The 51452-nt window shown below is 71.3% G+C and carries 41 protein-coding genes and 3 pseudogenes; 16 read left to right on the top strand and 28 right to left on the bottom strand.

Annotation, left to right across the window (positions count from 1 at the left end; translation table 11 throughout):
- Nucleotides 1-100: 100 nt before the first annotated feature.
- The 8 genes from ACPXB1_RS17750 to rapZ all read right to left on the bottom strand — a co-directional run bounded on the left by ACPXB1_RS17750 (nt 101) and on the right by rapZ (nt 7153).
- Nucleotides 101-442: an RNA polymerase-binding protein RbpA gene (locus tag ACPXB1_RS17750; protein WP_167943346.1), complete on the bottom strand. Its 342-nt coding sequence runs from the start codon at nt 440-442 to the stop codon at nt 101-103.
- 141 nt (nt 443-583) lie between these two features.
- A complete protein-coding gene (gene secG, locus ACPXB1_RS17745; RefSeq protein WP_355594352.1) occupies nt 584-844 on the bottom strand; it encodes a preprotein translocase subunit SecG in 261 nt (86 codons plus the stop codon).
- Between the two features lie 95 nt (nt 845-939).
- The gene (tpiA, locus tag ACPXB1_RS17740; RefSeq protein ID WP_355594350.1) at nt 940-1731 is read right to left on the bottom strand and encodes a triose-phosphate isomerase; all 792 of its coding nucleotides are present in this window, start codon (nt 1729-1731) and stop codon (nt 940-942) included.
- Nucleotides 1732-2931 (bottom strand): phosphoglycerate kinase, encoded by a 1200-nt coding sequence (locus ACPXB1_RS17735; RefSeq protein ID WP_425735536.1) that lies wholly within the window; start codon nt 2929-2931, stop codon nt 1732-1734. It abuts the gene before it with no gap.
- The gene (gene gap / locus ACPXB1_RS17730; RefSeq protein ID WP_053656983.1) at nt 2928-3932 is read right to left on the bottom strand and encodes a type I glyceraldehyde-3-phosphate dehydrogenase; all 1005 of its coding nucleotides are present in this window, start codon (nt 3930-3932) and stop codon (nt 2928-2930) included. The genes ACPXB1_RS17735 and gap overlap by 4 nt, the downstream gene beginning before the upstream one ends.
- Nucleotides 3933-4193: 261 nt before the next feature.
- The gene (gene whiA / locus ACPXB1_RS17725) at nt 4194-5174 is read right to left on the bottom strand and encodes a DNA-binding protein WhiA (RefSeq protein WP_053656981.1); all 981 of its coding nucleotides are present in this window, start codon (nt 5172-5174) and stop codon (nt 4194-4196) included.
- 54 nt (nt 5175-5228) lie between these two features.
- Nucleotides 5229-6254 (bottom strand): gluconeogenesis factor YvcK family protein, encoded by a 1026-nt coding sequence (locus ACPXB1_RS17720; RefSeq protein ID WP_425735535.1) that lies wholly within the window; start codon nt 6252-6254, stop codon nt 5229-5231.
- Nucleotides 6251-7153 carry an RNase adapter RapZ gene (gene rapZ, locus ACPXB1_RS17715; RefSeq protein ID WP_355594534.1) on the bottom strand — a complete coding sequence of 301 codons (903 nt, stop codon included), beginning with the start codon at nt 7151-7153 and terminating at the stop codon, nt 6251-6253. Before rapZ ends, ACPXB1_RS17720 begins: the two co-directional genes overlap by 4 nt.
- Before the next feature lie 251 nt (nt 7154-7404).
- Between rapZ and ACPXB1_RS17710 the strand changes: the two genes are divergently transcribed.
- Together ACPXB1_RS17710 and recQ are read left to right on the top strand one after the other, a co-directional pair.
- Nucleotides 7405-7749: a hypothetical protein gene (locus ACPXB1_RS17710; protein ID WP_355594344.1), complete on the top strand. Its 345-nt coding sequence runs from the start codon at nt 7405-7407 to the stop codon at nt 7747-7749.
- 77 nt (nt 7750-7826) lie between these two features.
- The gene (gene recQ / locus ACPXB1_RS17705) at nt 7827-9680 is read left to right on the top strand and encodes a DNA helicase RecQ (protein WP_425735534.1); all 1854 of its coding nucleotides are present in this window, start codon (nt 7827-7829) and stop codon (nt 9678-9680) included.
- Nucleotides 9681-9988: 308 nt separating this feature from the next.
- On the opposite strand, the gene ACPXB1_RS17700 is transcribed toward recQ, so the two are convergent.
- The 5 genes and pseudogenes from ACPXB1_RS17700 to rsgA form a co-directional block, all read right to left on the bottom strand.
- Entirely contained in the window at nt 9989-10639 is a 651-nt protein-coding gene (locus ACPXB1_RS17700; RefSeq protein WP_355594432.1) for a C39 family peptidase, read from the bottom strand.
- 1152 nt (nt 10640-11791) lie between these two features.
- Nucleotides 11792-13750: pseudogene (gene uvrC / locus ACPXB1_RS17695) on the bottom strand (excinuclease ABC subunit UvrC); the annotation flags it as partial.
- 167 nt (nt 13751-13917) lie between these two features.
- Nucleotides 13918-14406 carry a Rieske (2Fe-2S) protein gene (locus tag ACPXB1_RS17690; RefSeq protein WP_053658296.1) on the bottom strand — a complete coding sequence of 163 codons (489 nt, stop codon included), beginning with the start codon at nt 14404-14406 and terminating at the stop codon, nt 13918-13920.
- Between the two features lie 191 nt (nt 14407-14597).
- Nucleotides 14598-17543 (bottom strand): excinuclease ABC subunit UvrA, encoded by a 2946-nt coding sequence (uvrA, locus tag ACPXB1_RS17685; RefSeq protein WP_355632289.1) that lies wholly within the window; start codon nt 17541-17543, stop codon nt 14598-14600.
- A gap of 225 nt (nt 17544-17768) precedes the next feature.
- A complete protein-coding gene (gene rsgA, locus ACPXB1_RS17680) occupies nt 17769-18839 on the bottom strand; it encodes a ribosome small subunit-dependent GTPase A (RefSeq protein WP_355632286.1) in 1071 nt (356 codons plus the stop codon).
- A 177-nt stretch (nt 18840-19016) separates the two neighbouring features.
- Between rsgA and ACPXB1_RS17675 the strand changes: the two genes are divergently transcribed.
- Nucleotides 19017-19733 carry a maleylpyruvate isomerase family mycothiol-dependent enzyme gene (locus tag ACPXB1_RS17675; protein WP_355594334.1) on the top strand — a complete coding sequence of 239 codons (717 nt, stop codon included), beginning with the start codon at nt 19017-19019 and terminating at the stop codon, nt 19731-19733.
- Between the two features lie 7 nt (nt 19734-19740).
- Nucleotides 19741-20394, top strand: a complete 654-nt coding sequence (locus tag ACPXB1_RS17670; protein WP_355594332.1) for an MBL fold metallo-hydrolase — start codon at nt 19741-19743, stop codon at nt 20392-20394.
- On the opposite strand, the pseudogene ACPXB1_RS17665 reads toward ACPXB1_RS17670, so the two are convergent.
- Nucleotides 20357-21021 (bottom strand): annotated as a pseudogene (locus tag ACPXB1_RS17665) (DedA family protein); the annotation flags it as partial. The gene ACPXB1_RS17670 and the pseudogene ACPXB1_RS17665 sit on opposite strands and share 38 nt — an antisense overlap.
- Nucleotides 21022-21116: 95 nt before the next feature.
- Nucleotides 21117-21800 (bottom strand): class I SAM-dependent methyltransferase, encoded by a 684-nt coding sequence (locus ACPXB1_RS17660; protein ID WP_425735533.1) that lies wholly within the window; start codon nt 21798-21800, stop codon nt 21117-21119.
- 193 nt (nt 21801-21993) lie between these two features.
- On the opposite strand from ACPXB1_RS17660, the gene ACPXB1_RS17655 reads away from it, so the two are divergent.
- A complete protein-coding gene (locus ACPXB1_RS17655) occupies nt 21994-22197 on the top strand; it encodes a cold-shock protein (protein ID WP_007462771.1) in 204 nt (67 codons plus the stop codon).
- 48 nt (nt 22198-22245) lie between these two features.
- On the opposite strand, the gene ACPXB1_RS17650 is transcribed toward ACPXB1_RS17655, so the two are convergent.
- From ACPXB1_RS17650 to ACPXB1_RS17630, 5 genes are all read right to left on the bottom strand, one after another.
- The gene (locus ACPXB1_RS17650) at nt 22246-23514 is read right to left on the bottom strand and encodes an MFS transporter (protein ID WP_355594326.1); all 1269 of its coding nucleotides are present in this window, start codon (nt 23512-23514) and stop codon (nt 22246-22248) included.
- Nucleotides 23511-24086, bottom strand: a complete 576-nt coding sequence (locus ACPXB1_RS17645) for an ArsR/SmtB family transcription factor (protein WP_355594324.1) — start codon at nt 24084-24086, stop codon at nt 23511-23513. Before ACPXB1_RS17645 ends, ACPXB1_RS17650 begins: the two co-directional genes overlap by 4 nt.
- A gap of 84 nt (nt 24087-24170) precedes the next feature.
- Complete coding sequence (locus ACPXB1_RS17640) at nt 24171-25049, bottom strand: hypothetical protein (RefSeq protein WP_355594322.1); 879 nt, start codon at nt 25047-25049, stop codon at nt 24171-24173.
- Nucleotides 25050-25205: 156 nt separating this feature from the next.
- Entirely contained in the window at nt 25206-26882 is a 1677-nt protein-coding gene (locus tag ACPXB1_RS17635) for a CocE/NonD family hydrolase (protein ID WP_355632283.1), read from the bottom strand.
- Between the two features lie 3 nt (nt 26883-26885).
- Entirely contained in the window at nt 26886-27401 is a 516-nt protein-coding gene (locus ACPXB1_RS17630; RefSeq protein WP_355594532.1) for a MarR family winged helix-turn-helix transcriptional regulator, read from the bottom strand.
- Nucleotides 27402-27521: 120 nt separating this feature from the next.
- On the opposite strand from ACPXB1_RS17630, the gene ACPXB1_RS17625 reads away from it, so the two are divergent.
- Nucleotides 27522-29645 carry an MMPL family transporter gene (locus ACPXB1_RS17625; protein WP_355594318.1) on the top strand — a complete coding sequence of 708 codons (2124 nt, stop codon included), beginning with the start codon at nt 27522-27524 and terminating at the stop codon, nt 29643-29645.
- Between the two features lie 58 nt (nt 29646-29703).
- Here the strand turns inward: ACPXB1_RS17625 and ACPXB1_RS17620 are convergent, their stop codons facing one another.
- A complete protein-coding gene (locus ACPXB1_RS17620) occupies nt 29704-30618 on the bottom strand; it encodes a lytic transglycosylase domain-containing protein (RefSeq protein WP_425735532.1) in 915 nt (304 codons plus the stop codon).
- Nucleotides 30619-30627: 9 nt separating this feature from the next.
- Nucleotides 30628-32028 (bottom strand): DedA family protein, encoded by a 1401-nt coding sequence (locus ACPXB1_RS17615; RefSeq protein WP_425735531.1) that lies wholly within the window; start codon nt 32026-32028, stop codon nt 30628-30630.
- A 133-nt stretch (nt 32029-32161) separates the two neighbouring features.
- Here ACPXB1_RS17615 and typA point away from each other — a divergent pair, with 133 nt between their 5' ends.
- The 3 genes from typA (at nt 32162) to ACPXB1_RS17600 (ending at nt 35871) form a co-directional block, all read left to right on the top strand.
- A complete protein-coding gene (gene typA / locus ACPXB1_RS17610; protein ID WP_355594312.1) occupies nt 32162-34030 on the top strand; it encodes a translational GTPase TypA in 1869 nt (622 codons plus the stop codon).
- Between the two features lie 221 nt (nt 34031-34251).
- The gene (locus tag ACPXB1_RS17605) at nt 34252-35112 is read left to right on the top strand and encodes a serine hydrolase (protein WP_355632451.1); all 861 of its coding nucleotides are present in this window, start codon (nt 34252-34254) and stop codon (nt 35110-35112) included.
- Nucleotides 35113-35169: 57 nt separating this feature from the next.
- Nucleotides 35170-35871 (top strand): lysoplasmalogenase, encoded by a 702-nt coding sequence (locus ACPXB1_RS17600; protein ID WP_425735530.1) that lies wholly within the window; start codon nt 35170-35172, stop codon nt 35869-35871.
- On the opposite strand, the gene ACPXB1_RS17595 is transcribed toward ACPXB1_RS17600, so the two are convergent.
- Nucleotides 35840-36637: a tyrosine-protein phosphatase gene (locus ACPXB1_RS17595; RefSeq protein WP_355594306.1), complete on the bottom strand. Its 798-nt coding sequence runs from the start codon at nt 36635-36637 to the stop codon at nt 35840-35842. The genes ACPXB1_RS17600 and ACPXB1_RS17595 overlap by 32 nt on opposite strands.
- A gap of 44 nt (nt 36638-36681) precedes the next feature.
- On the opposite strand from ACPXB1_RS17595, the gene ACPXB1_RS17590 reads away from it, so the two are divergent.
- Complete coding sequence (locus tag ACPXB1_RS17590; protein WP_425735529.1) at nt 36682-37779, top strand: mandelate racemase/muconate lactonizing enzyme family protein; 1098 nt, start codon at nt 36682-36684, stop codon at nt 37777-37779.
- 59 nt (nt 37780-37838) lie between these two features.
- Nucleotides 37839-38756, top strand: coding sequence for an NlpC/P60 family protein (locus ACPXB1_RS17585; RefSeq protein WP_355632446.1), 918 nt, complete (start codon nt 37839-37841; stop codon nt 38754-38756).
- Between the two features lie 69 nt (nt 38757-38825).
- Here the strand turns inward: ACPXB1_RS17585 and ACPXB1_RS17580 are convergent, their stop codons facing one another.
- Nucleotides 38826-39824 (bottom strand): TerC family protein, encoded by a 999-nt coding sequence (locus ACPXB1_RS17580; protein WP_355594300.1) that lies wholly within the window; start codon nt 39822-39824, stop codon nt 38826-38828.
- A gap of 507 nt (nt 39825-40331) precedes the next feature.
- Here ACPXB1_RS17580 and ACPXB1_RS17575 point away from each other — a divergent pair.
- On the top strand, nt 40332-40625 hold the full coding sequence (locus tag ACPXB1_RS17575; RefSeq protein WP_167943335.1) for an antibiotic biosynthesis monooxygenase family protein: 294 nt from the start codon (nt 40332-40334) through the stop codon (nt 40623-40625).
- Between the two features lie 111 nt (nt 40626-40736).
- On the opposite strand, the gene ACPXB1_RS17570 is transcribed toward ACPXB1_RS17575, so the two are convergent.
- A complete protein-coding gene (locus tag ACPXB1_RS17570) occupies nt 40737-41594 on the bottom strand; it encodes a helix-turn-helix domain-containing protein (protein WP_425735528.1) in 858 nt (285 codons plus the stop codon).
- 172 nt (nt 41595-41766) lie between these two features.
- Nucleotides 41767-43875, bottom strand: a complete 2109-nt coding sequence (gene uvrB / locus ACPXB1_RS17565; protein WP_355594296.1) for an excinuclease ABC subunit UvrB — start codon at nt 43873-43875, stop codon at nt 41767-41769.
- A 299-nt stretch (nt 43876-44174) separates the two neighbouring features.
- Between uvrB and ACPXB1_RS17560 the strand changes: the two genes are divergently transcribed.
- A complete protein-coding gene (locus ACPXB1_RS17560; protein WP_425735527.1) occupies nt 44175-45737 on the top strand; it encodes a hypothetical protein in 1563 nt (520 codons plus the stop codon).
- Nucleotides 45738-45771: 34 nt separating this feature from the next.
- Here the strand turns inward: ACPXB1_RS17560 and coaE are convergent, their stop codons facing one another.
- Together coaE and rpsA are read right to left on the bottom strand one after the other, a co-directional pair.
- Complete coding sequence (coaE, locus tag ACPXB1_RS17555) at nt 45772-46953, bottom strand: dephospho-CoA kinase (RefSeq protein ID WP_355594530.1); 1182 nt, start codon at nt 46951-46953, stop codon at nt 45772-45774.
- 266 nt (nt 46954-47219) lie between these two features.
- Complete coding sequence (gene rpsA / locus ACPXB1_RS17550) at nt 47220-48725, bottom strand: 30S ribosomal protein S1 (RefSeq protein ID WP_355594292.1); 1506 nt, start codon at nt 48723-48725, stop codon at nt 47220-47222.
- A gap of 399 nt (nt 48726-49124) precedes the next feature.
- Here rpsA and ACPXB1_RS17545 point away from each other — a divergent pair, with 399 nt between their 5' ends.
- The 3 genes and pseudogenes from ACPXB1_RS17545 to ACPXB1_RS17535 all read left to right on the top strand — a co-directional run.
- Nucleotides 49125-49928 carry a class I SAM-dependent methyltransferase gene (locus tag ACPXB1_RS17545; protein WP_355632437.1) on the top strand — a complete coding sequence of 268 codons (804 nt, stop codon included), beginning with the start codon at nt 49125-49127 and terminating at the stop codon, nt 49926-49928.
- Nucleotides 49929-49984: 56 nt separating this feature from the next.
- Complete coding sequence (locus ACPXB1_RS17540; RefSeq protein ID WP_355594289.1) at nt 49985-50587, top strand: Uma2 family endonuclease; 603 nt, start codon at nt 49985-49987, stop codon at nt 50585-50587.
- Between the two features lie 36 nt (nt 50588-50623).
- A pseudogene (locus ACPXB1_RS17535) lies at nt 50624-50968 on the top strand (DUF3140 domain-containing protein); the annotation flags it as partial.
- Nucleotides 50969-51452 lie beyond the last annotated feature (484 nt).

The following is a 51452-nucleotide window of genomic DNA, read 5'->3' as shown; positions in this document are numbered from 1 at the left end:
GGCCGGCGATCCCCACGGATCTCGAACACTGCAACCCCTGATCAGGTCAGGCGTTGCAACGATCCCTAGAACCCAAGGCGTTAATAAGGGGCCCTTCCTTTCACTCACCTCGGCGGCGGCGCAGCGCGGCGAGGGCCTCGGCCAGCAGCGCCTCACCCTCCTCGGCGGTACGCCGCTCCTTCACGTACGCCAGGTGGCTCTTGTACGGTTCGGCGCGGACCCGACCGGGCGGGTTCTGTTCGTCCTGCCCGGCGGGGAGGCCGCAGCGCGGGCAGTCCCACACCGGGGGCGCCGCAGCCTCCGCCGCGATCCGGATGTCGGTTCGGTGGTCGTTGCGGCACCAGTAGGTGACGTCCCGGCGCGGGGCGGGATGGTGTCGCTCGTCCGGGCGGATCGGTGCGGACCCGACCCGGGCTCCTCGGATGACGTTGCCATTCGGCACGGCTGCTCGCTCCTGTCGTCGGAGGGGACCCGCAGCCGTCAGGGATGGGCGGCGGGCGACGCGGTGTGCAGCGGAGAAAAGCCTGCGCGCGGCCCGTCGAGTGACGAACCGCGCGCAGATTGTACGACTTCGCGAGCCTGCTCAGGCAACGCCGCTCATCTGGAGGCGGAGCCAGAGCCCCAACCCGACGATGCAGGCGAACCAGATGATCCCCACCAGGACGGTGTAGCGGTCCAGGTTCTTCTCCGCCACCGACGAGCCCGCGAGGCTGGAGCTGACGCCGCCGCCGAACATGCTCGACAGACCGCCGCCCTTGCCGCGGTGCAGCAGGATCAGCAGGATCTGCAAAATGCTGGTGATCGTCAGCAGCACGATCAACACGTATGCGAACCAGATCGGCATGACTGGGGGAAGTCCTCTCGTAGCGATCCTCGCCCGGTCTGATCGGGCACGGCGGCACCGACCGGCGGACGGGCGGTGTCCAGGATAGCGAGCGATCAGCGAGCGATGTGCTCCGGGAACCTGCAGATCTGCGCGAATTCCTCAGCGTCCAGGCTGGCGCCACCCACCAGGCCCCCGTCCACGTCCGGCTGGGCCATGATCGAGGCGGCGTTCGACGCCTTGACCGACCCGCCGTAGAGGACCCGCACCTGGTCGGCGGTCTCCTGGTCGAAGCGCTCCGCCACCCGCTGACGGACCGCCGCGCAGACCTCCTGGGCGTCCTCCGGGGTCGCCGTCTTGCCGGTGCCGATCGCCCACACCGGCTCGTACGCGATCACGACCTGACGGACCTGCTCGGCGGTGAGCCCGGCGAGGCCCCCGTCGAGCTGCTGTGAGCAGTGCGCCACGTGGGTGCCCTGCTCCCGGATGTCCAGCCCCTCCCCCACGCACAGGATCGGGGTCAGGCCGTGCGTGAGCGCCGCCTTGACCTTGGCGTTGACCACCGAGTCGTCCTCGTGGTGGTACGCCCGCCGCTCCGAGTGCCCGACCACCACGTACGTGCAGCCGAGCTTGGCGAGCATCGAGCCGGAGATGTCCCCGGTGTACGCGCCCCCGGCGTGCGGGGACAGGTCCTGCCCGCCGTAGCCGATCAGCAGCTTGTCGCCGTCCACCGCGGTCTGCACGGTGCGCAGGTCGGTGAACGGCGGCAGGACCACCGTCTCGACGTCGGTGAGCTGCTTCTCGTTGAGGCTCGCGGCCAGCTTCTGCACCAGCAGGTTGGCCTCGAGGTGGTTGAGGTTCATCTTCCAGTTGCCGGCCATCAACGGCCGGCGGGTCGTGCTCGCCATTCAGTTCTCCAGGGCCGCGATGCCGGGGAGGGCCTTGCCCTCGAGATACTCCAGGGAGGCGCCGCCTCCGGTGGAGATGTGGTTGAAACTCGACTCGTCCAGCCCGAGGGCACGCACGGCCGCCGCCGAGTCACCGCCACCGACGACGCTGAACGCGTCGGCCTTGGTGATCGCCTCGGCGATGCCTCGGGTGCCGTTCGCGAACGCCGCCATCTCGAACACGCCCATCGGGCCGTTCCAGAAGATGGTCTTCGCCTGCGACAGCGCGGCGGCGAACCCGGCTACCGTCTCCGGGCCGACGTCGAGGCCGAGCCGGTGACTCGGGATGCCGTCGACGCGGACCGTGTCGTGCGCGGCGTCCGGCGCGAACGCGTCAGCGACAACCACGTCGACCGGGAGCATGATCTTGCCCGAGGACCGCTCCAGCAGGTTGCGGCAGGTCTCGACCATGTCCTCCTCCAGCAGCGAGGTGCCCACCTCCAGGCCCTGGGCCTTGAGGAAGGTGAAGCACATCCCGCCGCCGATGAGCAGCCGGTCGACAGTCGGCAGGAGCGCCTCGATCACCGCCAGCTTGTCGGAGACCTTCGACCCGCCGAGCACCACCACGTACGGCCGCTCGGGCTCGCTGGTCAGCGTGGAGAGCACCTCGACCTCGCGCAGCACAAGTCGACCCGCGACGTGCGGCAGCCGCGCCGGCACGTCGTAGACGCTCGCGTGCTTGCGGTGCACGGCGCCGAACGCGTCGTCGACGTACGCGTCGCCGAACGCGGCGAGCTGGTCGGCGAACGCGCCCCGCTCGGCCTCGTCCTTGCTGGTCTCCCCCGCGTTGAAGCGCAGGTTCTCCAGCAGGGCGACCTGGCCGTCGGCCAGGCCCTCCACGGTGGAGCGGGCGGAGTCGCCGACAGTGTCGGTGGCGAAGTGCACCGGCGCGCCGAGCAGCTCACCGAGCCGCCCGGCGACCGGGCGGAGGCTGAACTGCGCGTCCGGCTTGCCCTTCGGGCGGCCCAGGTGCGAGCAGACGACCACCTTCGCGCCGGCCTCGACAAGTGCGCCGAGCGTCGGCAGCACCGCGCGGATCCGGCCGTCGTCGGTGATGTCACCGGTCTGCTTGTCGAGCGGGACGTTCAGGTCGGCGCGCACGAGCACGCGCCGACCCGACACCCCCTCGGCGAGCAGGTCGTCGAGGGTCCGGATGCTCACAGCGACGAACCGACCAGCTTGACGAGGTCGACCAGGCGGTTGGAGTAGCCCCACTCGTTGTCGTACCAGCCGACGACCTTCACCTGGTTGCCGACGACCTTGGTCAGCGGCGCGTCGAAGATGCACGACGCCGGGTCGGTGACGATGTCGCTGGAGACGATCGGGTCCTCGTTGTAGACCAGGATGCCCTTGAGCGGGCCGTCCGCGGCGGCCTTCAGCGCGGCGTTGACCTCGTCCACGGTGGTCTCGCGACCCACGTTGACGGTCAGGTCGGTGACCGAGCCGGTCGGGATCGGCACCCGCAGCGCGTACCCGTCGAGCTTGCCCTTCAGGTCCGGCAGCACCAGGCCGATGGCCTTCGCGGCGCCGGTCGAGGTCGGGACGATGTTCAGCGCGGCGGCCCGGGCACGACGCAGGTCCGAGTGCGGCGCGTCCTGAAGGTTCTGGTCCTGGGTGTACGCGTGGATCGTCGTCATCAGACCGTGCTGGATGCCGAACGTGTCGTGCAGGACCTTCGCCATGGGGGCGAGGCAGTTCGTGGTGCACGAAGCGTTGGAGATGATTGTGTGCTTCGCCGGGTCGTAGGTGTCCTGGTTGACACCCATGACGACGGTGACGTCCTCGTTCTTCGCCGGAGCGGAGATGATGACCTTCTTGGCGCCGCCGTCGACGTGCGCCTTGGCCTTGGTGGCGTCGGTGAAGAAGCCCGTCGACTCGATGACGACGTCGACACCGAGGTCACCCCACGGGAGCTTCGACGGGTCCCGCTCGGCGTACGCCTTGATGGTCTTGCCACCGACGGTGATCTCGTCGGCGGTGGCCTTGACCTCGTGCGGCAGGCGACCGAGGATGCTGTCGTACTTGAGCAGGTGGGCGAGCGTGGCGTTGTCGGTCAGGTCGTTCACCGCCACGACCTCGACGTCGGCGCCCGACGCCAGCACTGCCCGGAAGAAGTTACGGCCGATCCGGCCGAAGCCGTTGATGCCAACCCGGATGGTCACAGGCCCATCTCCTCGCGTTCTGGTCCGCCGGCTGCGACAACGGGCCGGCGAAGTGGTGTGCGCCGACCGCTGGAGCCGGCCGTTGACGGTTCATCTCGGCCACCCCGCCGCGGTCTGAGGACCTGACCGCCCGAGGCGGTGAGCACGACGAGGAGTGCCTGTGTCGGCCCCCTTGCCGTACTCAGCGACCATATCCGAGCGTGCGGGACCACGCTGCGCCGGGTCGTGCTCCCGGGCGCACCGTGCGGCCCTACCGTCCTATCAGACCACGAGCATGTCGGGCGTGACGGCAGCTTCGGTATCCGGGATGCCCAGGTCGCGGGCCCGCTTGTCGGCAAGCGCCAGCAGCCGACGGATCCGCCCGGCGATGGCGTCCTTGGTCAACGGCGGCTCGGCAAGCGCCCCCAACTCCTCCAACGACGCCTGCCGGTGCTCCAGGCGCAGCCGGCCCGCGTCGGTCAGGTGGTTGGGCGCCTCGTCGGCGAGGATCTCCAGCGCCCGCGTCACCCGGGCCGCCGCGGCCACCGCCGCCCGCGCCGAGCGGCGCAGGTTCGCGTCGTCGAAGTTGGCAAGCCGGTTGGCAGTGGCCCGCACCTCGCGACGTACCCGACGCTCCTCCCACGCCAGCACGCTGGAGTGCGCGCCGATGCGGGTGAGGAGCGCGGCGATGGCGTCACCGTCCTTCACCACCACCCGGTCCACCCCGCGTACCTCGCGGTTCTTCGCGGTGATGCCGATCCGGCGGGCCGCCCCGACTAGCGCCAACGCCGACTCCGGGCCGGGGCAGGTGATCTCCAGCGCGCTGGACCGACCGGGCTCGGTGAGTGAGCCGTGCGCCATGAACGCCCCGCGCCACGCCGACACCGCGCAGCAGACGTTCGCGGCCACCACGTGCGGAGGCAGCCCTCGCACCGGCCGGCCACGCACGTCCAGCAGGCCGGTCTGCCGGGCCAGGGCCTCGCCGTCCTTGACCACCCGCACGATGAAGTGGCTGCCCTTGCGCAGCCCGCCGGAGGCCAGCACGTGGATCTCGCTGGGATAGCCGTAGACCTCGGCGACCTCCCGGCGCAACCGGCGCGCCACCGCCCCGGTGTCCAGCTCAGCCTCCACCACCACGCGGCCGGAGACGATGTGCAGCCCACCGGCGAAGCGCAGCAGGGCGGCCATCTCCGCCCGCCGGCAGCAGGGCTTGGGCACGTCGACCCGACTCAGCTCGTCCTTGACCGCGGCCGTCATCGCCATTGTGCGTCCCCTCACGGACCTGTTCCGGCGTGTCGCCGGAGATTACGTACGTGTCTAACGATCGGCACCCAGGACAGGCACCAGCGCGGCGCCCAGGGCAGCCGGATCATGGCGGGGAGTGCCGTCGGCGACGGCGACGGGAGCGAGGACCAGGCGGGCACCAAGCGATTCTGCCGCACGTTCGACCGGTTCGGGGTCACCCACCGCCTTGGCGTCGGCGAGCACGAGATCCACCTTGAGCTCGGGAAGGTACCAGTGCAGCGCCGCCAGATGATCAGCGACGGACAGCCCGAGGGTCTCCTTCTCCGCCGCCAGGTTCAGGGTGACCAGCCGCCGGGCCGAACTGGACACGATCGCATCGGCCAACTGCGGCACCAGCAGGTGCGGCAGGACACTCGTGTACCAACTCCCCGGCCCGAAGATCAACCAGTCCGCCGCGCCGATCGCCGCGAGAGCCTCGGCGCAGGCCGCCGGGGCCGCCGGGGTGAGCCGCAGCGACTCGACCCGGCCGGTGGTGACCGCCACCTGGTGCTGTCCGCGTACCGTGCACACCTCGTCCGGAGCGGACGGGTCCGCGCCGCGTACCCGTGCCTCGATGCCGACCGGCTGGCGGGACATCGGCAGCACCCGCCCCACCGCGCCGAGCATCGCCCCGGCGTGCTCCAACGCCGCCACCGGGTCCCCGAGCAGCTCCATCAGGCCGCAGAGCACCAGGTTGCCCACCGCGTGCCCGGCCAGCCCGTCGGGGTCGAGGCCGTCGGCCGCCGTCGGGCTCCGGGCTGTCCCGCCCGTCTGGGGTACGCCCACAGCCGGGGCGGCGGCGAAGCGGTGCTGGAACAGCCCGGCGCTGCGGCGGGTGGCCGGATGGTCGCCGGCCAGCGCGACAAGCGCCTGCCTCAGGTCACCCGGAGGCAGACCGCCCCGCGCGGCGCGCAGCCGACCACTGGACCCCCCGTCGTCACCGACGGTCACCACTGCGGTGATGTCCAGGTCGAGTTCGGGGGCGCAGTGGCGCAGCGCGCGCAGCGACGCGGAGAGCCCGTGACCGCCGCCGAACGCCACCACCCGGCGCGCCGTCATTCGCGCCCCAGGTCGCGGTGCTGGGCGTTGGCCGCCAGCCCGGAGTGGCGCAGCCTGCTTGCCAGTTCCTCGGCGATGGCCACGCTGCGGTGCTTGCCGCCGGTGCAGCCCACAGCCACGGTGAGGTACCGCTTGCCCTCCCGCTCGAAGCCCGTGGTGGTGGCGTTGACCAGGTCGGCGTACGAGGCGACGAACGCGTCCGCGCCCTCCTGACCGAGCACGTACGCGCTTACCGCCTCCTCCCGCCCGGTGTGCTCGCGCAACTCCGGCACCCAGTACGGGTTCGGCAGGAACCGGGCGTCCAGCACGAAGTCGGCGTCCGGCGGCAGGCCGTACTTGAAGCCGAACGACAGCACCGTGAGCCGCAGGCGGCGGGCGTCCTCGCCGCCGAACAACTCCTCGATGCGCCGACGAAGCTGGTTGACGTTGAGGTGGCTCGTGTCGATGATCACGTCGGCCTGGTCGCGGGCCTCCTCGAGCAGCCCACGCTCCACGGCGATGCCGTCGGCGAGCCGCCCGTCGCCCTGCAACGGGTGCGAACGCCGGACGCTCTCGAACCGCCGGATCAGCACCTCGTCATCGGCGTCGACGAACACCACCCGGGGCGAGAAGCCGCGCTCCTTGAGCTCACGGATCGCCCCGGCCAGGTCCGTGGAGAACGCGCGCGAGCGCACGTCAAGCACCATCGCGGTACGCCGGGCCGCGCCACCGGCCTTGAACGCCAACTCGGCCATGTCCAGCATCAACGCCTGCGGCAGGTTGTCCACCACGTAGTAGCCGACGTTCTCCAACGCCCGCGCGACGGTGCTGCGGCCACCGCCGGAGAGCCCGGTGACCACCACGAGGGTGGTTTCCGACTCGGCTGTCGACTGCTCGTCGGTGACCGCCGGGTCCTCGATCCGGTCACCGACTGTGCGCCCCTCGCTCACCCGTACCCCCAAGCCGTGGCGCCGCGGCCGCCATCGGCCGCGAATGGTCAATCAGCGACTCTATCTCCCTGGCCGGGGTCGGACGGGCACGCGCTGCCGGGTCGACCGGGGCACCGGGCCGCAGGTCGCCCTCCCGACAAAACCACCCCTTGATAACGATCAGTAATCATCAATACGATTTGGGTGATCGCCGCAGCTCAAGACCACTTTTGGAGGGTGCGATGCACGATCTGGCGGACAAGAACAAATACGTCGGCTTCCTGTTCATGCGGATCAGCCCGGAGTACTTCGCGCTGGGCCGCGAAGGCATCCACGAGGTCTCCGCCGAACACGCCCGTGATCTGGCGCGCTTCGCCAAACAACTCACCCACGTCGTCTGCACCGGGGTGAACGGCAGCTACGACCAGGTCACCATCGTCGAGGGCGACACCCTCGAAGAGATCAACGCGGCCGCCACCGCGTTCCGGATGGGCAGCAAAGCCCGCTACATCGAGATCGTCGACATCGTGGTGGGGATGAAAGCCCCGCCGCGCGGGCTGGCCAACCGGTCCAGCCAAACCGGCTGACCGCGGAACCCGCCCGCCCGACGCTCCCCCGGGTGCGCCGGACGGGCGGTGTCGGAGTGGGCTCGTAGACTCCGCGGATGGCTTCCCCCACCGACGTGCGAGCCGAGGCCGCGCTGGACGCGCTGCGCCGGGTGTTCGGCTACGACGCCTTCCGCGGCTTCCAGCAGGAGGTCATCGACCATGTCGTCGCTGGCGGCGACGCGCTGGTGCTCATGCCCACCGGTGGCGGCAAGTCACTGTGCTACCAGATCCCGGCCCTGGTCCGCGACGGTGTCGCCGTCGTGGTCTCCCCGCTTATCGCGCTCATGCAGGACCAGGTGGACGCGCTCACCGCCGTCGGCGTCCGGGCCGGGTTCCTCAACTCGACCCAGACCCTCGACGCCCGACGTCGGGTCGAGGCCGCCTTCGTCAACGGCGAGTTGGACCTGCTCTACCTGGCACCGGAGGCGCTCGGCGTCCGCTCCACCCTCGCCCTGCTGGACCGGGGCCGCATCTCCCTGTTCGCGATCGACGAGGCGCACTGCGTGTCCCAGTGGGGGCACGACTTCCGCCCCGACTACCTGGCGCTGTCGATGCTGCACGAGCGTTGGCCGCAGGTCCCCCGGATCGCGCTGACCGCCACCGCGACGAGCGCCACCCGCACCGAGATCGCCACCCGGCTCAAGCTCGACGACGCCCGGCACTTCGTGGCCAGCTTCGACCGGCCCAACATCCAGTACCGGATCGTGCCGAAACGGGAGCCCCGCAAGCAGATCCTGGCTCTGCTGCGCGACGAGCACCCCGGCGACGCCGGCATCGTCTACTGCCTGTCCCGCGCCTCGGTGGACAAGACGGCGGAGTTCCTCACCGCCAACGGCATCGCCGCCCTGCCCTACCACGCTGGGCTGGACGCGGCCACCCGCGCCGCCAACCAGCAGCGCTTCCTGCGCGAGGACGGCCTGGTAATGGTGGCCACCATCGCCTTCGGCATGGGCATCGACAAGCCCGACGTCCGCTTCGTCGCCCACCTCGACCTGCCCAAGTCGGTCGAGGGCTACTACCAGGAGACCGGCCGCGCCGGCCGCGACGGGCTGCCGTCCACCGCCTGGCTGGCGTACGGGCTCCAGGACGTCGTCCAGCAACGCAAAATGATCGAGACGTCCGACGGCGACCTCGCCCATCGCCGCAATCTCGCCGCACACCTGGACGCGATGCTCGCGCTCTGCGAGACGGTGCGCTGCCGGCGCGTCCAACTGCTCGAATACTTCGGCGAGACCACGACGGCCGCCTGCGGCAACTGCGACACCTGCCTCAACCCACCGGAGTCCTGGGACGGCACCGTCGCCGCACAGAAGCTGCTCTCCACAGTCTTTCGCCTCGACCGCGAACGCAACCAGCGGTTCGGCGCCGGGCACTGCATCGACATCCTGCTCGGCAAACAGACCGACAAGATCAGCCAGTACGGCCACGACTCCCTAACCGTGTTCGGCATCGGCACCGAACTGAGCGAGGCCGAGTGGCGCGGCGTCGTCCGGCAACTGCTCGCCGAAGGGCTGCTCGCCGTGGAGGGCGACTACGGCACACTGGCCCTCACCGAGGCCAGCGCCGACGTACTCGGCCGCCGACGGGTCGTGACGATGCGCCGCGAGCCGGAACGGCCGACGTCGAGTCGCTCGTCGAAGCCGCGCGGCGCGGCCACCGTGGTCGCCGACCTGACGCCGGCCGCCGCGACGCTCTTCGAACGACTGCGCGCCTGGCGTGCGGCGACCGCCAAGGAGCAGGGCGTGCCCGCGTACGTGGTCTTCCACGACGCCACACTGCGACAGATCGCCAGTGACGCGCCCACCTCACTGGCCGAGCTGTCACGGGTCAGCGGGGTGGGTGAGAACAAGCTCGCCAAGTACGGCGACCAGATCCTTACCGTCCTCGCCGCCGAAACCAGCCCGGCCTGATCACGCCCGGGCGCTCGTGTCCGACCGCGCGCCACCGGCCCGCCCACGTCCGGCGGCCACGACGTGGCGCCCGCGCAGGCGGTTGGCATTGCCCCCGCGCCGGCATCTGGCAGTGCCTCGCGCCCAGCGGCCACCACCTGGCCCGTCGCCAGGACGGGCCTGCGTGGTGCTGGTGGAGCAGCCGTCCGCCGCCGGCTGGCCCGCCACCGCCCTGGGGTTGCGGTGTACTTGCTTGGGTGCGGTGGCATGGCGAAGGGCCGGTCCCCTGTGTGGGGGTCCGGCCCTTCGGTCGTGCGTGCGTTGTGGTGTCAGCTGGTGGCGTAGCCGCGGGTGGCGATCCAGTCGGCGAGGTGGTCGATGGTGATGTCGTAGGAGGCGGTGTTGGGGTTGGCGGAGTCGGCGATGGTGACGGTGGTGCCGTTGTCGCGGTAGCCGACGACGCTGATGTAGTGCCCGCCTTCGAAGGAGTGCACGCCACCGTTGGTGTCGGTGGTGGTGCCGGCGATGTTGGCGACGACGGCGCGGCCGTCGTCGACGGTCTTGACGATGTCGTGGCGGAGCTTGTCGGTCTGCTTGTCGTCGGCGGTGGGGGTGCTGATCTCCACCGAGCGGTAGGCGTCGTTCTTACCGGTTTCCTTGTTCAGAACCGGGGTGATGTCGTTGATGCTGTCGGTGCCGGCTTCGGTGGTGCCCATTTCCTTGGCCATGGCGTCGACGCTGATGTCCTTGCCCTGCACGGACAGGGCGTTGCGGGCCGCGGCGGGGCCGCAGTAGTAGAAGTTCGGCTGGGCCTCGTAGCGCACGTCGAGGTGACGCTCACCCTTACCCTGCGTCTTCGTCTGGCTGGCCGGCTTGGCGTCGGCGGCGTAGGCGGTGGTGATGGGGCCGGCGATAGCGCCTCCGGTGAAGGCCAGGCCGGCAGCGGTCAGAGCGGTCTTACGAATCAGATCGGTACGCATGATGGCGTGCTCCTCTGCATTCGGGGGACATCCCGGCGACACACCAATAGGGGGACGGTGCACGCACGAGACAAGGGGGGAAGAAGTTCGAGGGGGATCTCACCCGGCGACCCACACGACGGGGGCCTGCACGGGGGGGTGGTCCAGATGTAACCGGGGCGGCCAGCGGATCATTCCCACCGGCTACCCACCGGGGAGCGGCCGCTAGGGCTGCTCGGTGGTTCAGGGGGATGTAACCGTCCGGGCCGGCGAGTCATTCCACCGCGCTCCGGCAGACCTTGTCCGACGGCCTCGAGGAGGCGCTGCTCGGGGGTCCAGGGGATGCAACCGTGCCGGCCGAGTGGGTGTTCCCGGACGCCGGGGGCCGTCGGCCGGGGGCCGCGACCTGTCGCGGTTACCCCCTGTACAACAGCCTGGCCCGGCCCAACATTCCGCCGCCACAGTGCCGCCGACCACCCCACCCCAACCCCAAACGACCCCAATCCGAACCACGCGACCCAACCGACACAGATTCAAGGGCCAATCCCGAACCCGACCCGGACAAAACGGCCACCGCACGCTGATACGTGGCGAAGCCCGGCCACGATCGACTCGGCTTCCTGGAAATCGGGGCATCCGACGGCCCGGGACACCGCGATTTCCAGGAAAGCGAGTCGATCACCTGCGCCAGTGCCCGATATGCACCCCTTGCGAGGTATCCGCCCGGACTACTGTCAGGCACGGATGCGCGCACGGGGGCGTCTTGCAGGTCCGTCGCTACCCGCACGCTCACAACGGGAGGCCCACCGCCGCCAGGCGTCACTTGGCCAGCAGAAGCCACCCCAGGAGAGCCACCCGTCGCTAGGCGTCACCTCACCGCAGGGGCCACCCCACACCAGACGCCGCCCCGCCTCCGGGCACCGGAGCAGCGCCGCCTGTCGAGGCAGCGCCTCCTGCCCGAGCAGCATCGCCGTTTGTCGGAACGGCGCCGTCTGCCCGAGCAGCGCCGTCTGCCCGAGCAGCGCCGTCTGCCCGAGCAGCGCCGTTTGTCGAGGCAGCACCGTCTGCCGGAGCAGCACCGTCTGCCGGAGCAGCACCGTCTGCCGGAGCAGCACCGTCTGCCCGAGCAGCGTCGTCTGCCCGAGCAGCGTCGTCTGCCGGAGCAGCGCCGTTGGCGGACCCCTTGCCCGTGTCGAGGGCGGCAAGGATCGCCTCGGCGGTACGTCGGCCTACCCCGGGCACCTCGGTGATCTCGTCGACGCTCGCGGTGGACAGCCGCTTAAGGGAACCGAAGTGCCGCAGCAGCGCCTTGCGGCGTACGTCTCCGAGGCCGGGAACATTGTCCAGCGCCGACTCGGTCATCCGCTTCGAGCGACGCTGACGGTGGAACGTGATGGCGAAGCGGTGCGCCTCGTCTCGGACCCGTTGCAGCAGGTAGAGCCCCTCCGAGGTGCGCGGCAGGATGACGGGGAACTCGTCGTCGGGGAGCCAGACCTCCTCCAGCCGCTTGGCGAGGCCGCACAGTGCGACATCGTCGATGCCCAGGTCGGCAAGCGCCTGCGCTGCGGCCGCGACCTGCGGCGCACCGCCGTCGACGACCACCAGTTGTGGCGGGTACGCGAATTTCCGAAGCCGGCCGGTGGTCGGGTCGACAAGGGTGCCGACCTGCGGATCGGCCTCGCCGTCGGGGGCAGCGGGGTCGTCAGCGGACTCCACGCCCACCTCTCCGGTCTCGGCCCGCGCGTCGAGGTACCGGGCGAAGCGGCGGCGCAGCACCTCGGACATCGCGGAGAGGTCGTCGGTCGCGCCGCGGACGATGAACCGTCGGTATTCGCTCTTGCGGGGCAACCCGTCTTCGAAGACCACCATGCTGGCGACGACGTCGGTGCCCTGGATCTGCGAGATGTCGAAGCACTCGATGCGCAGCGGCGAGGTGCGCATGTCGAGCGCCTCGCTGATCTCGTCCAGTGCCTTGCCCCGGGTGGTGAGGTCGCCGGCCCGCTTGAGCTTGTGCCGGGCCAGCGCGTCCTTGGCGTTGCGCTCGACCGTCTCCATCAGTGCCCGCTTGTCGCCGCGCTGCGGCACCCGCAGCGACACACGGCTGCCCCGGTGGCTGCTGAGCCATTCGGCAAGCGCCTCGGCGTCCGCTGGCAGCTCGGGCACCAGCAACTCGCGAGGTACGTCGGTTTCGCCCTGCTCGCCGCCGTACACCTGGGTGCAGAAGTGGTGGACGAGGTCGCCGGTGGTCAGGTCCTCGGTCTTCTCCACGACCCAGCCGCGCTGGCCACGGACGCGGCCGTCGCGGACGTGGAAGACCTGCACGGCGGCTTCCAGGGGGTCGTCGGCGAACGCGACCACGTCGGCGTCGGTGCCGTCACCGAGCACCACTGTCTGCTTCTCCATGGCCCGGCGCAGCGCTGCCACGTCGTCGCGCAGGCGGGCGGCCCGCTCGAACTCAAGCTTCTCGCTCGCCTCGGTCATCTCACGTTCGATCTTGCGGACCATGGTGTCGGTGCGCCCGGCCATGAAGTCGCAGAAACCGTCGACTATCGCTCGGTGCTCGTCGGCGGAGACGCTGCCGACGCAGGGCGCCGAGCACTTGCCGATGTAGCCGAGCAGGCAGGGGCGGCCGACCTGACCGGCGCGCTTGAACACCCCCGCGGAGCAAGTCCGGGCGGGGAACACACGCAGCAGCAGATCGAGGGTCTCCCGGATGGCCCAGGCGTGCGAGTACGGGCCGAAGTAGCGCACGCCCTTGCGCTTGGCGCCGCGCATCACCTGTAGCCGGGGGTACTCCTCGTCGAGGGTCACGGCCAGGTAGGGGTACGACTTGTCGTCGCGGTAGCGGACGTTGAAGCGGGGGTCGTACTGCTTGATCTCGGTGAACTCCTGTTGGAGCGCCTCGACCTCGGTGCCGACGGTGATCCAGTCCACCGATTCGGCTGTGGTGACCATCTGCCGGGTGCGCTCGTGCAGGTTCCAGATGTCGCCGAAGTAGGAATTGAGCCGACTGCGCAGGTTTCTCGCCTTGCCGACGTAGATCACTCGGCCGGTGCCGTCGCGGAATCGGTAGACCCCCGGCGACTCCGGGATGGTGCCGGGTGCGGGACGGTAGGTCGAGGGGTCAGCCACGCCGACAAGCCTAGTCCGCACCACCGACACCCACCGCCGGCACTAGATCCACTCGTGTCCGGGTGCGTCGGGATGTCCGCAGGTCACCGGACACCCCGACGCCCCAGGCCGCGAGTCGATCAAACCCAACCCCATGGGGTACGCGCCAACGGGGCGAAGCCCGGCGATCAGGCCAGCGAGATCTGGTCCCCGGTGACCTTGATGTTCTTAGGCGGCAGCGGCTTGGTGGCCGGGCCGGCCTTCACCGAGCCGTCCTCGATCGAGAACCTGCTGCCGTGGCAGGTGCAGTTGATGGTGCCGCCGTCGATGTTCGACACCGGGCAGTTCTGGTGCGTACAGATCGGGCTGAAGCCCTTGAACTGCCCGGCGGTCGGCTGGGTGATCACCACGCCCTCGGCGGCGAGGATCTTGCCGCCACCGACCGGGATGTCGGCGGTGGTGGCCAGCGACTGGGCGTCCTGCCGGTTGCCGCCGCCGGCGTCGCCGGTGCTCGGCACTGCCGGGCCGCCGCTGGTGGGGGCGGGGGTGGCGCCGTCGCCGGTGTCGTCGCTGCCGCAGGCAGCCAGGACGACGGCTGCGCCGGCCGCCCCGACGCCGGTGAGCAGAGCCCGTCGGGTCTGCGTACCTGGACCGGTCAGCGCCTGATCGTCACTCATGCCTCGCCTCTCTGTAGCCCGCCGGCCGGCCGAAGAGCCGGCCATACTTCTCCACACGGGCAACTGTGCCGGATGGTTCATCGCCGCATCGGCCGACTCGGGAATGGAACGGGGGCGGACCGGGCCGGTTCACGGCACGCCACGATCGGCGTGTGTGAGCCAGCGCCGGAACCCGCCCCCGACAGGTGCGCTCAGCGCGCGGCGGCCGCCACCTTACGGCTGGCCCGCGCCTTGGTGGTGCCGTTGGCCTTGGCGGCGCGGGTGGTGGCCGCCGCCGCGCCCTTGGCCTCGCCGTCGAGCTTGAGCACGCCGCGCAGGAACTGACCGGTGTGACTCTCAGGCACCTCGGCGACCTCCTCCGGGGTGCCGGTGGCGAGCACTGTGCCGCCCCGGTGCCCGCCCTCGGGGCCCATGTCGATCAGCCAGTCGGCCGTCTTGATCACGTCGAGGTTGTGCTCGATGGTGATCACCGTGTTGCCCTTGTCGACGAGCCCTTCGAGCACCATCAGCAGCTTGCGGATGTCCTCGAAGTGCAGGCCGGTGGTCGGCTCGTCGAGCACGTAGACCGTCCGCCCGGTGGAGCGCTTCTGCAGCTCGGAGGCCAGCTTGACCCGCTGCGCCTCACCGCCGGAGAGAGTCGGCGCGGGCTGACCGAGGCGTACGTAGCCCAGACCGACGTCGACAAGCGTCTTGAGGTGCCGGTGGATGGCCGGGATGGCGGAGAAGAACTCGGCGGCCTCCTCGATCGGCATCTCCAACACGTCCGAGACGGTCTTGCCCTTGTAGTGCACCTCGAGGGTCTCCCGGTTGTACCGGGCGCCCTTGCAGACCTCGCAGGGGACGTACACGTCGGGAAGGAAGTTCATCTCGATCTTGATGGTGCCGTCGCCGGAGCACGCCTCGCAGCGGCCACCCTTGACGTTGAACGAGAACCGGCCCGGCCCGTACCCCCGCACCTTGGCCTCGGTGGTCTCGGCGAAGAGCTTGCGGACGTGGTCCCAGACCCCGGTGTAGGTGGCCGGGTTGGAGCGCGGTGTGCGGCCGATCGGCGACTGGTCCACGCCGACGACCTTGTCCACGTGCTCCAGACCGGAGACCCGGGTGTGCCGGCCGGGCACCAGCCGGGCGCCGTTGATCTGGTTGGCCAGGACCGCGTAGAGGATGTCGTTGACAAGCGTCGACTTGCCCGAACCGCTGACCCCGGTGACAGCGATCAACTGACCCAGCGGGAAGCCCACAGTCAGGTTGCGCAGGTTGTGCTCCCGCGCCCCGTGCACCACCAGCTCGCGGGCCGCGTCCTGCGGGCGGCGCGACTTCGGCGTCGGGATCGACCGCTTCCCGGACAGGTACGCCCCGGTGATCGACTCCTTGTTCTTCAGCAGCGCCGGAACCGAGCCGCTGTGCACGATCTTGCCGCCGTGCTCGCCCGCACCCGGGCCGATGTCGACGATCCAGTCGGCGGTGCGGATCGTGTCCTCGTCGTGCTCCACCACGATCAGCGTGTTGCCCAGCCCGCGCAGCCGGATCAGGGTCTCGATCAGCCTGTGGTTGTCGCGCTGGTGCAGCCCGATCGACGGCTCGTCCAGCACGTAGAGCACACCCACGAGGCCGGAGCCGATCTGGGTGGCCAGCCGGATGCGCTGCGCCTCGCCGCCGGACAGGGTGCCCGCCGGCCGGTCCAGGGAGAGGTAGTCAAGGCCGACGTCGAGCAGGAACCGCAGCCGGGCGTTGATCTCCTTGAGGACCCGCTCGGCGATCATCTTCTGCCGGTCGGTCAGTTCGATGCCCGCGAGCAGGTCGGCGCACTCCCCCACGGACAGGTTGCAGACCTCGGCGATGCTCTTGCCGGCAAGTGTGACCGCCAGCACCTCGGGCTTGAGCCGCGCGCCGCCGCAGGCCGCACACGGCACGTCGCGCATGTAGCCCTCGTACTTGTCGCGGGACCACTCGGACTCGGTGTCGGAGTGCCGGCGCTCGATCCACTGCACCACACCCTCGAAGCCGGTGTAGTAGGAGCGCTCGCGGCCGTACTTGTTGCGGTAGCGCACGTGCACCTGGTCGTCGGAGCCGTGCAGGATCGTCTTCTGCGCGCGGGCCGGCAACGCCCGCCAGGGCGTGTCGACGTCGAAGTGCTGGGCCTCGCCGAGCGCCTCCAGCAGGCGCAGGAAGTATTCCAGGTTGTGCCCCGTGGACCAGGGCTGGATCGCGCCCTCGCGCAGGCTGCGCTCCGGGTCGGGCACCAGCAGCTCCGGGTCGACCTCCTTCTTGGTGCCCAGGCCCGTGCACTCCGGGCAGGCGCCGTAGGGCGCGTTGAAGGAGAAGACCCGAGGCTCGAGATCCTCGATGGCCAGCGGGTGGTCGTTGGGGCAGGCCAGGTGCTCGGAGTAGCGGCGCTCCCGCTCCGGGTCGTCCTCGGGCAGGTCGACGAAGTCGAGCAGCACCAGGCCGCTGGACAGGCCCAGGGCGGCCTCGACCGAGTCGGTCAGCCGCTGCTTGGCGCTCGGCTTGACGGTGAGCCTGTCGATCACCACCTCGATGGTGTGCTTCTCCTGCTTCTTGAGCTTCGGCGGCTCGGTCAGCGGGTGCACCACGCCGTCGACCCGGGCCCGGGCGTAGCCCTTGGCCTGGAGCTCGGCGAAGAGGTCGACGTACTCGCCCTTACGGCCGCGTACCACCGGGGCGAGCACCATGAACTTGGTGCCCTCGGCCATGGCGAGGACCCGGTCGACGATCTGCTGTGGGCTCTGCCGGGAGATCCGCTCGCCGCAGACCGGGCAGTGCGGCTCGCCGATGCGGGCGTAGAGAAGACGCAGGTAGTCGTAGACCTCGGTGATGGTGCCGACGGTCGAGCGCGGGTTGCGCGACGTCGACTTCTGGTCGATCGAGACGGCAGGGCTCAGCCCTTCGATGAAGTCGACGTCGGGCTTGTCCATCTGGCCGAGGAACTGCCGGGCGTACGACGACAGCGACTCCACGTAGCGCCGCTGGCCCTCGGCGAAGATCGTGTCAAAGGCCAGGCTCGACTTGCCCGACCCGGACAACCCGGTGAACACGATGAGTGCGTCCCGGGGCAGGTCGAGACTGACGTCACGCAGGTTGTGCTCGCGCGCGCCACGGATGATGAGTCGGTCGGCCACAGTGCGTGTACTCCCGGATGAAGGTGAAGCGGAGGGTTCTGTCCCGCTCTGCGATGATTCCGAGCGGTCGTGCGGGCGCGGAAAACGCGCCTCGGCAACTCTAGCCCCGAGGTACGACAGTTTCCCTCGCCCGCACATTCCCCCAGCTCAGCGCGGTCGGCCGCATCGACCCACAGCCACGTCGGCCACCATCCCGCGCCGACCCGCGACGGCGCCGGCCACCCGTCAGTAGCCGCCGGGCGACGGCGGGCGGACGGCCCTGCGCCGGGCCGCGCGCCAACCGCCGCGCCGTTCGGCGGCCAGCCGCGACTCCCGGCGACGGCTCTCGTGGGCCACCTCCCCCTGCAACCGCCGCCAGCTCTCCCACCGCCGCGTGGACAGTTCCCCGGTACGCAGCGCGTCCCGGACCGCGCACGCCGGCTCACCGTCGTGCCCGCAGTCGGCGTACCGGCAGCCCTGCGCCAGCCCGGCGATGTCGGCGAACGCCCGGTCCAGCCCGGCCACGCCGTCGAGCAGGCCGACCGCCCGCACGCCGGGCGTGTCGATCACCGCCCCGCCGCCCGGGATCGGCACCAGGGCCCGCCAGGTAGTGGTGTGCCGGCCCTTGCCGTCGACCCGCCGGATCGCCTGTGTCGGCATCATCACGGTCCCCGCGAGGGCGTTGACCAGGCTCGACTTGCCGGCACCGGACGGGCCGAGCAGGCCCAGCGTGCGGCCGGGCGCCACCTCGGCGCGCAGCGGTTCCAGCCCGACGCCGCGCTCGGCGCTTACCGGAAGCACCGGCACCCCGGGCGCCACAGTGGCGATCTGGCGGGCCAGTGCGCCGGGGTCGCCCGCGAGGTCGACCTTCGTCAGCACCACGAGCGGTCGCGCGCCGGACTCGTGGGCCAGCGAGAGCAGCCGCTCGATGCGGCCGACGTCCGGCTCCGGGTGTACGGGCTCGACCACCGCGGCGGCGTCGAGGTTCGCGGCCAGCACCTGGCCGCTGGCGTCCTTGCCGGCGGTACGGCGGATCAGCGCGGCCCGCCGGGGCAGCACGGCGGCCACCGTGATCCGGCGGTCCGGCCAGTGCGTGAGCAGCACCCAGTCGCCCGCGCAGGGCAGCGCGGAGGGATCCTGGGCGGCGGCGGTGAGCACCGCCGGGCCGAGGCTGGCCCGGACCGGGCCGGCGGCGGTGAGCACCGTGCAGACCCCCCGGTCCACCCGGGCGACCCGGCCCGGGTGGTGCTCGCCACGTCGTGCGGCGTACTCCGCCCGGTCGGCGTCCCAGCCGAGGGCGGTCAGATCGATCGTCATGTCATCCTCATCGGTGTCGAAGCTGGTGATGGCGGAACACGCGTGCCACGTCCGGCATGAACACCACCTCCGTTCGACGTCCGGTGCCGCGTATGGCGCCGACGGTAGGGCGCTGGCCGACGCGCCGAAAGCGATTTCCCCGGCGACGGCGCGCCGACGGACCGCTAGGGTCGACGCGTGACCACGGATCCGCTGCTGCTGATGGGCGAGGTGGACGCGGCCACCACACGGCTGATGCGTACCGCCGCCTCGTTCGACGCCACCGACCTGGCGGCGGCGTCCCTGCTGCCGGGCTGGTCGCGCGGCCATGTGCTGGCACATCTGGCCCGCAACGCGGACGGCTTCGTCAACCTGCTCACGGCGGCCCGCACCGGGGAGCCGCTGCCGATGTACGCCTCGCTGGCCGCCCGTACGGCGGACATCGAGGCCGGGGCCGACCGCCCGCCCGCCGAGCACCTGGACGACCTGCGGCGCAGCGCGGACCGGTTCGCCGAGGCGGTCGACGCGATGCCGGCGGCGGCGTGGGGTGCGACGGTACGCGCGCGTCGGGGCCCGTGGCCGGCTGCCCTGCTCGTCTGGGGCCGCCTGCGCGAAATCGAGGTGCACCACCTCGACCTGGCCGCCGACTACCGACCCGCAGACTGGTCGGAGGCGTTCGCCCACCGGCTGCTGCGCGAGGCGGCCAGCCATCACGCCGACGGGCCGACCCCGCCGTCGATGGTGCTGCGCTTCGACGGCAGCCAGCACGATCTCGTCATCGGGGACCGGGCCGGCGCGCCGACAGTAAGCGGGCCGGCCTCCGACCTGGCCGCCTGGCTGACCGGCCGGGACTTCGGCCACACACTCACCGTCGCACCGGACGGCCCACTGCCAACTCCACCGGAATGGATATAGACACCTCATGACCTACACCGGAGACGTCACCTCGGGCGGCGCGCCAGCGGTACGAGAGCTCGACGGACTCACCATCAGCAAGCTGTCGGTGGGCCCGATGGACAACAACGCCTACCTGCTGCGGTGCACCCGCACCGGCGACCAGGTGCTCATCGACGCCGCCAACGAGGCGCCGCGGTTGCTGGAGCTGATCGGCGACGGCGGGCTGACCACCGTGGTGACCACCCACCAACACATGGACCACTGGGTGGCGCTGGAGGAGGTAGTGGCCAAGACCGGTGCGCGGGCTCTGGTGCACGCCAACGACGCCGCCGGGCTGCCGATCGAGGCCGACCATCTCGCCGACGGCGACACCGTCGCTGTGGGTGACTGCGCGCTGGAGGTCATCCACATCAAGGGGCACACGCCGGGTTCGATCGCGCTGCTCTACCGCGACCCGAACGGCACACCGCACCTTTGGACTGGCGACAGTCTTTTCCCAGGTGGCGTTGGTAACACGGACAAGGACCCGGAGCGTTTCGCCGCGCTGATCGACGACGTCGAGCACAAGCTGTTCGACAGGCTCCCCGACGAGACGTGGTTCTACCCGGGCCACGGCAACGACAGCACCCTCGCGGCGGAGCGTCCGGCCCTGCCACAGTGGCGCGCCCGGGGCTGGTGACCCCGGACGGGCCGGCGGGACGACTCAGACCACGCGCAGCCGCCGCCGTGCGCCCAGCAGCACGACGGCGGCCAGCACCAGCCCGACCGCCATTGTGACAAGCAGCGGGCTGGGCGACCCCGGCAGCAGCCCGGCCAGCGACCGGGAGGCGGTGCCAAGCGCCAGGTAGAGCCCGGCCCAGGCCGCCCCGCCGACGGTCGCGCAGCCGAGGAACCGCCGGTACGACATCCGCAGCCCGCCCGCGGCCAGGGGCAGCAGCGCGTTGAACACCGGCAGGAACGGCGCGACCATCAACATCGCGCCGCCGCCGCGGTGCAGGATGCCCTCCGCCGCGCTCCAGCGTGACTCGCCGATCCAGGTGCCGACCCGGCTGCGGCGCAGGTGTCCGGCGTACCGGCGGCCGGCGAGGAAGCTCAGCGACCAGCCGGCCAGGCAGCCGGTCAGGACTGCCGCGAAGGTGGCCAGCCCGGTGGCCGGTCGGCCCACCCCGACGGCTGCCAGGATCGCCACGTCACCGGGGACGACGACGCCCAGCAGCGGTACGGCGTCGAAGACCATGACCAGCCCGAGGGCACCCATCAGCACGCCGATGGGCAGTTCCCCGACCTCAGCCAGCCATTGCGTCATGCTGCGTACGCTATGGCCGCCAGACCACGATGGACATCCGGTCGCAGCCCCCACGGCGCCCTGGTATCGGCCTAGGGGTCACCCCTGAGGCGGCCTCAGGTGGGGCGCAGCACCTGTACGTGGCGCAGCGACGAGTCCACCGACGGTTCGGTGGTGGGCACCGGGTAGTCGGCAAGCACCGTCAACCCGTCCGCCGGCAGGTGCCCCCGGCCGGGGTCGCCGACGAGCACGTCGGCGCCGGCGGCGGCGGCCCGTTGCAGGAACGGCAGCACCCGGGCCGTCATGGCGCGGCTGTAGAAGGCGTCCCCGGCGACCACCAGGTCCGCCTCGGTGTCGGCGTCGTCGAGCAGGTCGTCGCCGCTGGCGTCGACGTCGACCCGGTTGGCTCGGGCGTTGATCGTGACGGCCGCCACGGCGTACGGGTCGATGTCGTTGGCGACGACCCGGACCGCGCCGGCGAGCGCGGCGGCGATTGCCACCAGCCCCGAGCCGGCGGCCAGGTCGAGGACCCTGCGGCCGGCGGCGAGTTCGGGATGGTCCAGCAGGTGCCGGGCCAGGGCCTGGCCACCGGCCCAGGCGGAGGCCCAGTAGGGCGGGGGCAGTGCGTGACCGACCGCTGCCTCCATCCGGGCCCACCACACGATGGCGTCCTCGGCCAGGTGCAGGCGCACCTCGGGGACGAACGGAGTGGGCATCAACCGGAGCCGGTCCAGGCCGTCGCCGGGCGCGTCGATCTCGCGCTCCAGCTCGGACAGCGCGGCGGCTGCGGCACCTTTCATCGGCGCAAGCATGCCCCAGTGGAGGATGGCGGGGGCGGGTTTCACATGCCGCCGCGCAGAGTTCACCCGAGTTCACCGAAACACCTACGGCACTTCGGCCGGCAGAACCGGGTTTCGCCCGTTACTGTCGAACAGGTACGGGCGACCATCGGCCACAGGTCGGTGGTCAGCCGCTTTGAACAGGGAGAGATGCATGGCAACCGGCACGGTTAAGTGGTTCAACTCGGAAAAGGGCTTCGGCTTCATCGAGCAGGACGGTGGAGGGCCGGACGTGTTCGTCCACTACTCCGCCATCGCTTCGAGCGGCTACCGGGAGCTCAACGAGGGCCAGAAGGTCGAGTTCGAGGTGACCCAGGGGCAGAAGGGCCCGCAGGCGGACAACGTCCGCCCGATGTAGCTCCGTGCCGGTGACGGTGGCCGGTCTCCGGCCGCCGTCGCAGCGCACTCAAGACGCCGGGGCGGCGGGCAGGTCCCGCCGCCTCCGGATTGGCCCGATCAGCAGGATCAGCGGGGTGAGCGCCAACCAGGCGGTCATCGCGCTGATTGCTGTCCCGGCGCCGTACCGAGCCCCGAGGGCGCCTGCAAGCACGGCCGCCAGCGGGATCGCGCCGTAGTTGAGCAGGTGCATGCTCGCCGTCACGCGGCCGAGCAGGTGGTGCGGCGTGTACGTCTGCCGGAAGCTGCCCTTGACAACGTTGCCGATTGTCACACCGAGCCCGATCAGCAGGCCGCCGAGGGCTGGCCAGGCCAACCCGGGGCCGGGCCCGGCGAGCGGGATGAGCAGCGCGGGCGGGCCGGTGAGCACCGCCCCGATCAGCAGGGCCCGCGCGGTGCCGAAGCGCCGACCCACCATGGTGGCCAGCAACGCACCGATGATTCCGCCGGCGCTCATCACGGCGACCAGCAGGCCCACCACGCCCGGCGCGAGCCGCAGGTCGCGTACCAGGAACACCACGAGGACCGCCTGGTAGCCGGTCAGCCCGATGTTGCTGGCCGCGCCGAAGACCGTCAGCACCCGCAGGTACGGGTCGCGGGCGACGAAGCGCAACCCTTCGGCGACGTCCCGCCACAGCGACGGGGATGCCTTCGGCCTGTCCGGGCGCGTCTCGACGGTGCGGATGCGCAGCAGGAAGGCTGCGGAGAGCAGGAACGTGAGCGCGTCCAGCAGCAGCGCGGCGACGGCACCGACGACCTGGGCGATCAGGCCGGCGAGACCGGGACCGGCGACGTTGCTCACGGTCTGGGTGCCGTGCAGCTTCGCGTTGCCCTCGGGCAGTTGGTCGGGGCGCAGCAACACCGGCAGGTAGACCTGGTGGGCGGTCTCGAAGAACACCCGGGCGGTGCCCGCGGTGGCCGCCACGAGCAGCAGGTGCCCGATCGTGAGCAGGTCGGCCACGGCGGCCAGCGGCACGCTGAGAAACGCCAGTGCGCAGAACACGTCGCAGGCAACAAGCACCGGTCGACGTGACAGTCGGTCCACCCACGCGCCGGCCGGCAGCCCGATCAACAGCCAGGGCGCCCAGGCGGCGGCGGTGAGCACCGCCACCTGGAAGGTGCCGGCGTCGAGCACTGCCACGGCGACCAGCGGCAGGGCGACAGTGGTGACGTTGCTGCCGATGCTGCTGACCGCCTGGCCGGCCCAGAGCAGCCGGAAGTCCCGGTGCCGCAGCAGCCCGCCGGGCGGCTCGCGATCGGTGCGGGTGGCGGTGGTCACGGCCGGGCCGGCACGCCGTAGGCGAACACGAACACCGGCTGCCGTTCGACCCCGTCGTCGGGGATGTCACGGTCGCCCCAGCGCGCCAGCAGCTCGATCATCTCGCGGCTCAACGCGGCCAGCTCGTCAGGCGTGAGGTGCAGCCAGCGGTCAGTGGAGAACGGCGCGTCGGCCCAGGCGGCCTGCGCGGACTCGTCGGCGGCGTGCCACGCCCGGGCCAGGGCGACGTGCCGGTCCAGGTTGAGCGAGGTGGCGGCGTCGGCGACCGCCCGGGCTGCCGGGTCGGCGTCGAAGTCGGTGTTGGACCAGCGCACCCCCCGTGTGACCAGTTGCCACCACCGCTCGCGGCGGTCCCGTGCCAGCTCGGGGGCCTCGGTGACGAGATCGGCGGCGGCGAGCACCTTGAGGTGATGGCTGACGTTCGCGGGCGCCTGGTCGGTGCGGTCGGCGAGCATGCCGACGGTGGACGGCCCGTGCACCTTGAGCACGTCCATCAGTCGGCGGCGCAGCGGGTGGGACATGGCGGCCAGCACCCGCGAGTCGGTGACGTGGCGTACGTCGGGGCTCTGCATGCGGCCAGCATCACATCCGCAACAACCATTGCGCAAGACTTCTTGCTCAATGGTCGTTGCGGATCTCGTGAAGAGGTGCCAGCCTCAGGCGGCGAGGCGCCGTGCCAACTCGTCGACGACCTGCTTGGCCATCGTGGGCGGGATGGCCGCGGCGATCTTCTCCGGCGTCAGCCCGGCCAGCACCCCCCTGACGATCGCCGGCTCGTCGGCGAAGTCACGCCCCGACAACGAGCTGAGCGCGGTCTGCAGCGCGGTCAACTGCACGCCGAGGCTCTTGAGGTTCGGGTGGCCGGTCACCGGAGCGCCGGTGTCGTCCCGCCCCTCCGCCAGCCGCAGGTAGACCTGCCCGATCGGGTTGCGGCCGTCGAGGACCGTGAGGTTCTTGTGGATGGTGGCCAGCCAGTTGTGCTCTTCGGGGGTCATGTCGTCCTCCAGGAGTCCGATGGAGCTGAGGTAGCGGCGGAACAGGGGCCGCTGGTCGCGACCCGCCTTGATCGCGTCACGGAAGAAGCTGAAGTGGGTGTGCCAGCGATGCGAGTCGTCCCCCGTGGTGCGCTTGCCGAGCCGGTCCCACCGCTTCACGGTCTTTCCGTCGGGGCTGTAGATGATTTCGCGGATGTCCCGGGTGTCTGCCGCGTTCGCGGCACACTGCCCCACACACCAGGCCGAGAAGCTGGCCAGTGTGTGCGTACGGCCGCCGGAGCGGACCTCGAAGCCGCCGACGTCGAGCGCCGCCGCGTCGAGGGTCAGGCCGGTCCGGTCCCGGGACGACTCCACCACCGAGTAGTCGTTGGTGACCACCCGGTCCGATCCGCAGTGGTAGCCGCCGCGATGGGCCGAGTCACCGACGATCCCGACCTCGGCCGGCTCCAGGTCGGCGGCGCGGGAGGTCTTCGGGTCGACGTCCAGATGGGTGAGGAGCAGGCTTCGAACGGCCAACAGGTTAGCCGGGGCCCGGGTCATGGGGTCCCCCTTTCAGTGAACGGGGGCCGGGCACGACGTCACACCGCGTACACGGTGCGGGGCTTTGGCGAGCCCGACCTACTGGTGCACGGCGCCGGGCGTTGGGCCAAACCTAGCTCGCACTTTGGACAAACGCACAGCTCACAGGGGTTACAGTCAGATTCGTGACGCACGCGCACCAGTGTGGACGGTCGGCAACAGCACCGCCGAGGGATGCTCGGGATCATGCAGGATCTGCCGCTGGCCGGCACGCAGCGTAACCGCCGCGCCGAGGGGTTCGCCGGTGCCCGGGTTACGCGCCCACCGCGGGTGCGCGCCACCGGAGACCTGCACGCGCAACCGGTGGCCGGCCGCGAACCGGTACGCGGTAGGCCAGAGGGGCACCGGAACCCGCACCGCGCCGGACGGATCCGCCGGGAACCGCCCTGGCGCGACCCGCACCAACCCGTCGCACACGTTCCAGGACCGCCCCCGACGGTCCACATCACACAGTCGAACGAAGACATCCAGGTACGGCAGCTCACAGCGGACGTGGATCTCGGCGCGCACCGGGCCGATCACCTCGACCGGCCGGGCCAGCGGGGCGCTGGTGTAGGTCAACACGTCGGTCCGGGCCTCGACGCGCCTGTTGTCCACCGGGCCGGCCCGCTGCGCGACCAGCAGCGGCCCACCGAGTGACGGGGTGGGATCGGCCGGGTCGTAGCGGAACTCGTCCGGCGGCGACGGGACAGGTGGGCGTACGGCCAGCTCACCGTGCGGGTGCAGGTGCCATGCCGTGTCGACGGCCGGTGGCGGCCAGTCCGGCAGGTCCCGCCAGCCGCCGTCGGCGCCGCTCACGTACAGCCGGACCGGCGCCTCTCCGACGCGGCGCGACGGGCCGCCCGGCGGTGTACGCAGGTGCTCGTCGAGCCAGGTCAGCCCCTCCCGTATCGCGGCCACGAACAGGCCGGGGCTGCCGTGCGTCCACGGGCCGATCACCAGGCGCGGCCGGGCGCCTGCGGCGCGCAGGGTGGCGTGGTCGTCGAGTTGGGCGGGCAGGAAGATGTCGTGCCAGCCGGTGACCATGAGCACCGGCGCCCGCACCCGGGCCACCCGGTCGGTGAACACCCGGGTCCGCCAGTACGCGGCGTCCGGCGTGTGGTGGCGCAGCCACTCCTGGAAGAACCCGATGGTGGCGCCGGTGGCGACCCGGTCCGCGCCGGCCAGGGGCAGGTGCTCCAGCGCGGCGGCCAGTCGGGGCTGCCCGCGCTTGAGCTCCCACTGCCGGGCCAGCCACGGCACTGTCTGCGCGTGCAGCAGCTCCGCCCAGGTCAGCACTGTGTCCAGGGCGAAGGACTCCCCCGCGTACGTCGAGTCCCTGGTGGCCGAGGCGGTCACCACGGCGACCATCGCGCGCAGGTCGTCGCCCGCGTCGTCGGCAAGCGCCCACTGGGCGAAGCCCTGGTAGCTGACGCCGAACATGCCGAGCGCTCCCGACCACCACTGCTGGCGGCGCAGCCAGTCGAGGGTGTCCACCCCGTCGTCGCGCTCGTGCACAAGCGGCGCGAACGTCCCGCCCGAGCCACCCGTGCCCCGGCAGGACTGGATCACCGCGTGCTGGCCGCGCGCGGCGAGCAGCCGGCCGAGCAGCCGCAACGGTCCACCCCGCCCGTACGGGGTGCGGATCAGCACTGTTGGCGCGTTCTCGTCGGCAGGCGCGTAGTGGTCGGTGCGCAGCACCACGCCGTCGCGGACCCGGACGGGGATGTCGCGGGTGACGCGCACCGGGCCGGGGCGGGTCACGGGCAGCCGCAGCGCGGCGGCGGCGAGACGTGCGACGAGCCGGCCCGGCACCGGTCAGCCCGTCGGGCGGCGGGACTGCTCGGGTCGGGCGGCGCGGAACATGTCGCGGTGTGCCCGCACCGATTCGCTCATCTCCACCATGAACCGGTGCACGACCTGCAACTCGTCGTCGGTGAACCGGTCCATCACGGTGTCGGTGCGGGCGCCCAGGGGGCGGAAGAACTCCATGGCCAGCGCGGCGCCCTGGTCGGCGTAGTGCAGCAGCACCTTGCGCCGGTCGGCGGTGTCCCGGTCGCGGCGGATGTGCCCGGCCCGTTCCAGCCGGTCGATCAGGGCGGTGATGGAGCCGGAGGAGAGGTTGAGATGTTCGCCGAGGCGGCCGGGGGTGATCGGGTCACCGCGCAGTTCGGCGTCCATGACCGCGATCAGGGCGTTGAGGTCGGTGGGGTTCAGGCCGTGCAGGTTGGCGAAGGCGTGGCCTACCTGCTGGGCGTCCACCGCGTACCGCCGGAGGTCGGTGGTGATCTCGGCAACGAGCCGCTCTCGGGGTGTGTCCCGCCGCCGGTACATGCCGTGAGTTGCCACGTCGCGCCGCTTCCCCCATCTCGTTTCCCGAGTTGCAGCTTAGAGTAGCCCTAGATAATCTCGCGAATCAAGATACTCGACTTTCGAAAGACCTAGAGGTCACTGATGTCTGTGTTCACCAGGGTCGCCCGCGGGCGGTTGGCCGCCTGGATCACCGTGGCCGTCGCCGTCGTCGTCGGCGTGGTCGTCTTCGCCGTGCCCCAGCCGGACAACCCCAAACCGGTCTCGGCGACCGGCCTCTCGGTGCAGTGGCAGTCGACCCAGGTGGAGCGCCTACAGGAGCAACTGCCCTCCAGCGAGGTCCAGCCCGCCATCGTGGTGGTGAGCCGGGACGACGGCGGCGCGCTGAGCGAGGCCGACCGGGCCGCCCTCACCGCCCGATCCGACGACCTGGCCCGCTTCGCCGTGGGCGGACAGGTCAGCCCGCCGCAGATCTCCCCGGACGGCACCGTCGCGCTGCTCGCCGTGCCCGTCACCACCGACGGTGGTCAGGAGGCGGTCACCGCGAAGGTCGACGACCTGCGCGCCACGCTCTCCGGCCTGCCGGACGGGCTGAAAGCCGAGGTCACCGGCTCCCCCGCGTTCACCGCCGACCTGTCCTCGGTCTTCGACGGCGCCGACATCACACTGCTCGCGGTGACAGCGGCAGTGGTCGCGGTGCTGCTGCTGATCACGTACCGCAGCCCGTTCCTGTGGATCGTGCCGCTCGTGGTGGTCGCCGCCACCGAGCAGATCACCCTGCGGGCGGTCGACACGATCGTCCCGGCCGTCGGCATCAACCTCCAGTCCGGCCAGGTCACCGGCATCGCCAGCGTGCTGGTCTTCGGCGCCGCCACCAACTACGCGCTGCTGCTCATCGCCCGCTACCGGGAGGAGTTGCGCCGCGAGGAGGACAGGTTCGCCGCGATGCGTGCCGCACTGCGGCGTACCGCCGAGCCGATCCTGGCCAGCGGCTCGACAGTGGTGCTCGGCGTACTCACCCTGCTGCTCAGCGAGCAGGAGACCAACAGGGCGCTGGCGGTCGCCTGCGCCACCGGTGTGATCCTCGCCATGCTCTCGGCCCTGTTCGTGCTCCCCGCCGTGCTCGTGCTCTTCGGCCGGGGCCTCTTCTGGCCGTTCGTCCCCCGGGTCGGCGGCCCGGCCCGTGAAGGCAAGATCTGGGGCCGGCTCGGCAGCGCAGTGGAACGCCGCCCGGCGGTCGTCGCGGTGCTCGCCGTCGTGCTGCTCGGCGGCCTGGCGCTGGGTGGGCTGGGAATCCGCACCGGCCTGTCGGAGACCGAGCAGTTCCGGGCCCAGCCCGAGGCGGTGACCGGCGCGCAGACCCTGGCCCGGGCCTTCCCCGCCGGCAGCACCCAGCCGGTGGCCGTGGTCACCACCCCGGCGGCGGTACGGGCGGTCACTGACGTCGCCGCCGGCGTGCCCGGTGTGGCCTCGGCCCGCCCCGGCGACGCCGGTGACGCTGTCGCCCAGGTCGACGTGGTGCTGGAGGCCGAACCGGGCACCGCCGCCTCCGACCGGGCCGTCGAGGCGCTGCGCGAGGCAGTGGCCGCAGTGCCCGACTCCGCGCCGCCGGCCGCTCCGGGCGCGGACGCGCCGTCCGGGGCGATCGTCGGTGGCTCGGTGGCCGCCACGTACGACTCCGACGAGGCCAACAGCCGCGACCTGAAGCTGATCCTGCCGATCATCCTGCTGCTGGTCGCCGCCGTGCTCGTGCTGCTGCTGCGGGGCCTGCTCGCACCGGTGCTGCTGGTCCTCACCGTGATCGCGTCGTTCTTCGCCAGCCTCGGCGCGGCGTGGCTGCTCTTCGACCACGTGCTGGACTTCCCCGCCCTGGACAGCGGGGTCCTGCTGCTCGCCTTCGTGTTCCTCGTGGCGCTCGGCGTGGACTACAACATCTTCCTCGTCACCCGAGCCCGGGAGGACGCCCGCACTGCCGGCACCCGCGCCGGGATGCTCTCCGCGCTGCGGGTCACCGGCGGCGTCATCACCAGCGCCGGCGTGCTGCTCGCCGCGGTGTTCGCCGTGCTCGGCGTACTGCCGCTGATCACGCTGACCCAGATCGGCATCATCGTCTGCATCGGCGTACTCCTGGACACCCTGCTGGTCCGCACGGTGCTGGTGCCGGCGCTGGCGTTCATGCTCGGCGACCGCTTCTGGTGGCCGGGAAGCATCGACGCCCGCAAGGAAGGGGACGAAGCCCCGGCGGCTCCGGCGACCGCGCAGGACTGACCGCACACACGACGGGGCGGGGTCGGGTTCGTCACCCGGCCCCGCCCCGTCGGCGCGTTCAGTAGGTGAGGCAGACGCACTCGGTCATCAACGCCCGGACGTTGCGCACGTAGGACGGGTTGGGGATGGTCAGCGGCTCGCCCTCCCGCGCCACTGCCCCGTGCCCGTAGTTGTACGCGGCGATCACCGCGTTGAGCAGGCAGGAATTCAGCTCGGTGGTGCACAGGTCGGCGTCGAGACGGAAGTCCGACTCGAAGTACATGTCACCGATGTACTTGGTCAGCCAGGCCAGGTAGTTGGCGCCGAGGTACGCGTTGTCGCGGTAGTCGGCGATGTCGTAGCTCTGCTCGAACCGCTGGTTCATCCAGGTCGCGGTGCCCGGCATGACCTGCATCAGCCCGACGCCGCCGTCGCAGGCGTAGATGTTCGACTGCCAGCCGCTCTCCTGCCAGGCGGTGGCCTTGACCAGGTCGAGCGGGATCTTGATGTCCGGCGCGGAGGTCGGCCAGTAGGTGCGGGCCGCGGCATCGGTGAGCGCGGCCTTAGCCGCCGCCCGGCTGGCCTGGGTGCCCTTGTACGAGGGCTTGCAGGAGGCGGGGGCGGGCTTCGGGGGCGCCGGCGGGACCTTGGTTTCGGTGGGCGGCTTGGCCACGGCGCGTGGTTTCGGCGCCGTGGACGCCGGCCGGCTCGGCTTCTTCGACGGCGTGGGCGACGCCGACGCGCTGCGGCTCGGTGCCGCGCCCATCTCCGCCACCCCGCTGGGGCTCGGCTCGGCGCTCGACTCGTCGACCGGCTCGGTGGTCGTGCCGTCGGTCGGCTCCCCGGTGACCGACGCGGGGGCGGCCTGGCCCGGCGGGCGTTCCCCCCGGTCAGCGCATCCGGCCGTCGTGCCGGCGAGCAGCAGCCCGACGAGCGCCACGGCACCCACCTGAGTGATCCGTCCACGCACCGCGTTTCTCCCCCGTGTGACCATCGACGCAGGTTAGCAAGGTTCCGCCGGGCTCCGGGGCCCCTGCGGCGGCACTGCCGCGTCGACCGGCTGGTCCCGCTCCCGTACCGCCCGGTCGCGGGTGGCCCAGGCGACCATGAACACCACAGTCCACAGCACACCGAGCAGCACCGCCGCCGCCGTACCGCTCGTTGTGTCCAGTCCGAGGTAGAGCCGCGCGCCGCCGATGCCCAGCACGCCCGCGGCGGCGGCCGTCCACGCGGCCACCGCCACCGGCCAGCGGGCACTGCGCGACACCAGCCAGGCAAGGGTGCAGAAGCTCGCCGCGACCACCGCGTTCTGGGTCGGGAACCGGGCTGCCTCGTTGCCGTCCGGGCCTGTCGACTCGGCCACCACGGCCAGCACCACAAGCGGCACGAACGCGCCCACCGAGCCGACCACGCTGAGCAGGTCCGCCCGCCAGGGCCTGCTACGCCACGCGAGCACCGCAGCCACCACCGCCACCAGGACGATCAACACCCACCCGCGAACCACAGACACCACGACCAGCGTGGCGTCGGCCGCGTCCGGCGTACGCCGAGCGGCGAACCAGTTCCCGATCGCCCCGTCCAGCGCGGCCAGACCGCTGTTGTTCACGGCGACGGCCAGCAGGCCGGCGATGGCGAACCCGGTGGCGAAGAGCAGCACCAGACCGGCGGCGAGGTTGAGCAGCAGCGTCCAGGCCGGTCCGATCCGCATGGCCAGCAGGAAGAACAGGATCCCGTAGCGGGCGCTGAGCCAGCGCACGGGCGGCAACGCACCGGCCCGGGACAGCAGGGCGCGTACCGGGTCGGGGTTGCGGCCGAGCCACCGGCCGGCGAGCACCACCCCCAGCAGCCCCGCCAGCAACAGGAGCACCGCACCGGTGGCCCGGCCGAGCAGTCGGGAGACCGTGTCGTACGACTCACCGGCGAGGTGACCGAGCAGCACCGAGCCGCCCACCCAGGTGATGACGCCTGCCAGGTTCCACGGGGCGAACCGCCGGTACGACATGCCTGCGGAGCCGGCCAGCCGGGGCACCAGGGTGCGGGCGAAGGCCACCCAGCGGGCCGCGAACACGCCCCGTCCGCCCAGCCGGGCGAGCATGGCGTCGGCCCGGCGCCACCGCTCGGGCCCTACCCGGTGGCCGAGCCCGGCGCGCAGTTTCGGGCCGTACCGCCGACCGGCGCGGAACGCCAGCGTGTCACCGGCCACTGCGGCGGCGATCATCGCAAGCAACGCCGGACCGAGCCGCAAGGTACCGTTGTAGGTGAGGAAGCCGACGAGCAGCAGGGTAGCCTCGCCCGGCACCAGCAGGCCGAAGATCACCGCGGTTTCGCCCGCCACGATGAGCGCGGCGACCAGGTAGATCCACAGGGTGGGCAGACCCTGCACCACGGTCAGCAGGTCGTGCACTCAGGCCCCCGGGACACGGGAGCCAGCATGCCAGCCGGGGGAACCACCGGCACAGCAGTTTCACCATAGATCAGGGGCACCTGGGGGTGACCCCGACGCAGCCTGCGCGAGCGCAGGCGGAAGGATAGAGGGTATGCAGCTTCGCACCGACCTCCGCAACGTCGCCATCATCGCTCACGTCGACCACGGCAAGACCACCCTGGTCGACGCCATGTTGCGGCAGGCCGGCGCGTACGGCGCACGCGGCGAGACGACCGAGCGGGTGATGGACTCCGGTGACCTGGAACGGGAGAAGGGCATCACGATCCTGGCCAAGAACACCGGCGTGCGCTACCTGCCGGCCGATGGCTCCGACCCGGTCACCATCAACATCATCGACACCCCCGGCCACGCCGACTTCGGTGGCGAGGTCGAGCGCGGCCTGACCATGGTCGACGGCGTGGTGCTGCTCGTCGACGCCAGCGAGGGTCCTCTGCCGCAGACCCGGTTCGTGCTGCGCAAGGCCCTGCGGGCACGGATGCCGATCATCCTGGTGATCAACAAGGTGGACCGTCCCGACGCCCGGATCAAGGAGGTCGTGGACGACACCTACGAGCTCTTCCTCGACCTGGACGCCGACGAGGAGCAGATCGACTTCCCGATCGTCTACGCGTGCGCCCGCGACGGCATCGCCTCGCTGACCCAGCCCGCCGACGGTTCGGTGCCCGACGACAGTGACTCCCTGGAGCCGCTGTTCCGCACCCTGCTGGACACGATCCCGCCGCCCGCGTACGAGGACGGCGCATCGTTGCAGGCCCACGTCACCAACCTCGACGCCTCGCCGTTCCTCGGCCGTCTGGCGCTGTGCCGGGTCCGCCAGGGCACGATCAGCAAGGGTCAGACGGTGGCCTGGTGCCGCACCGACGGCAGCACCCAGCGGGTCCGCATCTCCGAGATGCTGATGACCGAGGGTCTGGAGCGCAAGCCGGCCGAGACCGCAGGGCCGGGCGACATCATCGCTGTGGCCGGCATCCCCGAGATCATGATCGGTGAGACCCTCGCCGACGTGGACAACCCGGTTCCGCTGCCGCTGATCACCGTCGATGAGCCGGCCATCTCGATGACAATCGGCACCAACACCTCGCCGCTTGTCGGCCGGGTCAAGGGCTCCAAGGTCACCGCTCGGATGGTTAAGGACCGGCTCGACAAAGAGCTGATCGGCAACGTGTCGCTGCGGGTGCTGCCCACCGAGCGGCCGGACGCCTGGGAGGTGCAGGGCCGCGGCGAGCTGGCGCTTGCCATCCTCGTCGAGCAGATGCGCCGGGAGAGCTACGAGCTGACCGTCGGCAAGCCGCAGGTGGTCACCCGCGTCATCGACGGCAAGACCTGCGAGCCGGTCGAGCGGCTGACCATCGACGCGCCCGAGGAGTACCTGGGCGCGATCACCCAGCTGCTGGCCACCCGCAAAGGCCGGATGGAGCAGCTGGTCAACCACGGCACCGGCTGGATCCGGATGGAGTGGCTGGTCCCGGCGCGTGGCCTGATCGGCTTCCGCACCGAGTTCCTCACCGACACCCGGGGCACCGGCATCCTGCACCACGTCTTCGAGTCCTACGAGCCGTGGTTCGGTGAGCTGCGGACCCGTAACAACGGCTCGCTCGTCGCCGACCGGGCCGGCGCGGTCACCGCCTTCGCGATGATCAACCTTCAGGAGCGCGGTCAGCTCTTCGTCGAGCCGACCACCGAGGTGTACGAGGGCATGATCGTCGGCGAGAACTCGCGCTCCGACGACATGGACGTCAACATCACCAAGGAGAAGAAGCTCACGAACATGCGGGCCTCGACCTCCGACGAGACCGAGAAGCTGATCCCGCCACGCAAGCTCTCGCTGGAGCAGGCGCTGGAGTTCTGCCGCGAGGACGAGTGCGTCGAGGTCACTCCGACCGCTGTGCGCATCCGCAAGGTGGTCCTCGACCAGCAGCTGCGCGGTCGGGCCGCCGCCCGCCGCAAGCACGCCGGCTGACCCCACCGGAGCACCCGGCACCGGGCGCGCCGACCGCTTACGGTCGGGGCCCCCGTCCGCGTGGCGGGGGGGGGGGGCCCCCGCCCGCCCAACCCCCCCGGCCTCCCCCCCCGGGGCCCCCCGGCCCGGGGGGCGCCTCCCGTTTCGGGGGGGCGCGCCCGTCCGCTTTCCGACGCTGGTACGCCGACCCGACCCGCCGGTGGTCGGCTACGGTCACCGACATGACCTGGGATGATCTCGACGCCCATCTGGCCCGGGTACCGGGCACCGTCTCGGCGTACGTGGGCCGGCTCGACGCGCCGCCGACGTGGACCCGGCACGCGGACGCCAGCCACTACGCGGCCAGCACCATGAAGGTGGGTGTGCTCGCCGCGCTGTACCGCGCCGCCGAGGCCGGCACGCTTGAGCTGGACGCCGAGGTACCGGTGGTGAACGAGTTCGACTCGGCCCAACCCGGCACACCACGGTTCTCCTGCGCCCCGCACTACGACAACGACGACGCGGTGTGGGACCGGCTCGGCGGCGACGTGTCGCTGCGGTGGCTCGCCGAACGGATGATCGTGCGGTCCAGCAACCTGGCCACCAACCTGGTCATCGCGCACGTCGGCCTGGACGCTGTCGCGCAGGTGTGGTCGCTTGTCGGCGCCCGGCACAGCGTCACCGGCCGGGGCATCGAGGACTTCGCGGCCCGCGGGGCCGGCATCACCAACGCGGTCACCGCCGCCGACCTGGCCGCCCTGCTGGGCGCGCTGGCCACCGGGGCCGCGACGCCCGGCCGGCTCGCCTCGCCGGCCAGCTGCGCCGCCATGCTGGACGTGCTGCTCGCCCAGGAGCACCGCGAGGACCTGGCCGCAGGCCTGCCGGATGGCACCCGGATCGCCCACAAGAGCGGCTGGGTACGCGGGGTGCGCCACGGTGCCGGCGTGGTGCTGCCCGACGACGCGCCGCCGTACGTGATCGCCGTGTGCACCACCACCGACCTGGCCGACGGCGGCAGCAGCGGCGACGACGTCGAGGACGACGCATGCCTGCTGATCGCCCACATCTCCGCCCAGGTCTGGGCCGCGCGTCACCGGCTCTGACCGGCCATCAGCCGATCCGGCTAGGCTGCTGCTCCCACCCCCACCCCGGAGCCGCTGATGCCCCGCAGTCGCACCCTGCTCGTCGTCTTCCTCGTCGTGACGGCGGCGAACCTGCTGGCCAACGCCACCGACAATGGTGTTGCCGAGTTGCTCACCAAGCCGCTGTTGATGCCGCTGCTGGCCGCGTACCTCTGGCGGGCCAGCGCGGAACGCGGCGTCCGCCCGGACCGGCTGGTGCTCGCCACGTTGGCCTGCTCCACCGCCGGCGACGTGGCGCTGCTGGGCGACGGCACCGGCTGGTTCATCGCCGGCATGGTCTTCTTCCTGGCCGCCCACGTCTGCTACCTCGTGGCCTTCACCCGACACGGCGCCGCGGCCCCGCTGCGCCGTCCGCCGCTGGTCGCGGTCCCACTGGGGTACGCGGTGCTGACCGTCGTCGCGCTCGCCTGGATGTGGGCGGGGCTCACCGACGCAGGGCTGGCCGTGCCCGTCGCCGGGTACGCGTTCGCGCTGGCCGCGATGGCCGCCACCGCCGTCACCCAGGGCTGGCGGGTCGGCCTGGGCGCCGCGCTGTTCCTCGGCTCCGACCTGTTGATCGCCACCGGGGTGGCCGGAGTGGCCCAGCCGCCCGGCGCGCCGGTGCTGGTGATGGCCACGTACGCGGCCGGCCAGGCGCTGATCGTCATCGGACTGGTCGCCCGCGCGACCGCGCCGCCCGGTGCTGCGGTCACTCCAGCAGTTGCGCCCGCAGCGCCGTGAGGACGTCGTCGGTGAGCCCCAGCCCGTTGCGCAGGTAGCCGTCGAACGAGCCGTGCCGCCGGTGCACCTCCTGGTAGCCGGCGTCGAGGTATTCGGGCCGGACCTCAAGCACCGGCAGCACCGCGTCGGCGTCCAGTGTGGGTTGTCGCCGCCGCATCGCCTCGACGATCACCGCGCGGAGGCTGTCGGTCAGCTCGTTGTTGCGCAGGTACTCGGCGCGGATGGCGGCCTCGTCCACGCCGAGCGCGCTGAGCAGGATGACGGTGAGCCAACCGGTGCGGTCCTTGCCCGCCGAGCAGTGGTAGACGAGCGGCAGGTTCTCCGGCTGGGCGGCCAGCCGTACCGCAGCGCCGAAGTTGGCGCGGGCCGCCTCCCCGGCCACGAACCACCGGTAGATCTCGGCCATCGCCCCCGCCGTGCCCTGCCGGGCCAGCTCCGCGTACGCGTCGAGGTCGTGACCGAGCAGCACCGCGGAGACGTACGTGAAGACCGGGTGGTCCGGGTCGTGGACCGGTAGGTGCACGACGCGCGGCTCACCGGCCAACCGGTCCGCCGGGGCGACAGCGATCTCGGTGTGGTCGCGCAGGTCGAGCACGCAGGTCGGCCCGAGCTTCGCGAGCACCGGCAGGTCCTCGTCGGTGAGCCGGCCCAGAGCCGGGGTGCGGATCAGCCGTCCGGGGCGTACCCGGCGGCCATCGACGGTGACGAGACCGCCCAGGTCACGCGCGTTCGGCGCACCGATCAGCTCCCATTCCCGCCCGCCCATTCGGTGTCCCCTTCCGCCGCGTACCTACGTATAGGGTGCCCCACATGACGATCTCGGCGGTACGTACCCACCGGGTTTCCGCCCCCTTACACACGCCGTTCATCACCGCGCTGCGCCGTACGACCACTGTGGAGACTCTGGTGGTCGAGGTGATCGACGCCGATGGCCGGTCCGGCTTCGGCGAGGCCCCCCAGGTCTGGCAGGTCACCGGCGCGTCGGTCGCCGGGTCGCAGGCCTGCGTGCAGGAGTTGATCGGGCCACTGCTCTCCGGCCGCGACCCGGACGACCTGGTGACCCGCTGCTCCGAGGTGCAGCGGTCGGTGGTCGGCAACGAGGCCGCGAAGGCCGCGGTGGACGTGGCGCTGCACGACCTGGCCGCGCGGCGACTGGGCGTACCCCTCGTGCGGTTGCTCGGCGGCACCACCCTGCGGGTGCCGACGGACGTCACGTTGGCGGCGGGTGACGCTGTGGACCTGGCGGCGGCCGCGCGGCAGCGGCAGGCCGACGGTTTCGGCGTGCTGAAGCTCAAGATCGGCACGGACGCGGCAGGTGACCTGGACCGGGTACGCGCGGTCCGTGCGGCGGTCGGCCCCCAGGTTCGGATCCGGGTGGACGCCAACCAGGGCTGGACGCCCCGCGAGGCGGTCCGGGTGATCCGCGGCATGGAGGACGCGGGGCTGGACGTGGAACTGGTCGAGCAGCCGGTGGTCCGCTGGGACTTGGACGGGCTGGCCTGGGTCAGCGACCGGGTGTCGGTGCCGATCCTTGCCGACGAGGCGGTCTTCGGGGTCCGCGATCTCGTGGAGGTGATCCGCCGCCGGGCCGCCGATCTGGTGAACGTCAAGCTTGCCAAGTGCGGTGGGCTGCTCCCGGCGCGCACGCTGCTGGAGCTGGCCGCCGCGCACGGGCTCGGCACTGTGGTCGGGTCGATGATGGAGACCCAGGTCGGCATCGGGGCGGCGGCGAGCCTGGTCGGCGCGTACGGCACGACCGCGGTCGCCGATCTGGACGCCGCCTGGTGGCTGGCCTGGTCGCCGGTGCGAGGCGGCATCCGGTACGAGGGGCCGACGGTGGTGCTTCCCGACGTCCCTGGCCTGGGCATTCCCGGTCTGGCTGAAGTAAAGATGCAGACCCGTGGTTGATGGTCGTTGATTATTTTCATAGAGTTCCAGTGAACAGCCGACACGAGCTGGGGGTTGACGTGGAGCTCCAACCGGGCCGCGAGGCCCTCGTCCGGGTCGCCGTGGCGACGCTGTGGTCATCCCCCGAGGCGATCCGGCCGATCGACGGACCAGCGCTCACCACCGGCGCGGACATTCCGACCTGGGTCTCCGGCATGGACACCGAGCAGCAGGTGGGCGACTGCGTGCTGAGCCAGCTCCTGCTCGGCGAGCGGGTGCTCGTCACCGAGCTACGCACGGACGGCTGGGCGCGCGTGGTCGCCGTCGAACAACCGGCGGCCAAACTCGACCCGCACGGCTACCCGGGATGGCTTCCCGCCGACCAACTGGTCGCTGTCGACCCGGCCCGCACCGGCGACCCGCTTGTCGTGGACGCCACGATCACCGAGCTGCGCGCCGACCCGGACGGCCCTGTGGTGCTGCCCGGTGTCATCGTCGGCACCCGCCTCGTCCCGGCCGGCCCGGCGCGCAACGGCTGGCGGCCGGTGCACGTCCCCGGTCAGCCCGCCCCGCTCTGGCTGCCCGACGGCCAGCTCGTGCCGATACCGGTGGGGCCACCCGAGGCCGCCGACGTGTTGGCCGTGGCGCAGCGGCTGCTGCACGTCGCGTACATCTGGGGTGGGCTCTCCGCGTACGGCATCGACTGCTCGGGTCTGGTCCACCTTGCCTGGCGCCGGTTCGGTGTCCTGCTGCCGCGCGACGCCGACGACCAGGCGGTGGCGACGAACCCGCTGCCGCTCGGCGCGGAACGCCCCGGCGACCTCTACTTCTTCGCCCGTCCCGGCCGCAAGATCCACCACATCGGGATCGTCACCGCCGTCGCCGGAGGTCGCGGCAGCCGGCGGATGCTGCACGCCTGCTACCGGCGGCGACGTGTGGTGGAGGAGCCGATGCCTGCCGACCGCTCCGCCACACTTGTCGGCGTGCACCGGGTCTGACCGGCCGGAAGCCCAGGGGCTACCGGCCGGCGACGGTCAATCCTCAGGCCCCGGCCCGGGGCGGGCGGTTCAGCGTCGGGCGTCGGCCAGTTCGCGGCGCCGGTCCCGGGCCGACTTGATCAGGCTGGCGACGGTGGCCACGCCCAACGTGCCGACGATGACCAGCAGCGAAAGCCAGATCGGGATGTGCGGTGCCCAACCGACGTGCTCGCCACCGTTGATGAACGGCAGGTTGTTGTCGGCCAACGCCTCCAGCACCAGCTTGACCCCGATGAAGCCCAGCACCACGGCCAGCCCGTAGCTCAGGTAGATCAGTCGGTTGAGCAGGCCGCCGAGCAGGAAGTAGAGCTGCCGCAGGCCCATCAACGCGAAGACGTTTGCGGTGAAGACCAGGTACGGCTCCTGGGTGATGCCGAAGATCGCCGGGATCGAGTCCAGAGCGAAGATCAGGTCGGTGGTGCCGATGGCGATCATCACGATGAGCAGCGGGGTGAAGAGCCGGCGACCGCCCTCGTGCGTCATCAGCTTCGCGCCGTCGTACGTCTTGGAGATCGGCAGCGCCTTGCGGCTCCACCGGATCAGCATGTTCTCGGAGAACTCGTCCTCGTCCGGCTCGCCCTGCCGGGCCAGGTTGACAGCCGTATAGATGAGGAACGCACCGAAGATGTAGAACACCCAGGAGAACTGGCTGATCAGGGCCGCGCCCGCGGCGATGAAGGCGCCTCGCATCAGCAACGCCAGCACGATGCCGACGAGCAGCACCTTCTGCTGGTACTGCCGGGGCACCCCGAAGCGGGCCATGATGATCACGAAGACGAAGAGGTTGTCCACCGAGAGGCTGTATTCGGTGAGCCAGCCGGTGTAGAACTGCCCCGCCGCACTCGCTCCCGAGGTCAGCCAGACGCCGACGCCGAAGAGCAGTGCCAGGCCGACGTAGAAGGCGACCCAGAGGCTCGACTCCCGCACGCTCGGCTCATGCGGGCGTCGACCGATGATCAGCAGATCGACGAGTAGCACCGCGATCAGTGCGACGAGAGTTCCCGCCCACACGAGCCCGGACACGTCCAACGTTTCATTCCTCCGGCAGACACGCGGCGTCGGGCACACCGTACGCCTCAACGCGTGCCGGTGTGCCTCTGTCGCTCACTCTGGTGACTGTCGGAGGTCTCTTCCGCCGCCGACCGCGAACGGACGGCGACCGACGAAACCGGGTCGGGCGCCGAAGATCCGGCGATCGACCGTGCTGACGACTTCGTCGCGGGGGAATACTCCCCTCCTCGCCGACCATTGTTGCCCACCACTCGCCGTGATCACACTCCGGGCAGCCGGGTGGTATCTACGGGGGTCGGCGTCACGCCGCCTCCAGCTTCCTAGGTAGCTAGTGTGAATCGAGTGCGACGATCAGTGTCGAACCCCAGCAACTCCGCCCAGGTGGTCCCGGCCACCTCGAACGCGGTGCCGGTGAGCCAGTCGATGATCACGATGCCCCTCCCGGGCACCCACCCTAGGGGCATCGACCCGGGCCGCACAGACCCCGTGACACAGGGACTCCCCCAGCCGTGGGAGGCTTCCACCATGGTGCTTGAGGTCGCGCTGATCGACGTACTGCCCGGACACGAAGACGCGTTCGCCGCCGCGTACGCCCAGGGTCACCCCGTTCTCGCCGGAGCACCCGGCTGCCGGTCAGTGCGGATGACGCGGGGCGTCGAGTCCCCGACCCGGTTCGTGCTGCTTGTCGAGTGGGACTCGGTCGAGGCGCACGAGGACAACTTCCGGGCCACCGAGCGGTTCACCACGTGGCGCGACCTGATCGGGCCGCACTTCGCCGGCCCGCCGCTCGTCGAACACTTCATCGACGTTCCCGCCTGAGCGAAGCTGTCGTACCCCCGGTTTATCGTGCCCACCGCACGCGTCGGTCACCGGTCCCGACGGTCTCGGGGGCGCCGGGCCCGGTGGCCGCGTGGCGCGCCACCGCGCCCCTCACTGGCCGACGCATCGCGCCAACGCCGTGACCGTCTCCTCCGGTGACAGGGCAGCCGCCAACAGCGCCTCGGTCATCAGCTCGTACCTGTCGACGTCGAGCACCGTCGCCAGCCGGACGTCGGTGGTCAACGCCTCGAGCATCACCGTCCGCGGGTCCGCCAGGTCGGGAAAGGAATACCAGGAGTACGGCGTGAGCGGGTGCAGCCCGTCGCCGGACGCCCCCCGTGGCAGCAGGCGAACAGTCACGTGCTCCAGCCCTGTCACGGCCACCAGGTGACGCAGCTGCTCCCGCCACACGTCGACAGACAGGTCACCCTGCTCGCACACCGCCTCGGTGAGTACCGCCGTGTAGTCCGGAGGGTTGGCCCTGTGCAGGACCTCCTGCCGCAGCGCCCTGGCGCGCACCTCCGCCTCGATGTCGACCTTCGGTGTGAGGATGGCGCCCGCCGCGACCCGCGCCCGCGCGTACGCCGGTGTCTGCAACAGCCCTGGCACGATCACCGGCTGGTATTCGACGATGCGGGCGGCACCCGCCTCCAGTTCGGCGTAGACCCGCTGGCGCTCGCTCATCTCGCCAAGCGTCTTCCACCAGCCACGGCTGGTGGCGGCGTCCCGGGCGATCACGATCAGCGTGTCCCGGATCGGCGCCGGCACCTTGTAGACGTCGAGCAGGTCCAGCACGTCGGCGAGGTCCGGGCGGCTCTGGCCCAGCTCGATGCGGGACAGCTTCGACGTCGAGGCCCACCCCAGCCGGTCGCAGACCTGCTCCAGGGTCAGGCCCTCACGCCGGCGTAGCTGGCGCAGCTCAGCGCCGAGGCGCGCACGTCGAATGACAGGACTTGTTGGCAACGGCATCCGGCCTCCCACCGTGGGAGCGTACGCAGGGCAGTCACCCAGTGCAATAGCTTGCTTGCACACCGCAACCAGGCCGGCGACGCGGCGAGCGGTCGAACAGCCTCTTACCTGCCGTTCGACCGCTCCCGACCACGGCCGCCACTGTCGCACCCGCCGGACCGCGCCCGGCCGGTCACTTCACGCCGGCGACGTCCATCCCGCGCAGTTCCTTCTTCAGGTCGGCGACCTCGTCACGGATCCGCGCCGCCAGCTCGAACTGCAACTCGCGGGCGGCGGCCAGCATCTGGTCGTTGAGCTCCTGGATGAGCTGGGCGAGGTCGGCGCGCGCCATCCCCTCCCGCGAGGTGGTGGCGACAGCGGACCGACCTCGACTGCGGGTCTCCTTGACCGGCGCCTTGCCCCGGGAGAGCTGCCGCGCCGCACCGCCCACCCGCGAGTTCTCGGTGTCCTCCGCCTCGCGGTAGATGTCGTCAAGGATGTCGTGGATCTTCTTACGCAGCGGCTCAGGGCTGATCCCGTGTGCCTCGTTGTGCGCGATCTGCTTGGCGCGACGTCGGTCGGTCTCGTCGATCGCCGCCGCCATCGACGGAGTGATCTTGTCGGCGTACATGTGCACCTGGCCGGAGACGTTACGGGCGGCCCGACCGATGGTCTGGATCAGCGAACGACCGCTGCGCAGGAAGCCCTCCTTGTCGGCGTCGAGAATCGCCACCAGCGACACCTCGGGCAGGTCCAGACCTTCACGGAGCAGGTTGATGCCCACCAGCACGTCGTACTCGCCCTGGCGCAGCTCGCGCAGCAACTCCACCCGGCGCAGCGTGTCCACCTCGGAGTGCAGGTAACGCACCCGGACGCCGTTCTCCAGCAGGTAGTCCGACAGATCCTCGGCCATCTTCTTGGTAAGGGTCGTCACGAGCACCCGCTCGTCGTTGTCGGTGCGCAGCTTGATCTCGTGCATGAGGTCGTCGATCTGGCCCTTGGTCGGCTTGATCACGACCTGCGGGTCGACCAGACCGGTGGGGCGGATGACCTGCTCCACGAACTCGCCCTGGGCCTGCTCCATCTCCCATGTGCCGGGCGTCGCGGAGAGGTAGACCATCTGGCCGACCCGCTCCAGGAACTCGTCGAAGCGCAACGGCCGGTTGTCGGCGGCGCTGGGCAGCCGGAAGCCGTGGTCGATGAGCATCCGCTTACGCGACGCGTCGCCCTCGTACATGCCGCCGATCTGCGGGATCGTCACGTGCGACTCGTCGACAACGGTGAGGAAGTCGTCGGGGAAGTAGTCGAGCAGGCAGTGCGGTGGGCTGCCGGGCAGCCGCCCGTCCATGTGCATCGAGTAGTTCTCGATGCCGGAGCAGAAGCCCACCTGCCGCATCATCTCGATGTCGTAGGTGGTGCGCATCCGCAGGCGCTGCGCCTCCAGCAGCTTGCCCTGCCGCTCCAGCTCGGCGAGCCGCTCGGCCAGCTCGGCCTCGATGTCGCGGATGGCCCGCTCCATCCGCTCCGGGCCGGCCGCGTAGTGCGTCGCCGGGAAGATCACCAACTGGTTGACCTCGCGGACCACGTCACCTGTCAACGGGTTGAGGTAGTAGAGCTTCTCCACCTCGTCGCCGAACAACTCGATGCGGACCGCCAGCTCCTCGTACGCCGGGATGATCTCCAGCGTGTCGCCGCGGACCCGGAAGGTGCCCCGCTGGAACGCCATGTCGTTGCGGGTGTAGCGGATGTCGACAAGCCGCCGCAGCAACTGGTCGCGGTCGACCTCCTGGCCGACCTCGACACGGATCGCCCGGTCGAGGTATTCCTCAGGGGTGCCCAGGCCGTAGATCGCCGAGACGGTCGCCACCACTACCACGTCGCGCCGGGTGAGCAGGGACATCGTCGCCGAGTGCCGCAGCCGCTCGACCTCCTCGTTGATCGAGGAGTCCTTCTCGATGTAGGTGTCGGTCTGCGGGATGTACGCCTCGGGCTGGTAGTAGTCGTAGTACGACACGAAGTATTCGACAGCGTTGTGCGGCAGCAGCTCGCTGAACTCCTTGGCCAGCTGCGCGCAGAGCGTCTTGTTGGGGGCGAGCACCAGGGTCGGGCGCTGCAACCGCTCGACAAGCCACGCGGTGGTGGCGCTCTTGCCGGTGCCGGTCGCGCCGAGCAGCACCGTGTTGCGGTCGCCGCGTCGAACCCGACGCTCAAGGTCATCGATGGCGGCCGGCTGGTCACCGGCCGGCTGGAAGTCGCTGACGACCTGGAAACGGCCGTCGAGCCGGGGAATGTCGAGCGCCATGACCTCAACGGTACGCCGGAGGTCCGACAGGTTTGCGCCATCGCGCAGGGTACTTGATCGGCTTCGATATTCCCATTGTGTGTCACATGTCACCGGGACTACCCTCTTCATGTAGGCCGCTCGCGGCGGCCGACCGGGCCGGTGGCCAGGCCGTCATCACGGCTGGCCCGCCCCGGCACAGCGGTCGCAGCACCCGGCTCGTCTGGCGTGCGCACCCGTGTGGTCGCGCTCACGGCGCAGACCGGCCGCCGCGAGCGCCCCTGCACGTCACCCCACGCCGTCCCACCCGTTTCACATCCGTGGACACCTCAGCGCCCCCGACAAACGAGCCCGACCCCGGGGACGCGTCCCGGCCCGACCACACCACCGACGCCATCGACACGGACACCGGCGCGCCGCCCCGGGCGAGCCGCCGCCGACGTACGGTGCTGCTGGCGCTCGGCCTGACCGCTGTGACCTCCGCGACGGCGCTTGTGCTCGGGCTGCTGAGCTGGGCACCCGAGCCGCCCGAGCCGGCCCGGCCGCTGACCGTCGCCGAAGCCGAGCGGCTGGCGGCGATGCGGGTCACCAACCTGCGCGACCTCCGCTCCGGGATCCACGTCACGGCCGGCACCGGCGCCGCCCGTACCGAACTGGTGGGGTGGGTGGACTGGTCCCGGCCACTGCTCTACCTGGACGTGGGCGGGCCGGGGGCGGGCGCCGAACGGGGCCTGTTGCAGAGCACCGGTTCGGTGCTGGTGATCCGGCCGGACCCGACGGCTGTGCCCACCCCCGCCGCGCCGCCACTGGTGCCGCCGCCGGACCGGTGGCGGCTGCACCGGCTGACGCCCGGCACGGCGTTGGCGCCGGTCCTCGACCTGCTCCGCGGCCTGGCCGCCGACCGCCCCGACCCCGGCGACGGCGACGCCCGCTGGATCGCCCGGGACGTGCTCGCGGCCGGGCCGGTGGACGTCGTGGCGGCATCGCCGCCTCCCGCGACCCCACCCCTTTCCAGCGGCACTCCGGCAGGCAGCACTGCCACGGCAGGCACGCCGTCCGCCGCAGGTGCGTCGTCCGCCGCCGAGGCCGCGCCGGACGGGTCCACCCGCTACTGGCTCGACCAGGACGCGCGGCTGCACAAGGTCACGACACGACTGCCCGGCGTCGGCCCTGTCACGGTGCTCCTCAACCGGGCAGACCGGCCCACGCTGCGGCCGGTGGAGGCGCTCGGTGGCCGACCCGGTCTGCCCCGCGCCCTGACCGACGCGGAGCAGCGCCGGATGAACCGGCTACCGACCCGACTACGCGCCCTGGGCGGCGCCACGGTGACGGTCAGCGCGCCGATGGGCACGGACACCAACCTGCGGGGCGCCGGCTGGTTGAGCTGGACCACAGGCACCGCGTACCTCGCGGTCGCCGACCTGGGCGTACCGGATCGCCGGACCCTGCTGCGCCGGGACGCCGCCGGCCTGTTCCGGACGGACGTGCCGGCCACCGCCGGTGGCGGCGGTACCGCGGAGGCACCCGGCCGGCCTCCCCTGCCGGCGCCCGCCGGTGCGTGGCGGCACTCCCGGTCGGCCAAGGACGAACTCGACCTGCTCGTCGACGCGGCGGTCGCTGCCGCCGGCCCGGTACGACAGCGGGGCGCGGCCGTGCGGATCCGTGAGGACGTCGCCGACGGCCGGATCGTGGACGTCGTGGAGCTGCGCACGACCGCCGGGCGGTTGCGCTACTGGATGGAGCGGGACGGGTCGCTGCGCCGGGTGGAGCTGCTCACCGGCAGCGGCGCGTGGGCACAGCTGGACCTCAACCCCGCCGTGGTGCCACGCCTCGGCCCACCACCCCGCCCGGCGACCACCGCGCCACGTCCCGGCGCCCGCTGACCCAGCGCTGGCCGACAGCGCTGGTCGGCAGTGCTCAGGGTCGCCAGCCGGTCTGCTCGGCCCACTGCTCGGCCCGCAGGTACTCCTCGTCGAACCAGGGGTCGCGTGCCGTCCCGGAGCCGTCGACGTGCGGCGCGGCCTCGACCAGATCCCGCTTGAGCATCAGGTACGCGGCCCGCTGGTCCGGGTCGGCGCGCAGATGGTCGCGCATCAGCAGCGCATACCGCCAGCCCGGGGAGTCGGCGGCCCGCACATGCAGGCGCACCGGCCGGCCCGGATCGGCGCTGCCGTGCAGCCGCTTCTCCCACCGCCCCTGCCCGGCCGGACGCGGGTCGTCCCACCAGTGCCCAGGCACCCGGGGGAACCCGGCGTTCGCCAGCCGGTCGGCAAGTGCCCCGTCGGCGTCGGCGAGCGTGGGCACAGCCACCTGCACGTCGATGACGTCGGCGGCGGCGGAGCCGGACACCGCAGTGGCGCCGATGTGGTCGATCCGCAGGTCGGCCGGGGCGAGCGCGTGGCGGATCCGGGCCGCCAACCGCGCGTACTGCTCAGGCCAACTCGGGTCGCTCCTCGCCACCTCACCCTGGCCCGGCGGGGCCACCCGCCGCTCCCGCAGGTTGTGCTCGTAGGGCTGCAACCTCCGCCGCCACAGCGCGTCGACCGCGGCGTGCAGTTCCCCGAGGCTTGCGTCGTTGGTAAGCACCACGTCCGCCGCCGCGCGGCGGCGCGCGTCGTCGGCCTGCGCGGCGATCCGCCGCTCGGCCTCCGCCCGGTCCATCCCCCGGAGACGCGTCAGTCGGTCCAGTCGGGTCGCCACTGCCGTCTGCACCACGACCACAAGGTGGTACGTCGGCGCGAGCCCCACCTCCACCAGCAGCGGTACGTCGTTGACGACTATCGCGTCCGGCGCCGCCGCGGCCATCAGCTCGGCGGTACGGGCGCGGACCCGAGGATGGGTGATCGCTTCCAGCCGCCGGCGGGCCGCCTCGTCGGCGAACACCACAGCGCCCAGCGCGGCACGGTCGAGCGCGCCGTCGGCGTCCAGCACCCGGTCGGAGAAGGCCGCGACGATCTCGGCGAGCCCTTCGGAGCCCGGCGCGACGACCTCCCGCGCGACGCGATCCGCGTCGATGAGCACCGCACCCAACTCGACAAGCCGCGCGGCCACCGCGCTCTTGCCCGACCCGATACCGCCGGTCAACCCCACCCTCAGCACCCGACCAGTCAACCGGATCACAGGCCCCTCCACCAAACCACCTCCCGCCTGGCGGGTTCGCGGCGATGCGGTGGGACGGGCCCGACCTTGATCACGCTCGATCCAGGATGCAGTGGCATCCCAGCCCACCCGAAGCCCCTGAATCAAGGATCGGGCGCGCTCAGGCCGGGACGCCGCGGGCGGCGGGCGTGCCGCGGGGTATGGCGAAGGCCCCGCCCCCGGCGATCGAAAGATCGCGGGGACGGGGCCCTTCGTCGTTCAGCGGGTCACTTACCGCCGGCGAGCTTCTCCCGCAGTGCGGCGAGCGCCTCGTCGGTGGCCAGGGTGCCGGCCGGCTCCTCGGCCTGCCGGCTCGGGGCCGGGCTGGACGAGGAGGTGGTGCCGCCACCGCCAGCAGCGGCCGGAACGGCCGGGGCCGGGTTGGCAGCAGCCTCGGCGTCGGCGGCCCGGGAGGTCTGCACCTGCTTGGTGTGGGCCTCCCAGCGCTGACGAGCCTCCGCGTACTGGTTCTCCCAGGTCTCGCGCTGCTTGTCGTACCCCTCGAGCCACTCGCCCGTCTCCGGGTCGAAGCCCTCCGGGTAGATGTAGTTGCCCTCGGTGTCGTACGTCGCGGCCATGCCGTAGAGGGTCGGGTCGAAGTGCTCCTCGCCCTCGACGAAGCCCTCGTTGGCCTGCTTGAGCGACAGCGAGATCCGGCGGCGCTCCAGGTCGATGTCGATGACCTTGACCATGACCTCGGAGCCGACCTGCACGACCTGCTCCGGGATCTCCACGTGGCGCTCGGCCAGCTCGGAGATGTGGACGAGGCCCTCGATGCCGTCGTCCACCCGGACGAACGCACCGAACGGCACCAGCTTGGTGACCTTACCCGGCACGATCTGCTGGATCGCGTGGGTGCGGGCGAACTGCCGCCACGGGTCCTCCTGCGTCGCCTTCAGCGACAGGGAGACACGCTCGCGGTCCAGGTCGACGTCCAGGACCTCGACCTCGACCTCCTGGCCCACCTCGACGACCTCGGACGGGTGGTCGATGTGCTTCCAGGACAGCTCGGAGACGTGCACCAGACCGTCGACGCCGCCGAGGTCCACGAAGGCGCCGAAGTTGACGATCGAGGACACGACGCCCTTGCGGACCTGGCCCTTCTGCAGCTTGTTGAGGAACTCGGTGCGCACCTCGGACTGCGTCTGCTCCAGCCAGGCACGGCGGGACAGGACCACGTTGTTGCGGTTCTTGTCCAGCTCGATGATCTTGGCTTCGAGCTCGCGCCCGACGTACGGCTGCAGGTCACGCACGCGCCGCATCTCGACCAGGGAGGCGGGCAGGAAGCCACGCAGCCCGATGTCGAGGATGAGACCACCCTTGACCACCTCGATGACCGAGCCGCGGACGACACCGTCCTCGTCCTTGATCTTCTCGATCGTGCCCCAGGCCCGCTCGTACTGCGCCCGCTTCTTGGAGAGGATCAGACGACCCTCCTTGTCCTCCTTCTGGAGGACCAGGGCCTCGATGTGGTCGCCAACCGTCACAACTTCGGCGGGGTCCACGTCGTGCTTGATCGACAACTCACGAGAGGGGATGACACCCTCGGTCTTGTAGCCGATGTCGAGCAGGACCTCGTCCCGATCGACCTTGACGACGGTGCCTTCGACAATGTCGCCGTCGTTGAAGTACTTGATGGTCTCGTCGATCGCGGCGAGGAAAGCCTCCTCGGAACCGAGATCGTCGTGGGTGACCCGGGTGGCGCTCGAGGGGGCCTCGATGCTGCTCGTCATGTGGGCGGTTGCTCCGGTCGGTGGGTTGTCACAGCAGGCTGGTGTCGCAGTGACCTGTTCGCGCCAGCGGATCCGTCGCCGGACACACCGAACGATCGTCTAGTGAGATCATGGTGTGGCTCCGTCGACCGCGCACCTGCTCCCTGCCGAGACACACGATCCGCGAGCGCATCGTCTAGCCTACCGTGCGCATTACCACAGCGTGCAAGCCCTCCCGCCTCCTCGCCGTGTGGTTACCTGCGAAAGCCGAACAATCGCCCGGAAACCACCACTGCTGTCTCGTACGTCACAGGAGCCTCACGGGCCACGCCGCCCGGCCGTCCCGGCGGCTTGAGGATTCGCGCAGATCATGGACGCGCCGCCGTACCCAATGGGGTGGGTGGGGCCTAGCGTGAGCGCGTGGATGACGACAGCCGGGTTACCCGGCGCCGGGTCGGTGACGCCGAGGTCCGGCGGGCCAACCGCGGCTGGTGGGACACCGACGCCGACGACTACCAGGCCGAGCACGGCGCGTTCCTCGGCGACGTGGACTTCGTCTGGTGCCCCGAAGGGCTGCGCGAGGCCGACGCCCGGCTGCTCGGCGACGTGGTCGGGCGTCGGATTCTGGAGGTGGGCTGCGGAGCGGCGGCCGCCGCCCGCTGGCTGGCCACCCAGGGTGCCCGGCCAGTCGCCTTCGACCTGTCCGCCGGCATGTTGCGGCACGCCGCGCAGGCAGCCGACCGCAGCGGGGTACGCGTGCCGCTGGTGCAGGCCGACGCGCTCGCCCTGCCGTTCGCCGACGAGTCGTTCGACACCGCCTGTACCGCGTTCGGCGCGATCCCGTTCGTGGACGACTCGGCGGCCCTGCTCGCCGAGGTGCACCGGGTGCTGCGCCCGGGTGGCCGGTGGGTGTTCTCGGTGACCCACCCGATGCGGTGGATTTTCCTGGACGACCCGGGCGAGGGCGGGCTGCGGGCCGTGCACTCGTATTTCGACCGCTCCCCATACGTGGAGCAGGACGAGTCCGGCGTGGCGACCTACGTCGAACAGCACCGCACTCTCGGCGACCGGATCCGCGAACTGGTCGGCGCCGGATTCCGTCTACTGGATCTGGTGGAGCCGGAGTGGCCGGAGGGACACGAGGGGATCTGGGGGCAGTGGAGCCCGCTGCGCGGCAAGCTCTTCCCGGGCACCGCCATCTTCGTCACCGAGAAGCCGGAGTGACGGCGTCGCACGCGCGGTGCGACCCCCACCCCATCGACGGTCGGTAGCCTCGTCGCATGAGGGCCGAGCCCGTCCCGACATCACCTGGCCCCTGGTGTCCGGACCTGATGCGGCAGCAGCTCGCCGATTACACGGTCGAGGATCTGCTCGAACTGCCGGATGACGCCCCCCGCGTCGAACTCGTCGACGGAATCATCCGGGTGACACCCTCCCCCACCCTGGGCCAGCAGAACATCTCCAGCCTGCTCTGGCTCTGGCTGCACAACCATGCGCCGACCCACCTCGGCGCCGCGCAGTCCGTCGGAGTCAAGCTCAGCCACAACACCAGTCGACAGCCCGATGTCCTCTTGCACCGCGCAGGCGTGACGTCCGTCCAGTCCATTCTGCGGGCGGAGGACGTCGTCCTCGCGGTGGAGATCGTCTCGCCGGGCACCCGCCGGATCGACCGGTTCGCCAAACCCGGCGAGTACGCGGCCGCCGGCATCCCCTTCTACTGGCGGATCGAGCAGGACCCTCTGCACGTCTACGCGTACCGGATCGGTGACCGGGTCGGGCCGGGCGGCGAGCGGCAGTACGAGCTGGCGGCCGACGGCGCCGACGTGATCGAGCTGACCGAACCGTTCGAGATCAAACTTCCGATCAGCGAGATCACCCCGTAGTCGTTTCGCCCCGGCCGCGTCGGGTAGCCCGGGACCATGGCCGAACGTAACGATGGCCGGGACACCTACCGGGAGTTCACCGAGGCGGTGAACATGAAGCCCGGCGAGCTGTCCACGTGGCTGGAGACCGACGAGTCGAAGCAGGTCGGCTGGCACAAGGGCGGTCGCGCTGGTGGTGGCGAGTCCGTCGGGCACGAATCCGGCCGGAAGATCATCAACCTGCTCCGCCGCAAACGCGGCGACCTGTCCGAGGGCGACTACAAGCACATGCGCAAGGTGGTCGGCTACGTACGCCGGCACATGGCGCAGCGTCCCTCCGGCAACGTCCGCGACACCAAGTGGCGCTGGTCCCTGATGAACTGGGGCCACGACCCCCTGAAATAGGAACCGGCCCGCTCACGCAGGCTCCCGCCGCAAGATCCGCACAACTTCGGCGAAGTTGGTGCCTCAAAACGCCACGACCCAGCACTTTCCCCGAAGTTGCCCAGATCATGAAACGGGTGCGCCTTGATCCAGTGCCCGGCCGCCGGTGCACGCCGGGCGCTGTGGGGGCGGACGGCCAGGGGACGGGCGGCGCGGGACGGGCAGCGGAGCGCGGGCACGGGGATGCCGCGCGGGCACGGACGGGGTGCCGCCCGGGCACGGACGGGGTGCCGCCCGGGGACGGACGGTGGTGCCGGCCGGGGACGGGCGGCGCGAGGGCTCCGCTTGGCCTGGCCGACGCCCACCACGCCTACGGCCGGCACCAGGGCGACCAGGTCAGGGGTTCCGGGGCAGCCCGACCCGCTCCGGGCGGGGAGGGGTGTTACCAGCGCCGGGGGGGGGGCGCCCCGCACCCCCCCACCCCCACCACCAAACACACGAG

This window comes from Micromonospora sp. DT68, assembly GCF_049847245.1.
In the GTDB taxonomy this organism is placed as follows: domain Bacteria; phylum Actinomycetota; class Actinomycetes; order Mycobacteriales; family Micromonosporaceae; genus Micromonospora; species Micromonospora profundi.
Note: the sequence above shows the minus strand (reverse complement) of the source record. Positions and strands in the feature narration are given on the sequence as shown.

Bases quoted from the DNA above. Each gene is read 5' to 3' on its own strand.
- secG (WP_355594352.1), bottom strand. From the start codon at position 844: ATGCCGATCTGGTTCGCATACGTGTTGATCGTGCTGCTGACGATCACC.
- tpiA (WP_355594350.1), bottom strand. From the start codon at position 1,731: ATGGCGAGCACGACCCGCCGGCCGTTGATGGCCGGCAACTGGAAGATG.
- whiA (WP_053656981.1), bottom strand. From the start codon at position 5,174: ATGGCGATGACGGCCGCGGTCAAGGACGAGCTGAGTCGGGTCGACGTG.
- ACPXB1_RS17720 (WP_425735535.1), bottom strand. From the start codon at position 6,254: ATGACGGCGCGCCGGGTGGTGGCGTTCGGCGGCGGTCACGGGCTCTCC.
- ACPXB1_RS17710 (WP_355594344.1), top strand. From the start codon at position 7,405: ATGCACGATCTGGCGGACAAGAACAAATACGTCGGCTTCCTGTTCATG.
- recQ (WP_425735534.1), top strand. From the start codon at position 7,827: ATGGCTTCCCCCACCGACGTGCGAGCCGAGGCCGCGCTGGACGCGCTG.
- ACPXB1_RS17700 (WP_355594432.1), bottom strand. From the start codon at position 10,639: ATGCGTACCGATCTGATTCGTAAGACCGCTCTGACCGCTGCCGGCCTG.
- ACPXB1_RS17690 (WP_053658296.1), bottom strand. From the start codon at position 14,406: ATGAGTGACGATCAGGCGCTGACCGGTCCAGGTACGCAGACCCGACGG.
- rsgA (WP_355632286.1), bottom strand. From the start codon at position 18,839: ATGACGATCGATCTGACCGCCCTCGGCTGGGACGCCGACCGGGCGGAG.
- ACPXB1_RS17670 (WP_355594332.1), top strand. From the start codon at position 19,741: ATGACCTACACCGGAGACGTCACCTCGGGCGGCGCGCCAGCGGTACGA.
- ACPXB1_RS17660 (WP_425735533.1), bottom strand. From the start codon at position 21,800: ATGAAAGGTGCCGCAGCCGCCGCGCTGTCCGAGCTGGAGCGCGAGATC.
- ACPXB1_RS17655 (WP_007462771.1), top strand. From the start codon at position 21,994: ATGGCAACCGGCACGGTTAAGTGGTTCAACTCGGAAAAGGGCTTCGGC.
- ACPXB1_RS17645 (WP_355594324.1), bottom strand. From the start codon at position 24,086: ATGCAGAGCCCCGACGTACGCCACGTCACCGACTCGCGGGTGCTGGCC.
- ACPXB1_RS17640 (WP_355594322.1), bottom strand. From the start codon at position 25,049: ATGACCCGGGCCCCGGCTAACCTGTTGGCCGTTCGAAGCCTGCTCCTC.
- ACPXB1_RS17630 (WP_355594532.1), bottom strand. From the start codon at position 27,401: ATGTACCGGCGGCGGGACACACCCCGAGAGCGGCTCGTTGCCGAGATC.
- ACPXB1_RS17625 (WP_355594318.1), top strand. From the start codon at position 27,522: ATGTCTGTGTTCACCAGGGTCGCCCGCGGGCGGTTGGCCGCCTGGATC.
- ACPXB1_RS17620 (WP_425735532.1), bottom strand. From the start codon at position 30,618: ATGGTCACACGGGGGAGAAACGCGGTGCGTGGACGGATCACTCAGGTG.
- typA (WP_355594312.1), top strand. From the start codon at position 32,162: ATGCAGCTTCGCACCGACCTCCGCAACGTCGCCATCATCGCTCACGTC.
- ACPXB1_RS17605 (WP_355632451.1), top strand. From the start codon at position 34,252: ATGACCTGGGATGATCTCGACGCCCATCTGGCCCGGGTACCGGGCACC.
- ACPXB1_RS17600 (WP_425735530.1), top strand. From the start codon at position 35,170: ATGCCCCGCAGTCGCACCCTGCTCGTCGTCTTCCTCGTCGTGACGGCG.
- ACPXB1_RS17595 (WP_355594306.1), bottom strand. From the start codon at position 36,637: ATGGGCGGGCGGGAATGGGAGCTGATCGGTGCGCCGAACGCGCGTGAC.
- ACPXB1_RS17590 (WP_425735529.1), top strand. From the start codon at position 36,682: ATGACGATCTCGGCGGTACGTACCCACCGGGTTTCCGCCCCCTTACAC.
- ACPXB1_RS17575 (WP_167943335.1), top strand. From the start codon at position 40,332: ATGGTGCTTGAGGTCGCGCTGATCGACGTACTGCCCGGACACGAAGAC.
- ACPXB1_RS17570 (WP_425735528.1), bottom strand. From the start codon at position 41,594: ATGCCGTTGCCAACAAGTCCTGTCATTCGACGTGCGCGCCTCGGCGCT.
- uvrB (WP_355594296.1), bottom strand. From the start codon at position 43,875: ATGGCGCTCGACATTCCCCGGCTCGACGGCCGTTTCCAGGTCGTCAGC.
- rpsA (WP_355594292.1), bottom strand. From the start codon at position 48,725: ATGACGAGCAGCATCGAGGCCCCCTCGAGCGCCACCCGGGTCACCCAC.
- ACPXB1_RS17540 (WP_355594289.1), top strand. From the start codon at position 49,985: ATGAGGGCCGAGCCCGTCCCGACATCACCTGGCCCCTGGTGTCCGGAC.